Annotated in this window: 55 protein-coding genes and 1 tRNA gene (2 of these 56 only partly in view); 23 read left to right on the forward strand and 33 right to left on the reverse strand. The window is 61.4% G+C overall.

The genetic code is table 11. The features are described 5' to 3' along the window. Positions 1-526, reverse strand: the 5' end (the start) of a protein-coding gene (locus GWE18_RS10235; RefSeq protein ID WP_275185647.1) for a YcaO-like family protein. The gene continues 836 nt to the left of window position 1, outside the view; the window shows 526 of its 1,362 coding nt (coding positions 1-526); it begins with the start codon at positions 524-526; the stop codon falls past the left edge of the window. Positions 527-594: 68 nt separating this feature from the next. Between GWE18_RS10235 and GWE18_RS10240 the strand changes: the two genes are divergently transcribed. Further along, a complete protein-coding gene (locus GWE18_RS10240; protein ID WP_275185648.1) occupies positions 595-1,149 on the forward strand; it encodes a hypothetical protein in 555 nt (184 codons plus the stop codon). A 14-nt stretch (positions 1,150-1,163) separates the two neighbouring features. On the opposite strand, the gene GWE18_RS10245 is transcribed toward GWE18_RS10240, so the two are convergent. From GWE18_RS10245 to pgm, 3 genes are all read right to left on the reverse strand, one after another. Beyond that, a complete protein-coding gene (locus tag GWE18_RS10245; protein WP_275185650.1) occupies positions 1,164-1,667 on the reverse strand; it encodes a helix-turn-helix transcriptional regulator in 504 nt (167 codons plus the stop codon). A 60-nt stretch (positions 1,668-1,727) separates the two neighbouring features. After that, positions 1,728-2,054 (reverse strand): hypothetical protein, encoded by a 327-nt coding sequence (locus GWE18_RS10250; RefSeq protein WP_275185651.1) that lies wholly within the window; start codon positions 2,052-2,054, stop codon positions 1,728-1,730. 262 nt (positions 2,055-2,316) lie between these two features. After that, a complete protein-coding gene (pgm, locus tag GWE18_RS10255; RefSeq protein WP_275185652.1) occupies positions 2,317-3,957 on the reverse strand; it encodes a phosphoglucomutase (alpha-D-glucose-1,6-bisphosphate-dependent) in 1,641 nt (546 codons plus the stop codon). A 61-nt stretch (positions 3,958-4,018) separates the two neighbouring features. Between pgm and GWE18_RS10260 the strand changes: the two genes are divergently transcribed. Continuing rightward, positions 4,019-4,246 carry a hypothetical protein gene (locus tag GWE18_RS10260; protein ID WP_275185653.1) on the forward strand — a complete coding sequence of 76 codons (228 nt, stop codon included), beginning with the start codon at positions 4,019-4,021 and terminating at the stop codon, positions 4,244-4,246. Positions 4,247-4,447: 201 nt separating this feature from the next. On the opposite strand, the gene GWE18_RS10265 is transcribed toward GWE18_RS10260, so the two are convergent. The 3 genes from GWE18_RS10265 to GWE18_RS42260 form a co-directional block, all read right to left on the reverse strand. After that, entirely contained in the window at positions 4,448-5,392 is a 945-nt protein-coding gene (locus GWE18_RS10265) for a GTP-binding protein (protein WP_275185654.1), read from the reverse strand. A 2-nt stretch (positions 5,393-5,394) separates the two neighbouring features. After that, positions 5,395-6,885, reverse strand: a complete 1,491-nt coding sequence (locus tag GWE18_RS10270; RefSeq protein WP_275185655.1) for an amidohydrolase family protein — start codon at positions 6,883-6,885, stop codon at positions 5,395-5,397. 135 nt (positions 6,886-7,020) lie between these two features. After that, entirely contained in the window at positions 7,021-7,365 is a 345-nt protein-coding gene (locus tag GWE18_RS42260; RefSeq protein ID WP_342804246.1) for a TrbI/VirB10 family protein, read from the reverse strand. Between the two features lie 14 nt (positions 7,366-7,379). Between GWE18_RS42260 and GWE18_RS10280 the strand changes: the two genes are divergently transcribed. Then, on the forward strand, positions 7,380-7,736 hold the full coding sequence (locus GWE18_RS10280; RefSeq protein WP_275185656.1) for a YbaN family protein: 357 nt from the start codon (positions 7,380-7,382) through the stop codon (positions 7,734-7,736). Between the two features lie 396 nt (positions 7,737-8,132). Further along, entirely contained in the window at positions 8,133-8,933 is an 801-nt protein-coding gene (locus GWE18_RS10285; protein WP_275185657.1) for a methyltransferase domain-containing protein, read from the forward strand. Between the two features lie 125 nt (positions 8,934-9,058). On the opposite strand, the gene GWE18_RS10290 is transcribed toward GWE18_RS10285, so the two are convergent. The 5 genes from GWE18_RS10290 to GWE18_RS10310 all read right to left on the reverse strand — a co-directional run bounded on the left by GWE18_RS10290 (position 9,059) and on the right by GWE18_RS10310 (position 15,330). Next, complete coding sequence (locus GWE18_RS10290; RefSeq protein ID WP_275185658.1) at positions 9,059-10,483, reverse strand: TRAP transporter large permease subunit; 1,425 nt, start codon at positions 10,481-10,483, stop codon at positions 9,059-9,061. Further along, positions 10,480-11,043: a TRAP transporter small permease subunit gene (locus GWE18_RS10295; protein WP_275185659.1), complete on the reverse strand. Its 564-nt coding sequence runs from the start codon at positions 11,041-11,043 to the stop codon at positions 10,480-10,482. Before GWE18_RS10295 ends, GWE18_RS10290 begins: the two co-directional genes overlap by 4 nt. A 98-nt stretch (positions 11,044-11,141) precedes the next feature. Beyond that, entirely contained in the window at positions 11,142-12,248 is a 1,107-nt protein-coding gene (locus tag GWE18_RS10300) for a TRAP transporter substrate-binding protein (RefSeq protein WP_275185660.1), read from the reverse strand. Continuing rightward, entirely contained in the window at positions 12,245-12,496 is a 252-nt protein-coding gene (locus GWE18_RS10305; RefSeq protein ID WP_275185661.1) for a hypothetical protein, read from the reverse strand. The genes GWE18_RS10300 and GWE18_RS10305 overlap by 4 nt, the downstream gene beginning before the upstream one ends. Before the next feature lie 50 nt (positions 12,497-12,546). Then, complete coding sequence (locus tag GWE18_RS10310; RefSeq protein ID WP_275185662.1) at positions 12,547-15,330, reverse strand: UPF0182 family protein; 2,784 nt, start codon at positions 15,328-15,330, stop codon at positions 12,547-12,549. Between the two features lie 304 nt (positions 15,331-15,634). On the opposite strand from GWE18_RS10310, the gene GWE18_RS10315 reads away from it, so the two are divergent. Next, positions 15,635-15,799 (forward strand): hypothetical protein, encoded by a 165-nt coding sequence (locus tag GWE18_RS10315; RefSeq protein WP_275185663.1) that lies wholly within the window; start codon positions 15,635-15,637, stop codon positions 15,797-15,799. A 167-nt stretch (positions 15,800-15,966) separates the two neighbouring features. Here the strand turns inward: GWE18_RS10315 and GWE18_RS10320 are convergent, their stop codons facing one another. From GWE18_RS10320 to GWE18_RS10350, 7 genes are all read right to left on the reverse strand, one after another. Next, complete coding sequence (locus tag GWE18_RS10320; protein ID WP_275185987.1) at positions 15,967-16,986, reverse strand: transporter; 1,020 nt, start codon at positions 16,984-16,986, stop codon at positions 15,967-15,969. A 203-nt stretch (positions 16,987-17,189) separates the two neighbouring features. After that, on the reverse strand, positions 17,190-18,668 hold the full coding sequence (locus tag GWE18_RS10325) for an arylsulfatase (protein ID WP_275185664.1): 1,479 nt from the start codon (positions 18,666-18,668) through the stop codon (positions 17,190-17,192). Positions 18,669-18,711: 43 nt separating this feature from the next. Then, entirely contained in the window at positions 18,712-19,746 is a 1,035-nt protein-coding gene (locus GWE18_RS10330) for an HAD family hydrolase (protein ID WP_275185665.1), read from the reverse strand. 80 nt (positions 19,747-19,826) lie between these two features. After that, positions 19,827-20,582, reverse strand: a complete 756-nt coding sequence (locus GWE18_RS10335) for a hypothetical protein (protein WP_275185666.1) — start codon at positions 20,580-20,582, stop codon at positions 19,827-19,829. Between the two features lie 38 nt (positions 20,583-20,620). Then, positions 20,621-22,219 (reverse strand): arylsulfatase, encoded by a 1,599-nt coding sequence (locus GWE18_RS10340; RefSeq protein WP_275185667.1) that lies wholly within the window; start codon positions 22,217-22,219, stop codon positions 20,621-20,623. Between the two features lie 96 nt (positions 22,220-22,315). Continuing rightward, a complete protein-coding gene (locus GWE18_RS10345) occupies positions 22,316-24,160 on the reverse strand; it encodes an arylsulfatase (RefSeq protein ID WP_275185668.1) in 1,845 nt (614 codons plus the stop codon). A 16-nt stretch (positions 24,161-24,176) separates the two neighbouring features. After that, the gene (locus tag GWE18_RS10350; RefSeq protein WP_275185988.1) at positions 24,177-25,103 is read right to left on the reverse strand and encodes a formylglycine-generating enzyme family protein; all 927 of its coding nucleotides are present in this window, start codon (positions 25,101-25,103) and stop codon (positions 24,177-24,179) included. Between the two features lie 416 nt (positions 25,104-25,519). On the opposite strand from GWE18_RS10350, the gene GWE18_RS10355 reads away from it, so the two are divergent. The 3 genes from GWE18_RS10355 (at position 25,520) to GWE18_RS10365 (ending at position 28,815) form a co-directional block, all read left to right on the forward strand. Next, the gene (locus tag GWE18_RS10355; RefSeq protein ID WP_275185669.1) at positions 25,520-27,751 is read left to right on the forward strand and encodes an ATP-binding protein; all 2,232 of its coding nucleotides are present in this window, start codon (positions 25,520-25,522) and stop codon (positions 27,749-27,751) included. Further along, positions 27,748-28,365: a response regulator gene (locus GWE18_RS10360; RefSeq protein WP_275185670.1), complete on the forward strand. Its 618-nt coding sequence runs from the start codon at positions 27,748-27,750 to the stop codon at positions 28,363-28,365. The genes GWE18_RS10355 and GWE18_RS10360 overlap by 4 nt, the downstream gene beginning before the upstream one ends. 66 nt (positions 28,366-28,431) lie before the next feature. After that, entirely contained in the window at positions 28,432-28,815 is a 384-nt protein-coding gene (locus GWE18_RS10365; protein ID WP_275185671.1) for a response regulator, read from the forward strand. A gap of 86 nt (positions 28,816-28,901) precedes the next feature. Here GWE18_RS10365 and GWE18_RS10370 read toward each other — a convergent pair whose 3' ends face one another. Then, positions 28,902-29,324 (reverse strand): hypothetical protein, encoded by a 423-nt coding sequence (locus tag GWE18_RS10370; protein WP_275185672.1) that lies wholly within the window; start codon positions 29,322-29,324, stop codon positions 28,902-28,904. Between the two features lie 302 nt (positions 29,325-29,626). Here GWE18_RS10370 and GWE18_RS10375 point away from each other — a divergent pair, with 302 nt between their 5' ends. The 6 genes from GWE18_RS10375 (at position 29,627) to GWE18_RS10400 (ending at position 35,425) form a co-directional block, all read left to right on the forward strand. Then, positions 29,627-32,491, forward strand: coding sequence for a transglycosylase domain-containing protein (locus tag GWE18_RS10375; protein WP_275185673.1), 2,865 nt, complete (start codon positions 29,627-29,629; stop codon positions 32,489-32,491). Positions 32,492-32,502: 11 nt separating this feature from the next. Beyond that, positions 32,503-33,510, forward strand: coding sequence for a hypothetical protein (locus GWE18_RS10380; RefSeq protein ID WP_275185674.1), 1,008 nt, complete (start codon positions 32,503-32,505; stop codon positions 33,508-33,510). A 308-nt stretch (positions 33,511-33,818) separates the two neighbouring features. Beyond that, positions 33,819-34,481, forward strand: a complete 663-nt coding sequence (locus GWE18_RS10385) for a hypothetical protein (protein WP_275185675.1) — start codon at positions 33,819-33,821, stop codon at positions 34,479-34,481. Next, on the forward strand, positions 34,478-34,744 hold the full coding sequence (locus tag GWE18_RS10390; RefSeq protein ID WP_275185676.1) for an HGGxSTG domain-containing protein: 267 nt from the start codon (positions 34,478-34,480) through the stop codon (positions 34,742-34,744). Before GWE18_RS10385 ends, GWE18_RS10390 begins: the two co-directional genes overlap by 4 nt. Positions 34,745-34,823: 79 nt before the next feature. After that, complete coding sequence (locus tag GWE18_RS10395; RefSeq protein ID WP_275185677.1) at positions 34,824-35,078, forward strand: antitoxin MazE family protein; 255 nt, start codon at positions 34,824-34,826, stop codon at positions 35,076-35,078. Then, positions 35,075-35,425 (forward strand): type II toxin-antitoxin system PemK/MazF family toxin, encoded by a 351-nt coding sequence (locus GWE18_RS10400; RefSeq protein ID WP_275185678.1) that lies wholly within the window; start codon positions 35,075-35,077, stop codon positions 35,423-35,425. The genes GWE18_RS10395 and GWE18_RS10400 overlap by 4 nt, the downstream gene beginning before the upstream one ends. A gap of 66 nt (positions 35,426-35,491) precedes the next feature. On the opposite strand, the gene GWE18_RS10405 is transcribed toward GWE18_RS10400, so the two are convergent. Then, positions 35,492-36,025, reverse strand: a complete 534-nt coding sequence (locus GWE18_RS10405) for a helix-turn-helix domain-containing protein (RefSeq protein WP_275185679.1) — start codon at positions 36,023-36,025, stop codon at positions 35,492-35,494. Positions 36,026-36,160: 135 nt separating this feature from the next. Between GWE18_RS10405 and GWE18_RS10410 the strand changes: the two genes are divergently transcribed. After that, positions 36,161-36,541, forward strand: coding sequence for a nuclear transport factor 2 family protein (locus GWE18_RS10410; protein WP_275185680.1), 381 nt, complete (start codon positions 36,161-36,163; stop codon positions 36,539-36,541). Between the two features lie 50 nt (positions 36,542-36,591). After that, positions 36,592-37,065 carry a DUF3237 domain-containing protein gene (locus GWE18_RS10415; protein WP_275185681.1) on the forward strand — a complete coding sequence of 158 codons (474 nt, stop codon included), beginning with the start codon at positions 36,592-36,594 and terminating at the stop codon, positions 37,063-37,065. A gap of 100 nt (positions 37,066-37,165) precedes the next feature. On the opposite strand, the gene GWE18_RS10420 is transcribed toward GWE18_RS10415, so the two are convergent. Then, the gene (locus GWE18_RS10420; RefSeq protein WP_275185682.1) at positions 37,166-37,537 is read right to left on the reverse strand and encodes an addiction module antidote protein; all 372 of its coding nucleotides are present in this window, start codon (positions 37,535-37,537) and stop codon (positions 37,166-37,168) included. A 499-nt stretch (positions 37,538-38,036) separates the two neighbouring features. On the opposite strand from GWE18_RS10420, the gene GWE18_RS10425 reads away from it, so the two are divergent. Beyond that, entirely contained in the window at positions 38,037-38,897 is an 861-nt protein-coding gene (locus GWE18_RS10425) for a hypothetical protein (protein WP_342804247.1), read from the forward strand. A gap of 226 nt (positions 38,898-39,123) precedes the next feature. Here GWE18_RS10425 and GWE18_RS10430 read toward each other — a convergent pair whose 3' ends face one another. After that, the gene (locus GWE18_RS10430; protein WP_275185684.1) at positions 39,124-40,734 is read right to left on the reverse strand and encodes an SEC-C domain-containing protein; all 1,611 of its coding nucleotides are present in this window, start codon (positions 40,732-40,734) and stop codon (positions 39,124-39,126) included. A gap of 319 nt (positions 40,735-41,053) precedes the next feature. Here GWE18_RS10430 and GWE18_RS10435 point away from each other — a divergent pair, with 319 nt between their 5' ends. Next, positions 41,054-42,367, forward strand: a complete 1,314-nt coding sequence (locus GWE18_RS10435; protein ID WP_275185685.1) for a hypothetical protein — start codon at positions 41,054-41,056, stop codon at positions 42,365-42,367. A gap of 3 nt (positions 42,368-42,370) precedes the next feature. Here the strand turns inward: GWE18_RS10435 and GWE18_RS10440 are convergent. Both GWE18_RS10440 and GWE18_RS10445 read right to left on the reverse strand, forming a co-directional pair. Beyond that, positions 42,371-42,445 (reverse strand) — tRNA-Glu (locus GWE18_RS10440). Positions 42,446-42,572: 127 nt separating this feature from the next. Next, positions 42,573-42,911, reverse strand: coding sequence for a hypothetical protein (locus GWE18_RS10445; RefSeq protein WP_275185686.1), 339 nt, complete (start codon positions 42,909-42,911; stop codon positions 42,573-42,575). On the opposite strand from GWE18_RS10445, the gene GWE18_RS10450 reads away from it, so the two are divergent. Further along, the gene (locus GWE18_RS10450) at positions 42,910-43,938 is read left to right on the forward strand and encodes an RluA family pseudouridine synthase (RefSeq protein WP_275185687.1); all 1,029 of its coding nucleotides are present in this window, start codon (positions 42,910-42,912) and stop codon (positions 43,936-43,938) included. The two genes, GWE18_RS10445 and GWE18_RS10450, sit on opposite strands and share 2 nt — an antisense overlap. A 215-nt stretch (positions 43,939-44,153) precedes the next feature. After that, entirely contained in the window at positions 44,154-45,062 is a 909-nt protein-coding gene (rpoH, locus tag GWE18_RS10455; protein ID WP_275185688.1) for an RNA polymerase sigma factor RpoH, read from the forward strand. A gap of 269 nt (positions 45,063-45,331) precedes the next feature. On the opposite strand, the gene GWE18_RS10460 is transcribed toward rpoH, so the two are convergent. The 4 genes from GWE18_RS10460 to GWE18_RS10475 form a co-directional block, all read right to left on the reverse strand. After that, positions 45,332-45,955 carry a peptidoglycan recognition family protein gene (locus tag GWE18_RS10460; RefSeq protein ID WP_275185689.1) on the reverse strand — a complete coding sequence of 208 codons (624 nt, stop codon included), beginning with the start codon at positions 45,953-45,955 and terminating at the stop codon, positions 45,332-45,334. Further along, positions 45,952-47,307, reverse strand: a complete 1,356-nt coding sequence (locus GWE18_RS10465; protein ID WP_275185690.1) for a GGDEF domain-containing protein — start codon at positions 47,305-47,307, stop codon at positions 45,952-45,954. The genes GWE18_RS10460 and GWE18_RS10465 overlap by 4 nt, the downstream gene beginning before the upstream one ends. Before the next feature lie 699 nt (positions 47,308-48,006). Further along, positions 48,007-48,624 carry a LysE family translocator gene (locus GWE18_RS10470; protein ID WP_275185691.1) on the reverse strand — a complete coding sequence of 206 codons (618 nt, stop codon included), beginning with the start codon at positions 48,622-48,624 and terminating at the stop codon, positions 48,007-48,009. Between the two features lie 48 nt (positions 48,625-48,672). Beyond that, entirely contained in the window at positions 48,673-49,080 is a 408-nt protein-coding gene (locus tag GWE18_RS10475) for a response regulator (RefSeq protein WP_275185692.1), read from the reverse strand. A gap of 140 nt (positions 49,081-49,220) precedes the next feature. Between GWE18_RS10475 and GWE18_RS10480 the strand changes: the two genes are divergently transcribed. Further along, positions 49,221-50,063, forward strand: coding sequence for an SDR family NAD(P)-dependent oxidoreductase (locus tag GWE18_RS10480; RefSeq protein ID WP_275185693.1), 843 nt, complete (start codon positions 49,221-49,223; stop codon positions 50,061-50,063). A 192-nt stretch (positions 50,064-50,255) separates the two neighbouring features. On the opposite strand, the gene GWE18_RS10485 is transcribed toward GWE18_RS10480, so the two are convergent. Then, positions 50,256-51,062, reverse strand: coding sequence for a lytic murein transglycosylase (locus GWE18_RS10485; RefSeq protein WP_275185694.1), 807 nt, complete (start codon positions 51,060-51,062; stop codon positions 50,256-50,258). A 194-nt stretch (positions 51,063-51,256) separates the two neighbouring features. After that, on the reverse strand, positions 51,257-52,012 hold the full coding sequence (locus GWE18_RS10490; RefSeq protein WP_275185989.1) for a lytic murein transglycosylase: 756 nt from the start codon (positions 52,010-52,012) through the stop codon (positions 51,257-51,259). Between the two features lie 276 nt (positions 52,013-52,288). On the opposite strand from GWE18_RS10490, the gene GWE18_RS10495 reads away from it, so the two are divergent. Then, positions 52,289-53,869: a hypothetical protein gene (locus GWE18_RS10495; RefSeq protein WP_275185695.1), complete on the forward strand. Its 1,581-nt coding sequence runs from the start codon at positions 52,289-52,291 to the stop codon at positions 53,867-53,869. Positions 53,870-53,903: 34 nt separating this feature from the next. On the opposite strand, the gene GWE18_RS10500 is transcribed toward GWE18_RS10495, so the two are convergent. Beyond that, positions 53,904-55,250, reverse strand: coding sequence for an MFS transporter (locus GWE18_RS10500; protein ID WP_275185696.1), 1,347 nt, complete (start codon positions 55,248-55,250; stop codon positions 53,904-53,906). A gap of 151 nt (positions 55,251-55,401) precedes the next feature. On the opposite strand from GWE18_RS10500, the gene GWE18_RS10505 reads away from it, so the two are divergent. Continuing rightward, entirely contained in the window at positions 55,402-55,638 is a 237-nt protein-coding gene (locus GWE18_RS10505) for a hypothetical protein (RefSeq protein WP_275185697.1), read from the forward strand. 373 nt (positions 55,639-56,011) lie between these two features. Here the strand turns inward: GWE18_RS10505 and rpoD are convergent, their stop codons facing one another. Further along, positions 56,012-56,488, reverse strand: the 3' portion of a protein-coding gene (rpoD, locus tag GWE18_RS10510; RefSeq protein WP_057901109.1) for an RNA polymerase sigma factor RpoD. It continues 1,638 nt past the right edge of the window; 477 of the gene's 2,115 nt are visible here — the last part of the coding sequence; the start codon falls outside the window, past its right edge; the stop codon is at positions 56,012-56,014.

Genomic DNA, 56,488 nt, shown 5'->3' on the forward strand with positions numbered 1-56,488 from the left:
TCGCGCGACACCAGGAAAGCACTCGCTCCGGTTGTACGCGGCGTTCCGAAAGGGCGACGACCAGCTCAAGCGCCTTCGGACCGAGTTTTCCCGCCCAGTCGTCGACGCCGGGTTTGAGCAACAGGTCTGTTCCGGTCTGCAATTGAGAGAGATACTCGATCCCCTCGCCGATGCAGCCCTGAAACGCGTGCTGCAACGTCAGACCGACGCCGGAAACGCCGACCATCGGGCTTCCGTCATGCAAGGGATCGGCAAGCGCTGGATCGAATTGCGCACCAAAGCTGACCAGGCTGGGCGCATCGGGTGAGGCCAGTTCGAACACGCGCGCAAACCGGGACGCAGCGATAAGCAAATGGGCGCGATTCGCGGTCTCCGAATCAATCCGGTTGCCGGATTCCGATGCATATTCCAGCGCCTGCAGGATACGTCTGGCATCGTGATCGCCGGCCGCGTCCACTTCGTTGCCAAGAAGCAACGATGCCGCGCGTGCAAACAATTCTTGCATCGAATTTTCGGTGCCGCTCACGGTGACCTCACGAGTCTGCGCGCAGACTCCGGACGTGAGGCCAGCCCGCCCTCACCCTGGAGGAACTTATGCTCGCGAAAGCCCTAGTCATAGCCATGGCAGCAGACATTGCTCGATCAGATTATGCCAAGCCGACCTTGATTCGTAGCCGCAGCCGCGAGTGGCTGATCGCTTGCCGCTGGGGACCGGAGGGCGAATATCTTTCGATTGCGACGGCCGGCCCGATCACAGAGCCTCTCGCACTGGTTGCACCGCAGGCAATTACGCCGATCCATAGCCTGGTCGGCGTGCTGGTCTCGGAATCGGAAACGCAATCCACCAGCACGTTCCTCTTGGTCCGCCAATTGCCCGGTGCGATCGAGCTTGCCGGCACGTTTTTCCCAGCCGACGGATATGTGTTGCTGCAGGACCATGGCGACATCCATCTCGTCTGCAAAGCGCGTTACTCGCACAGTTGCGGCTGGCTCGACGGCAAGGAGATCCGCAAGGATATCCCCGATCCTGCACCCTATTCGGCTGAGGCAATGTCCTGGCATATCGAAGCGACGCGCCGTGACTGGATCGGCGAATTCATTCCCGGCACCAGGCCGCCGGAGCGGCTTGCGATTCGCGCGACCGGCTGACGCCTGCGAGGGGATTACCGCGGGCAAACGGGGGCGGCATGAGATTGCTGCTCGTCTTCCTGCGGAAGACTATCCTCGCCACCGAAACCTCGCCGCTTATCACGGTCGAAAGCATCCAGCCGCGCAACCGTGGCCTTCGCCGCTGGAGCTCGATCGGCGATGCTTTGAACGAGCTTCGCGATGCTAAGCCGCACACGCGGATCGGTCGTACACGCATAGGCCTTGAGAACGCGCAAGGCGTCCGGCTCGGCGAGCAAGCGAACCAGCGAATTCAAGCCGGGCGACTCAGCCCCGGAAGATTCGAACAACTCGCCGACTGAAACGCCCAGCACGGAAGCGATTCGCGACAGCCGGCTGGCGCCGATCCGGTCGGCGCCTCGCTCGTATTTCTGTACCTGCTGGAAGGTAACACCGATCCGTCCCGCGAGCATGGCTTGGCTTATGCCGCGGTTGACCCGCAACATGCGGATCCTGGCGCCCACCATCGCATCGAGCGGGTGAGATTTCCTCGTCGCCATGGGCCGGCTCCCAACTGTTCAAGCTGGGAAACCCTAGCACAACCTCAGGCGCTGCAGACGCTAATTTGCGATCCCCGGGAGCAATTTTACCCGTTGCTCGTCACTAACATGCTCAATCGTCAACCGGCCTTTCGGGTCGATCGCCGCTTTCATGGCCGGCGGGTGACCGGTTTCGAGAAAATGCTGCAGGACGGCACGGCTCTCGTCCGAGAGCGCAAACAGCCCGCGCATCAATTCAAAGAAGCCCGGCTCTTCCGCCACATAGAGCAACTCTCGCAGCTCCGCGCCGGTATAGTTCCCCAGCGCAGTTACAAGCCATTCGGTTTGGTCATTCGGATCGCTCTCAGGCACTCGATTCAGATAGTAGACAACCGATTCCGCACTCATTTCCATCCCCCGGTAACCGCGATAGCTCACAGGCCCCCCGTAGCGGACGGCTTGCTGGCAGCTAACTCCCGATCCTAACACTGCGGGGGTCTTCGTGATTTCAGCGTGATCGCAAGCGCAACGGCGCCCGAAATTCAGCTCTGCAGCCGCCAGTGGTCAGGAGTGTGCCGAACTGGCGCAGCCGGGCGCAGTCTGGCGCAATATTCTTCCCTCGCCGGGTAGGCGAACCCCGAGGTTTCCCCTACCCCGCTCACCACTGAAGTCAGAACGCCTTCGCGATGGCGCGCTGGGCGTCCTGCTGAATCGTCTTGAGATGGTTCTGGTCTCGGAAACTCTCGGCGTAGATCTTGTAGACGTCTTCGGTGCCCGACGGCCGCGCGGCAAACCATCCCGCCTCGGACTCGACCTTGATGCCGCCGAAGGTCTGATCGTTACCCGGCGCCCGGATCCGAATCGCACTGACCGGTTCACCGGCAAGCTGGCGCATGTCGAGTTGCTCCGGCCCGAGCGCCTTCAGTGCGCTCTTCTGTTTCGGCGTCGCCGGTACATCGATTCGCTCGTAATAGGGCACGCCGAGTTCGGCTGTCAGTCCGGCAAACAACTGGCTCGGATCGCGGCCGGTGCGGCCGAGGATTTCGGCGGCGAGCAGCCCCATCACCACGCCGTCCTTGTCGGTCGTCCACACCGAGCCGTCGCGCTTGAGGAACGATGCGCCGGCGCTCTCCTCGCCGGCGAAGCCGAACGCACCGGTGCCGAGACCTTCGACGAACCATTTGAAGCCGACCGGGGTTTCCACCAGCTTGCGGTTCAACTTCCTTGCGACGCGGTCGATGATCGAACTGGAGACAATGGTCTTGCCGATCGCGGCCTCCCTGCTCCATTGCGGCCGATGCTCGAACAGATAGGCGATCGCAGCCGCGAGAAAATGATTTGGATTCATCAGGCCACCCGTGCGCGTCACGATGCCGTGCCGATCGGCGTCGGTATCGTTGGCAAAGGCGACATCGAACCTGTCGCGCATCGCAATCAGGCTTGCCATCGCAAATGGCGAGGAACAATCCATCCGGATTTTTCCATCCCAGTCCGCCGTCATGAAACGGAACGTCGGGTCGACGGCGGCGTTCACAACAGTCGCGCTGATTCCGTAGTGCTCGATCAGCGGCTGCCAGTAATGAACGGCGGCGCCGCCCAGCGGATCGATCCCGATTTTCACGCCCGATGATTTGATCAGCGCCATGTCCACGGCATTGCCGAGATCGGCGACATAGGGGCGGATGTAGTCGTACAGATGTGTCGAGGGTGCCTTGCGGGCGCGCTCGTACGGCATTCGCGCCACGCCCTTCATGTCCGCTTCGATATAGGCGTTGGCGGCCTTTTCGACCTTTCCCGTTACGTCGGTATCGGCGGGGCCGCCATGCGGCGGGTTATATTTATAGCCGCCATCCTCCGGCGGATTGTGCGAGGGTGAGATGACGACGCCATCGGCAAGCCCGCTCGTTCGACCCTTGTTGTAGCTCAAGATCGCATGCGAGATGACAGGCGTCGGCGTATAGCCGCTGCGCTCATCGATCATGATGTCGATGCCGTTAGCGGCAAACACTTCTACCGCGCTCACCAGCGCCGGCTCGGCGAGCGCGTGCGTATCGATGCCGAGGAACAGCGGGCCGGTGAGCCCGGTTTCGCGGCGGTGATCGCAGATCGCCTGCGTCGTCGCCAGGATATGATTTTCGTTGAACGAGTTCTTCAGCGAAGTCCCGCGATGACCCGAGGTTCCGAAGGCAACGCGCTGGGTGGAATCGGACGGATCCGGTTTCGACGCAAAATAAGCCGTTACCAATTGCGGCACGTTGACGAGGGAGGCGGGGTCGACCGGTTTGCCGGCAGCGGGATTGGGGGCAGTCACATGACCTCACGGAATGGGTGGTTTCGCTGCACTATACTTGGAAGCGATAGCGTGGGCAAAGTTGAGCATCACGCCAACCAAGGCGATGCAGCCGCTTCTAGTAAACGCCGCGCTGCCGAACCGGTTTCCTGTCGCCATGCGCGAGACCGCGCGATTCCTGCTCGAACCCACGCGCCTGTCGGTCGACGAGATCGCGCTGCGCGTAGGATATGCCGAGCCTTCCACGCCGCGCCGGCTGATCCGGCGCGACACGAAGCACGCGCCCGGACATTTCCGTCCCGCGGCGTGAGTGCCTGTGCGTGCCGAGATGGCGCCGCGTTCCCAACCTCTCCCCGCCTGCGGGGTGAGGGGGTACAGGTCTATCGATAGAGCTCACTCGCGAAGAGAGCCCCTCACCCCGACCCTCTCCGCGTGAAGAACGGGGAGAGGGAATAGAGAGTGAAATGCTCCCTCGCTCGCGATGCCTTGGACGGATCGGCCCCCGCTCGCTTCACCCAGCTTCGATGCACTCTTGCATGATCCGGTCGATCTCGGCGATCGAGAGAACCCCGATCTCGGCAATGAACACGATCCGCACCCGCGGCACCCGGGCCGCCAGTACCCCGGCCGCCAGCGCCCCGCCCGGCGCCAACGTCGCGCGCCCGCCGGCGAGCTGAAACACCATCAACCGGCCGGGCTGCTCCACCGTCTCGAACAATCCCTTCGCTCGAGCGAGCTTCGGCGCCAGACGACCGATCGCTTGCTGCAACCGGGGAAGCGACACCGGCCGTTCCGACGTCCAGCTCAGCGTCTCGAACCGGTCAGCCGCCGGCCGTTGCGGCCTTATCTCGCGCGGCGTCGGCACGCGGTCCACGTCCGCGGGGAACAGCAGCGCTGCGGGGACTTCGCCATGCAGAGCATCGACCACCACCGCGGCCGGACGCAGCGCCCGGACAGTATCGCGCAACTGTGCGCGCCCCACCGCATCCACCAGATCCACCTTGCTGAAGGCCACCACATCGGCCGTCCGGAGCTGAGAGCGCAGCAACGCGTCGTTCAACGTCTCTGCCGGTGTCGTCGCGTCCACTACGCACAGCACCGTTTCCAGCGGCGCCTCCCGCCAGATCAGGGGATCCATCAGGTTGCGCACAATATCCGAGGGATCGGCGATCCCGCTGGTTTCGATCACGATGAACTCCGGCCGCGGATCACGCCGCAGCAGGGCGGCGAGCGTGCGCAACAGATCGCCTTCCAGCGAGCAACAGATGCAGCCATTGCTTAGGCTGACCACCCCATCGCTGGCGCCCGCGATCAGCTCCGCATCGATGTTGATCGCGCCGAAATCGTTGACCACGGCGGCAATCCGCCGCCCCTCCGCATGCACCAGCAGGTGGTTCACGACCGTGGTCTTGCCCGCCCCGAGGAAGCCGGTCACCAGCAGGATCGGAACCGGCACAATCAACTCTCTGCAACGGACCGGCGCACCGGCCGGCCGGGCCTCGCCGCCACATCCAGCACACCATCTGATATCAGCGGCCGGCCGCTGACCACCAGATGCCGTACCCCCTCTGACGGGCGGTTCATCGCCGAGAAAGTCGCCCGGTCGGTCAGCGCCTCGAAATCGAACACGACAATGTCGGCATCCGCACCCACCTGCAGCCTTCCCTTGGTGCGCATGGCGGGTGTGCTGCGGGAAAGGATCTCCGCCGGGATCAGGGCGCATTTGCGGACGCCTTCCAAGAGCGATAGCGCCTTGCGCTCACGCACCCACTCGCGGATGAAACGGGTGAAGCAACCCGCTGAGCGCGGATGCGAGGTGGCATCGTCCGGCAGCGGCCAGGTGTCGCCGGTATAAACGCTGCCGTCCGACAGCGTCCAGGGCATCGCGTCGGACGCAATCGCGCCGCCCGGATACAGCACCGAGATGTCCAGGAGGTCGCGGTGATGCGGATTGTTGTCCGTATCCAGGATATGCCACAGCACCAGCGTAGAGGGCTCCTCGGCCTGTGCCGCCAGCAGCTCCTTCCGGTCGCGGAAGCGCCGCCCGTCGGTTACCCGCTGCACGGAATCATAGCCGGTGCCATTGCGCGCCTCGAACTCGGGATCGCCAAAGAAGGCCGCCGCCAGCACGGTAGAACCTGTGCCATATGGATAGGCCTCCACCGTGATCGGCAGGCCCTGCGCCTGGGCCTTGGCCACCAGCGCGGCGCAACGCTCCACGTCCGTCTTGCTGGAAGAGTTGAAGTGGCAGATGTGCATGTGCGCGCCGGTGGCGCCCGCATAGCCGATCAGGCGGATATAGGCCTCGGCGGCGCTTTCGGGGTCGATCCGGGACATGTAGGCGACGTGGGTGAAGGTCGCTACATCGTGCGCCGCCGCCAGTTGGCACACCGCGGTCAGCTCCTGCACCCCGGCGCCCGGTGCATAGGCGTTGAGGATGCCGATGCCGATGCCGCCCTCGTTCAGTCCGTTTGCAAGGCGGTCGAGGATGCCGGCCACCTCGGCGTCGCTGGCCACGTTGTCGATCCAGCGGCGATCGCGCATGGCATTGCCGAACGCCTCCAGCGAGCTTTCCGCGTTGGAGCCGGTCATCGCGCCGATGCGCGCGAAGGCCCAGTTGGCGGCGGCGCCGTAGTTCAGCACGCGTCCCTGAGCGGCCTGGCGCAGATACCAGGATGCGACCGGCAATACTCCGGCCTCAAGGTCGAGCGTCGTCGTCACCCCGTCGAACGCCTGCATGCGGTCGGCCGGGATCGACTGGCCGTGGGCATGCAGGTCGATGAAGCCGGGAGCCACCACCAGCCCGGTCGCGTCGATCACCCGTTCGGCGCCGCCGAGCCCGGTGCCGACAGCGGAGATCTGGCCATCCAGCACCGCCACATCGCCAATGGCGTCCATCCCGCTTGCCGGATCCACCACCCGGCCGCCACTGATTACCAAGCCACCCATATCGCCACTCCTCAACGCAAAAACTTCAGGTCCGGCAAGGCCGGCAGCAGCTCGGCAGGCACGTAGACCGAACCGTCTCGACTCCAATAGAGGCAGATTTTCGGACCGACGACCACCTCCGCCGACGCTGACGCATTATGCGAGAAGCCTCACGCTGCGCCGGCTGATCCGGCGCGACACGAATATTCGCCCGGGCATTTCCGTCCGGCGGCGTGAGTTGCTCGATGCGTCAATCGCCAACCAGCTAAAGACGCACGTTGAGTGTACGCGCCGAAGCGCAGCGCTCCAGCCTCCCATATTTTCGAACGCGGCCTGACTGTCGTAACTACCGATCAATCGTGCACCCCGCGGGACCAGTAGGAATTTTCCGATCGAGGTGTCATAGACATGCTCGGTCACCTGCGCCGTTCCCTGGCCGGGCAGATCGGATTGGATGTCTGTGAGGGGCGCGGCTGGAATTACAATCCCTCGCTCTTGCATGATGGTTGTGGCTGATGCGTCGCGTTTACCTTGTTCTCGGCTTTATCTTCATCGCGCTCGGCTTTGTCGGCGCATTCTTGCCGGTGCTCCCGACGACGCCATTCCTTATCATCGCGACGACCTGCTTCGCACGATCGTCTCCGCGGCTCGAAAACTGGCTTGTCTCCCATCCTCGCTTCGGGCCGACGCTGCGTGCGTGGCGCGAGCGCGGCGCGATCCCTCTGAGAGCGAAACTGCTGGCCCTTGCGGGCATAAGCGCCGGATTCCTGCTGTTCTGGATCGGAAGCGCGCCGGGCCCGATCCTGATGGCAAGCGTCGGCACACTCATGCTTGCGGGTCTGGTCTATGTCTTCACCAGACCGTCGACTTGACGGCACCGCGCATTGAGCTGCTCGGCCATCGGAAGCACGAGATAGATCGGTGATCGTCGTGCACGATCGCGAGCTGAGTATCATTGGTGCAAATAGCTAAGTCCTGTGCGAGCAGCACAAGGGCGCACATACGACCGGCAATCGCCCGTGAACCAGGAATGGAACCCTCTGGAACCCATCGCGCAGGACGGCTGGCCTTGGAATGGAAAGGCCATCGTGCTTGCCGATCCACCGGACTTCCGCGAGGATGTTGAAGCATTGGTCGGCAAACGAACCCGGAACTGGTCCTGGAGACGATGAGAGGCGGATGAAGACATCCGCCTCACCGTACAGAATCCCGACCATGCAGCTTCTCTGTCTTCCCGGCACCAGCTCGCTCTTGCACGAGGCGACACCATGCCCTCACCTGTTTCGCAGACCTTGATCGACGCTGCGCACGCCTATGAGGCGCTGTTCGTTCCGGCACTCTTTCAGCAATGGGCGCCGATGATGGCAGATGCCGCCAAGATCGAAAGCGGCGATCGCGTTCTGGACGTTGCCTGCGGCACCGGAGTTCTGGCGCGCGAGGCGGCAAGGCGAACCGGACGATCCAGCAGTGTCGCCGCGCTCGATCCAAACGCAGGAATGCTGGCGGTGGCGCGAAGCCTCGCGCCCGGCATTGATTGGCGGGATGGAGCGGCCGAGGCGCTGCCGTTTCCGGATCGTTCGTTTGATGTCGTTGTGTGTCAATTCGGCCTGATGTTCTTTTCGGATCGCGACAAGGCGATCCGGGAGATGCTGCGCGTGATGGTCCCTGGCGGCAGGTGCGCGGTCGCAGTTTGGGATGCCATCGAAAACGCCCCCGCATTCGCTGCCCTCGTGGGCCTGCTGGACCACGTTGCCGGAAGGACCGCCGGTGACGCGCTTCGCGCGCCGTTTGCGCTCGGCGACAGGCAGGTGCTCGCCACGTTGTTCAAGGGCGCCGGGGCCAGCTCGATAAATCTCACGACCTGTAACGGCGCGGCGCGGTTCCCCAACATGCGCGAGTTTGTAGAGGCCGAACTCAGGGGATGGTTACCCGTCATGGGAGTCGTGCTACCGGAGTCGCAGATCGATCGTATCCTGGCAGAGGCGGAAACAATCCTCGCTCGCTATGTCACGGCCGATGGACTTGCGTTCGACATATCCGCGCATCTCGCAACCTGCAGGCGACCTTAGGTCGCGGAGGGTCGCGCTTCGACACCAGGAGCAATCCGGAAGGAGCGGACCATGTCAGTCCAACTCAAGCCTCGTACAAGCGACGTAAACGGCAGGCTTTGCCGACCTAATCGGCCTACGCCCCACTACTTCTTTTTTGGTGTCAGCCAATCTTCGTCTTCGAGACCCGGTGCCCGCTTCTGCTGTTCCAGGATTTTCTTGTACTCCTCGGGGATGACCTGGCTGCGGGATGCCTCGTTCAGCGTCTGCGGGAACCAGGTCGCAATGCCGGGGAAGGCGATCATCAGCCCAACGCAGATCACCTGCAGAATCATGAACTGGAACATGCCGGCGTAGATCGTTGCGAGACTCCAGCCCTTGACCACCTGTTTGAGATAATACGCTGACATGGCGACCGGCGGCGACAGGAAGGCGGTCTGCAGCACCACCGCAACCAATGCGCCGAACCATATGAGGTCGATGCCCATGCCCTTCACGACGGGGTAGAAGATCGGCAGGAATACCAGGATGATGGCCGGCCACTCAAACGGCCAACCCAGCAGAAAAATGAGCAACAGCACGACAATCAGCATGAGGCTGGGCGGCAACTGGAGACCGAGCATCGTCTCGGTGATCCAGTTCGCCGAGCCGAGGCGAGCGAACACCGCACCGAAAATGTTCGACGTGACCGCCAGCAGCAGCACCATGCTCGACGTCGCCATCGTCGAGATCATCGCCCGTTGCAGTCCGCCGAGTGAGAACCTGCCATATGCGACGGCCAGGATAAGCGCGCCGACGCTGCCGATGCCGGCGGCCTCCGTCGGCGTTGCAAGACCCCCGATGATCGAACCGAGCGTCGCCGTGATGAGCCCGAGCAGGGGCAGCGTGCCGATGATCACCTCGCGCGCAATGTACCCCGCCGAGTAGATCCGCTCGTCCATTGGCACCGGCGGCCCGAGTTTGGGGTTCAAGAGGGAGCGGCCCATCAGATAGGCGATGTACATGCCGGCCAGCAGGAAACCCGGCCCGAAGGCTGCAGCATAGAGATCGGCGACCGACACCCCGAGCACCGGCCCCATCACGATCAGCATTACCGACGGGGGAATGAGAATGCCGAGCGTGCCGCCCGCAGTGATGGTGCCCGCTGAAAGCTTCGCGTCATAACCCGCCTTCGTCATGATCGGCGAGGCCATGATGCCAAGAACGGTGACGGCTGCGCCGACGATGCCCGTCGCCATCGCGAACACGGCCGAGGTCAGGATGACGACGAGGAAGAGTGCGCCGCGCACCGGCGCAAGCAGCATGCGGAATGCCCTAAAAAGGCGCTCCATGAGGCCGGCCTGCTCGGTGATGAAGCCCATGAAGATGAACAGCGGTACGGCGGCCAGGAGCTCCTCCTTCATCAGGCCGATGGTCTGGAAGTAGGCAAGGTCGAACACCGTCGCGCCCATGCCGACGTAGCCGAACGCAAAGGCGAGAAACAGCAGCGTGAACGAGATCGGCACGCCGATGAAGATCGCTCCGAGCAGCACCAGAAGCATGATGAGGCCGATGAGCGCTTCTGCGGTCATATCTCGACCTTCTCCTTGTGCTCAAGCTCGACGCCGGTGCGCACCATGTAGATGCTCTTGATCAACTCGGACACGCCCTGGATCAGCAGCAAAAGGCAGGCGAGCGGCACGACGAACTTGAACGGCCACAGCACCGGCCGCCACGGTGTCTGATCCGACATTTCGTTGATCTGCCAGGAATAATGAAACTCGTTCCAGCTAATCAGCAACAGCATGATCAGGCTCGGGAAGAAGAAGACGATATAGGAGATCGTGTCGATCAGGCCCTTCCTGCGGATGGAGAACTTCTCCCAGAAGAAGTCGGTGCGGATGTGAGCGCCCTTGTGCAGCGCGTAAGCGGCGCCGAGCATGAACAGCGAGCCGTAGAGCATGTAGGTTGCGTCGTAGGCCCATATGGTCGGCGCGTTGAACAGGTAGCGCGCTCCTACCTCGTAGGCGACGGCCAGAACCAGCGGCACCGCCAGCCACGAAATGACCGTGCCGGTCCGATCCGTGAAGCCGTCGATGATCCGGATTATGGCCAGCAGCGCCGGCGACTGTCTGTCTGTTATCTCAGCCATCCCTCCCCCTACCGCCGACCGTTCGCGCCTTGCGGCGCGATGCGGGCCGGCCGCGTGCGAATGGAGGGCGGCCGAACCGGCCGCCCTCGGACGACGCCCTATTTCTCGACGGGGAAGTAGTAGTTCGCCATGAAGGAGTATGGCGGGAAATAGGACCGCTTGTACGGCACCACAGCGCTGGCATAGGCCTTCTGCGAGTCGTGCACCTTCTTGAAGAATGGGTTCTTGGCGCCCTCGGCCGCCGCGATCTCGTCCCACTTCTTGATGAAGGTCAGCAGGATCTCGGTCGGCGTACGCAGGATCTGTACGCCGTGTTTCTGCTGCATCTCAGTCAACGCATCGGCGTTCTGGCGCTGCCACTTGGTCCACCAGACGAGGAATGTCTCGTTGGCCGCCGACTTGATGATCTCCTGGTGCTGCGGGCTGAGCTCTTTCCACACATCGCCGTTGATCACGATTTCGCCGACCGTCACGTTCTCATGCAGGCCGGGCGAATAGTGGTACTTCCAGACGTTGTGGAAGCCGAGCTGCATGTCCTCGATGCCGCCGACCCATTCCGCGCAATCGATCACGCCGCGCTGTGCGGAGGGAATGATCTCGCCGCCCGGCATGTTGACCACCGTGAAGCCGAGCGCCTGCCAGACTTCGCCGGCCATGCCGGTCTGGCGGCATTTCATGCCCTTCATGTCCTCGACCGTCTGGATCGGCTTCTTGAACCAGCCGAAAGCCTGCGGCCCTGCAGGCAGGATGGGGAATACGACGACGTTGAGCTTGAGCTCCTTCTGATAAAACTCGTTGTACAGATCGAGGCCGCCGCCGTGATAGAACCAGCCCATCACGTCCATGTAGTCCATGCCGAACGTTCCGCCGGGACCGCCGGTGAACAGGATCGCGGTCTTGTTCTTGCCGGTCCAGTAGCCGGCCCAAGCATGCGCGCCGTCGAGCACCTTCTTGTGGGTCGCGTCCAGCACCTCGAAGGCCGGCACGACCTGGCCGGCGGGCATCGCCTCGATCTTCAACGTGCCGGCCGACAGCTTGTTCACCCGCTCGGCGAAGTAGGTGAAGTTATCATAGAGCGTGAGCGACGCCGGCCATGTGGCCTGCATCTTCAGCACCTTCGTCTGTGCCAGGACAGCAGTAGTGGATCCGAAAAACGCCGATACCATCAGGGCAACGGCGATTGATCCCAGAAACAAACGTTTCATGAGTCCTCTCCTCCCTTTGACGACGGGACCATGGCGATCGTTTTCTTCGTTTTTTTGCCGCGCTTGGTCTCGAAACCAAGTCTGCCACCATCCCGACAAATTGTCATCTTGCTTTCTGGCCGCAGCAGGCGCCGACAGGCTGCTGGCTGCGTGGCGCGATTTTGGCGCGGGGTCGCACCGACGAATTCACCGCTGCTTGTTGCACCGCGGCGTGTGGCGAAAAGCTCGGCCTGCTCCATCCCCGGCATTGGGGCTGCTCCCGAATTGCCGATACAGCTCCTTTCCGTTCGGGCCTAAATTATTGGCCGGTGGAGCGTCGGTTCATTTCCTCCAGAAGCTCGCGCATTGCATCGAACTGCGTGCCGAAGCCCTTCCAATCTCCGGACTTCAATCGCTCCACTGCTTGATTGTAGCGATCAAGCGCCTCCCGTGCCTGATTTGCCGCCGGGCCTGTGGCGGGCCTCTCCTCTATCGTGGTTGAAACTGCCGGCGCGCCGGGCTCCATGAACAGCGCTGACAAGGCCTCGGCGAGCGTCTCCTTCATCACCACATGTTCGCCGTACGCTGCGATCACGCGTTTCAGCTCCGGCAGGTGTCCGTGCTCTGCTCGCAGATAGAGCGGCGTTACATAGAGGATCGAGTTCTCGATCGGGATCACAAGCAAGTTCGCACCACGTATCACCCGCGAGCCCATCTGGTTCCACAACGTGATTTGTTGGGTTATCTCGGTGTTCTGATTGATCCGCGCTTCGATCTGGAATGGTCCATAGACGAGCTTCTCCTTGGGAAACTCGTACACGATCAGCTTGCCGTAGTCGGGCGCGTCGCAGCGCGCGGCAAGCCACGCGATCATGTTGTCGCGACGGCTGGGCACCATCGGAAGCATGAGGAAGAACTCAGCCTGCGGCTCGCCGGGCAGCCGCATGATGATGTAGTAAGGCGCCATCATTGCGGTGCCGCCGCCACCCGGCTGGCGCGGGAACTGCCAGAGATCCTCGCGGTTATAGAAAACGTCGGCCGCCTCCATGTGGTAAGTCTGATAGAGCCGCGCCTGGATCAGGAACAGATCCTCCGGATAGCGAATGTGCTTCTGCAGGTCTGACGGCATGGCCGCGAACGGCTTGAACAAGCTCGGAAAGATGCGCTGGAAGGTTGCGGCGATCGGGTCGGCGATGTCCATCAGATAAAAGTCGACGGTTCCGTTATAGGCATCGACGACAACCTTCACTGAATTGCGAATGTAGTTGAGGCGCTGCCCTTGCGCCGGCTGTGCATAGGGGAAATAGGAACTCACCGTATAGGCGTCCTGTATCCAGAACATCCGCCCATCGGTGATGACCAGATAAGGATCGTGATCGAGCCTCAGGAACGGAGCGATCGTCCGCACCCGCTCCTGGATATTGCGGCGGATCATGATCCGGCTGTCGGCGGTGATGTAGTTTGAGAGCACCAGGTTCGGGTCGTTGAAGTAATAAGCAAACAGGCCTCTCCACACCATTGCTCCGATTGGAACGCCACCGGTGCCGTCATAGGCCGCGTAGACATTGTCCTTTCCCTTTGGATAGTCGAACTCAGGTGTGCTCCCTTTGACAATGACGTAGCTGTCGTGCTCTTCGCCGTAGTAGATGCGCGGTTCATGGATCTGCGGGCCTCCGTCGGCAACCGGGGGTATGTCGCGCAAGTAAAGGAATGGCAGCCCTTCGGCGCTCTTGCGAGTGACCGGGCTCATCACCGCGCCGGTGCCGTGAGTAAACAGCACGTGGCGGTTGACCCATGTCTGGGCATTCGGCGGCAGCAAGGAGGGCCGCAGCTCGCGGGCCGAGATCATTACGCTTTGGTAGGAGCCATCGAGCCAATAGCGGTCAACGTCAAGATGATGGAATTTGTAGTAGGTGCGGATCTCCTGCAGTTGCGCGTAGGTATCCGACAAGGGCTGCCAGTCCCACAGCCTGATATTGTCGATTGTCGCCTTGTTGGCGTCGAGCGTCTTGAAGGTAAGCTTCTGTTCGGCAGCGAACGGCTTGGCTGCGATCTGATCGAGATTGTATGCCTGCCGGGTGAGCGCGATGTTGCGCTCAATGTAGGGCTTCTCCAGTTCCAACTCGCTTGGTTTGACAAAGAACTGCCGGAACAGCACGGGAGCGATGCCGGACAGCACCAAAGAGCCGATGACGACAAGCATGACCGCGGCGGCAGGGAGCCGGTAGGTCCTCACCCGGAGGTTCGCCAACGCAGCAACCGCCGCAATGATCGACAGCGCGATCATTAGCCACAGGCCCGGCAGCCCCACATACACATCAGTGTAGCTGGCGCCGACGACGACGCCGTTGTCGCCATAGAGCAGCAGATAGCGGTCGAGAACGTACGACCAGGCCTTCACAACGAGCAGGAGAGTAAGCAACGCCGAGCCGTGAGCGATCGCTGTCGGCGACATTGATCGGCGCTGCACGTCGTATTCGATGTCGCCGTGCACCCAGTAGATCGCTGCGGCGAAAAGCGCGCTCAGAACGAGCGTGAGCAGCATCCAGTTTTTGACGAGGATATAGGCCGGCAGCACGAAGAGATAGAAACCGATGTCCTTGTTGAAGAGCGGATCGTCTGCGCCGTAGGGAACGTGATAGAAGAACTGCAGGATGGCGCCCCAGTTGCCCACCTCTGCCGCGGCAACCAGCAGAGCGAGCAAACCAGCGCTGCCCGCGACGACCCGGGACCATGGCAGCCGGTCGCGCACGACCGCCAACAGGTCGGGCGGCGGCACATTGCCCGCAAGATTCGACACAAAGGCCGCGACGGATTGCGGCGGCTGGCGTCGGGCAAAGCGCACCGCGAGCCATCCATTCAACCAAAGAACGAGCGCAGTTGCGGTCCAGACTGCAAAAAGAACGACGGCTTTGGCGCCGATTGTCGTCCAAAAAACCTGCGGATAGCCGATCGCGGAAAACCACAGCCAGTCAACCAGCAAGTCGCTCGTGAGCCAGAGCAGGATCAGGCAAATCCCAACGAAGACAGCCGCAATGATGGCCCCGACCACGGCGCTTTGCCTTGGCACCTTCCGTTCGGGTCCGGTAATCCCGATCGTCATGGTCTAATGATAGCAGAAATGAAGGATACTTGCCGCTTGATTCATGACGGGATTGCGCGTCACAGCCGGCGACGATCGCGCTTTTTGCAGCCTCTGCGCGTAGCCGGCGCGATCGACAATTGGGCCAGAGCGCTGGCTCATCGACGACCCGACGCTGCGATCAACGTGGCGGCCGCGCTTGTCTGGTCCGTCTTTCAAGCGGCAGGCTCAAACTTGAAGGCCTCAAACCGAAAGCCTATTGCGATCGGTCGAGCTACTCGCCGTTGACATCGAGCACGAAGAGACCCGCGCGGGTGTTCGCGACGTGTCAGACCCAGCGTACCCGGTGCTGGCGCGGACCTTGAGGGCACGCAAGGATAACATTCAGGCCACGATGACTTCGCTGAAGGCGCTGGTTCACGCCTCCGAAGCGGCCAAGGTCAGCGGAAGAGAGACAGCCGCCGCGGGGGAGAAAAACGCGGCCGCGTGAATTCAAACCACCATTGTCTGGAGAAGGAAACGAGCGGCAACCAGCGAACCGACTTACCACGGGCCTCCACGCGATGTCCGACGTGAGTCCGGAATGCATAGCAAAGCGGACGGCCGCCAACCAATCTGAATTTATGGGTTCAAGGCGGAAATCGACCGTTCAAGGCTCTACTTCGTGATCGCATGCCTTGTCGGCGTAACGGTTGATGTCGGCGCGGCATTCGAGATGGCGAAGGTCAACCAGACGTTCCAGCCTTCCGGACGGTTTTCTGCGGCAAATTCCCTGTAACCCTTGAAGTTCAAATATCCCTGCTTGTCTCCAATCGGAAAGAGATAGCCGAGTTGGGGGCCAAAGCCGAAAACGCGCGATTTGAATCCGCCGAGGAATGGTGCTGCGCCAATATCGTCAGTGACCTGCTGGTAGGCATATCCGACCATGCCGACGAAGAGCTGCTTGGACAGAAAGTGCGATGCACCCCAGTCGAAATGGAAGTCGATGCCGCTTTGATATTGTGTGGTCGGATTCTCGAAGTTGTAGGTGAAGCCGGCAACGCCGGAAAATTCGATACCCGTCGCCGGGTTGAGGTAGGTATAGCCGGCGCCGAAGTCGATGCCGCCATGCCCGATGCCTATGTTGGAGAGGCGTCGCGAGTCGTAGGCTCCGACCGGAATGTCGCCGAACCCGTAGACCATGTAGTTGTGGACGCCGTGATTCCATTTCAGCGTCACCAACGGATAGAGATCACCGACGCCGGTCAGCGAATCCGACAGAACCCCACTGCGTGTCGCGACAATGGGGCCGACCTGTGCGGTCAGCGTCCCGGCGATGCTGGTGTCAACGTTGCCGACGGCGCCAATTACGCTGACGGCAAGTTGGCCGCCGAGCACGGGCGTCGCGAAGGTGTAGGTTGGCGCAATAAACAACAGATCGCCACGGGCATCCAGATTGGCGTTGAGATTGACGTTTGCCGTCGCCGGCACCTGGCCTATCGAGATTTGTCGTGCTGCCGCAACGTTGCCGGAAGCTTCCACACTGGTGTGATAGGCCACCGTGCCGAGTGACCATCCCGGAACCGCCGGGGCGGCAGCCAGGCTACCGAAAAACCCGGGAAGCCAAAGGGACACGCCGTTCTCATCCGCCTGGGCTGCCTGAGAATGAAGCGCCAACGCTGCGGCGGTAAATGCCATCCGGCAAATATTCGAGGAAGCGATTTTCATCTTAACCTCCCAAAAACGCGCACAACCAATCAGATCAGAATCGAGGTCCTAAGTCTGTGGTTGTGCGGCCACAGGCCACTTAAAAGCGACTCGCTCCAAGAAATGTTATCGCAGGCCAACTACCCGTTAGTCATCCATAGCTGGCGTCTCGGACTGACTCCTTTGCCGACGCGTTACCTTGCTGCGGGCTCGGGCGGTCGGTAAGGATCGGGAGTTCCAAGTTTAATCGGAGGGTACCTCCTGAAGCTCGCCTCCAACTCGGCAATGATCCTCACGGCTGGGTCGGCAACCCATGAGTTGTAAGCCGCTACATCGCGCTCCTCCTTGCGGTCAGTGAGCAAATTGATGATCTTCGGCAAAGGCAATTTCTGCGGCGTGGCATACATGTTTTCCTGCCAGATCAAGTGCACTTTCCAGTTTCGCCATTTGACGGCCGACAGCCGATCGGCGACGTAAGCAGGGAATCCTTCGCGATTGGACCTCTCCTGCTCGCCGAGGAAAAACTCGAGCTGATCCACGCCATCGATTGGACGATCCGTAGGGATCTCTGCTCCGCCGACGCGGGCGAGAGTGGTGAATAGGTCAACGATGTGTACCATTTCGTTGTTGACCCGTCCGGCCGGCACTTTTCCCGGCCAGCGAATGATGAACGGTGCCCGCAGCGAGCCCTCCATCGCCGTGAAGTAAGTACCGCGCCACGGTCCATTGTCCCCTTCCCAAGGGTGGGTTGCCTCCGGCCCATTGTCACTGGCGAATATAACGAGCGTATCGTTTTCGATACCTGCTTCCTTGATAGCGTCGAGAATTTGGCCGGTGCGATAATCCATCTCGGCCAGGCAATCGGCCCAATCCCCATTGCCGGTCCTGCCTGCGAACTCCAGATTTGGAAGCGTTGGCATGTGCACCTGCGCGAACGGAACATAGGCGTAGAACGGCTTGCCTGCGCCCGCGTTGCGCTTGATAAATTCCACCGCACGACCTGCGATTTCGGCATCCATGGTGCGGCGGCGATCCACGTCCAGCACCGCAATCTGCCGAGGTTTTTCACCCTTGCGGGCTCCGTAGATATGCTGGGGATGAACTACCTTGGCATCCCAACCTTGCCTATTCCCGACCGACGGCCACATGCTCTTCGTCTCGTCCAGCGACGGCCACATCGCCTCGTCGTACGTACGCGGGATGCCATACCACTCGTCGAACCCCTGATTGGTGGGCATCCGGTCTTCGGCGCTGCCAAGGTGCCACTTCCCCCACATCCCGGTTGCATAGCCTTGTGCCGACAATAGCTCCGCGGTCGTGATCTCCCATTGAGTCAATCCGTCGGGGACACCACCGACCGGGACTTCGTAGGTGCCGGAGCGGATGGCGAAGCGCCCCGTGAGCAGCGCCGAGCGTGACGGCGTGCATTGTGCTTCAACATTGAAGTTGAGCAGGCGCATACCTTCATTGGCGAGGGCGTCGATGCGCGGAGTGGATGCACCGCGAAGGATCCCGCCGCCATAGACGCCCAACTCGCCATAGCCCAGATTGTCCGCCAGCATAACGACAATGTTGGGCTTCTTTGGTTGCTGTGCGGCGACGGGCGCGCTGGCAATCGTCACGGCCACGAGCGACGCCAGCGAACCGAGCCAAATGCTCTTGTTCTTCTGCATTTGTTGGGATCTCGCGTCGATCGGTCGTAGTAAGCGACCCACGTCAGTCAAAAGCAAAGATCCGCTTCCAGTCCCTCTTCATGTCGACCACGGTCCACTTGTTCACCGCTGCGGCGTCCAGTGCTACGTCGAGCTTGCCGAAATGCGAATGGCGGTCGTAGGCATATTCGCGCTCCGCATCGGTGTGGTGCACAATCAGCCCGAACCGCGCGCCACTGGCGCCGAGCGTCGCCCATTGCAGCATTTCGAGATCGCCGTCGGAATTGCCGAAGGCCGCAATCGGACGACGGCCGATATGCTCGTTGATGCCGATCGGCTTGCCAGTCTTGTCGTCGATGAAGTTGATTTCGGGCAGCCGGAAGAGCGTTGGCGCACCGTCTTTCATCTCGAATCGGGTCTTGATCGACGATCCGACGACCTGCTCCGGAGGTATTCCGTAGATCCGCTCGGTCCAGGGCCGCATGAACTCGATACCGCCGCCCGACGCGATGAAGGTCTTGAAACCATAGGCGCGTAGGTAAGCGAGCAGTTCCAGCATCGGCTGGTAGACCAGTTCGGTATAGGGCCGCTTGAAGCGGTGATCACGCGCGGTCGCGAGCCAGTCGGTAACGATCTTCTCAAACTCCGCCGTGGTCATGCCGGCATGCGTCACCGCGATGATTTCGACCAATCCTTTTTCGCCGGAAGCCGCAAGCGCCTTCAGGTCGCCGTCCAGCACCGCTGCGAACGGCTGCTTGGTCTTCCAGTCCGGATGCATCGGCGCAAGGGCCTTCACCCGATCGAGCGCAAAAGCCAATTGGATATACATCGGCTGCTCGATCCAGAGCGTACCGTCATTGTCGAAGGTCGCGATGCGCTGGTCGACCGGTACGAAGAAGGGCCCGCCTTGCGTCGTGACGCGCGTGACAAAATCGAGGATCGACGATTTGGTCGCGCCCTCGTTCCAGGACGGGAGCGGATCGCGTGCCTGTGCCAGCGCGGAGGTCGAGCGGAGCGAGGCAGAGAGCAAGGGTAGCATCGCCAGCGACGAGAGTAGGACGCGGCGGTCGACGAGCGGAAATTGCACGATCGGTTTCATGGTTGATCCCCTAGGTTCGTTCCCCGGAGCCAGTTTTCAATCATCATGCTGCAAAGGCCTATGCATGGCTTGCGCAGTCCTCAGTAGCAGGGCGGATAGGGATAATAGCCGCAGTAGGGATAGGCGGCATTTGCAGCCGCCGCACCCAGCGCAGCCCCGCCCACCGCGGCGGCACCGACTGCTGCAGCACCGTAGCCCCCGCGATACCAGGCACCACGAGCGACGTAGGGACGACCCCCGACCCGCGCGTAGCCGCCGCGGAAGCCCGCCGCGTGGAAGCCACCCATGCCGCCCGCGTGGAAGCCACCACCGTGAAAGCCGCCAAACCCGAAGCGGTCGATGAAGAGCGCCGCCGGCCCGTCGCCGCCGGAAAGATCACCTTCGAGCACATCGACATCGAAAGTCAGCCGGTCACCCTCGAGCTTCGCCGTCTTCAGCACCACGACGGCGTCGCGGATTTTTGAGCTGTCCGTGCTGAACACCGAGACGGTGGCGTTCGGCGGATCCTTGGTAAAGCTCTCATCGCTGGCATTGTTTGGCGACCATTCCTCCAGCAGGTGGGCCGTGAGCGAATGCCCTGCCGCCCGCACCGGGCGGTCCGCGAAAACGATCGAGTTGGGTGCCACGCCGGTGAGTGTCAGCTTCCCGCCCTGCAGGCTGGCGCCGCGGGCGTTCATGACGATCAGGGATGGCACAATCTCCGGCTTGGCCTGGCCGATCGTCTTCTGCAGCGGCTCGTGCTGCGGCGTCGAAGGCGTGGTCTGGGCCAGCGCCGGTGCTGCCCCGCAGAGGAGGAAGGCGATAATCACGCAGCCAGTTCGACTCTTGACGGTCATGATGGACTCCTTGCTTCGTTCTGAATCATGGCGCGAATTCAATTGCTGGACGGTGGATTCCTTAGCTTCTCCATCGCCTGTTCGACGGAAAACGAACCTGGTCGTTGCCGCGGCGGAAACTGCTGGAAACTCATAAGGTGCTGCCCCACGATCGCCTGCGCGGGAACGAGCACAAAGGCGTGCTCGACGAACCACCTGACGTAATCGCCGGCTTCGTGCTGGGCTCGTTCGAACGGATCGGACCGGAGGTTGAACAGCGACGGCAAGCGAAGCTGGACCATCGGTTGCGCCCACACGTCAAATCCATGGGCCTTCTGTTCCATGAATACGGCCTTCCATTGGTCGTAACGAAGACCGGCAAGATTGCCGTCGTCAGTCCAGTAGAAGAATTCGCGGCGCTTGTTGGCGCCCTTGCGGGCGAGAAGGTCGCGCTGATCGTAGCCGTCGAGGTGGACCTTGAAGTTCTTGCCGCCGGCATCGTAGCCCACCAGCAGCTTTGTCTTGACATCGGGCTCGCCCGCCGCCGCGATCAGCGTCGTCGTCCAATCCTCCGCCGAAAACACGTCGTTGATTTCGGTCCGTGCCGGCACCAGACCGGGCCAGCGAACCATTGCGGGGACGCGATAGCCACCCTCCCAGTTGGTATTCTTCTCGCCTCGGAAAGGCGTCGTGCCGCCGTCCGGCCAGGAAAATGTTTCCGCACCGTTATCGGTCGTGTAGATCACGATCGTGTTGTTGGCGATGCCGAGATCATCAAGTTTTTTCAGCAATTGCCCGACTTGCCCGTCATGCTCGACCATGCCGTCAGGATAGATACCAAGGCCGGTTTTTCCCTGGGATTCGGCCTTGAGACGCGTCCATATGTGCATGCGGCTCGAATTGAACCAAACAAAGAAGGGCTTCCTGTCGCGATTCGCGCGGTCGATGAAATCAACTGATGCGCGAAGGAATTCCTCGTCGACTGTCTCCATCCGCTTCTTGGTGAGCGGTCCCGTGTCCTCGCACTTTTGTTTGCCCCATGGGCCGAAGCGCGGATCATCGCCGGGCGTGTCGACGGTGGTCGCGACGCATTTCATGACGCCGCGCGGACCAAACTGCGCCCTGAATGCAGGATTTTTCGGATAGTCCGGATGCTCCGGCTCGTCTTCCGCATTTAAATGATAGAGGTTGCCGAAAAACTCGTCGAAGCCGTGAACCGTGGGCAGAAATTCGTTGCGATCCCCGAGATGGTTCTTGCCGAATTGCCCGGTCGCATAGCCCTGCGGCTTGAGCAGATCGGCAATGGTCGGATCCTGTCCAGACAGGCCTTCCTTCGCTCCCGGCAGGCCCACCTTCAAGAGCCCAGTCCGCAATGGACTCTGGCCGGTGATGAACGCCGCGCGGCCTGCGGTGCAGGACTGCTGTCCGTAATAGTCGGTAAAGATTGCGCCTTCGTTCGCGATGCGGTCGATGTTGGGCGTGCGGTAGCCCATCATGCCGCGATTGTAGGCGCTGATGTTCCAGTAGCCGACGTCATCGCCCATGATAACGAGGATGTTGGGCTTTTGCTGTTGCTGGGCGGAAAGCGGCGAGACCAGCGCCGTCGCGGCAGCGAGCGATGAGAGAAGACCGACACAAGCGTTCCTGACGATACTCATGATAGGTAACCTCCCCATTCACTCAGCGCATTCATCGCTCACCTGTCGTGTGTGGGCGGACGCCCCGTGGGGCGTCCGCTTGGTCACCTTGCGAAGCTAATCGCTGGCGTGGCGGCTGCCGTTCTTGACCTGCTCCAGGATGCCAGAGAGGTTGTAGGTCTCAGGGGCCTGCAGCGGCGGGAACTTTTCGTACGACAGCAGATGTTCCATCCACAACCGCTGGCCGATCGGCAGCATGTTCCAGTCATACTGGAAGGCGGTCGCCGGGGCGCCGAGCGCACCGCCCATGCTCATGGCCGACTTCTGGTCGACGCCGACGTTCTGCTCGAACGGATCACGCTTGATGTTCTGGACCAAGGTGAAGTGGAAGGGGATCAGCGGCATGATCCACCCGGCCGGCCCGGGCTGCGACATGGTGTAGTACATCTTCCAGTTCTTGTAGCGCACCGCCGACGGCGTTGAACCCGAGAAATAGAAGAAGTAGTCGCGTGCCGATTTGGCCGATTTGCCTTCCAGGAAGTCACGCTGGTTGACGCCGTCCAACGTCGTCTTGACGATGCCGGGATACCGGCCCGCCTCGATCTGCTGCTTCAGTTCGTCACCCTTGGGCCCGCCGCCGATGTCGGTCAGCGTGGGTACCCAGTCGAGAGCGGCGAACAACTGGTTGTGCACCGTGCCCGGTTTGATGACGCCCGGCCATTTGATTACCATCGGCGCGCGGTAGCCGCCTTCCCAGGCCTCGCCCTTCTGGCCCTTGAACGGGGTCACGCCGCCGTCCGGGAAAGAGATCGCCTCGGCACCATTGTCGGTGGTGAACACAACGATCGTATTGTTGGCCTGGCCCATGTCGTCCAGTTTCTTGAGGACGAGACCGATATTGTCGTCCATCTGCTTCATGCCGGCTTCGTTGGTGCCCCAGTCCTTGCCGCCGCGCTCGCCCAGCATGGCCTCGTACTTCGGCGGCAGCACGGTGACGACGTGCATGCGCGCCGGGTTGTACCAGACGAAGAATGGCTTGTTGGTCTTCTTCGGGTCGTTGCGGTCGAGGAACTCGATGACCTTCGTCGAGATCTCTTCGTCCACCGTTTTCGAGCGATCCAGCGTCAGCGGGCCCTCGTCAGCGCACATCTGGTTCTTGCTCGAGCCGTCCGAGGACTTGCACGACAGAACATTGCGAGGGGGCGTGAGGCACAGCGTGGTCTTGGGATCCACGGCACCGGGCACTTCCGGGATGCCGGGAATCGGCGTGTTCCTGCAAGGCGGTGCAACAGTCTGCTGGAGCGGCGTCTTGTTGATGTCGGGGAAGCTCACCCCCTGCATCGCGTCGAGGTGGTAAAGATAGCCCCAGTATTCCTGGAAGCCGTGCGCGGTCGGCAGGGCATCGGTGTGGTCGCCGAGATGATTCTTCCCAAACTCGCCGGTATTGTAACCGAGATCGAGCAGGAATTTTGCGATCGCCGGCGTGCCGGGCCGCAGGTAGGACGGGCTTCCGGGGAGTTGTGGCGGGATCATGCCGGTGCGCAGCGGATACATGCCGGTGAAGAAGGCGTTGCGGCCGGAGGTGCAGCTCTGCATGGCCACATAGTCCGTGAACATCGCACCTTCCTGCCCGATGCGATCGATGTTGGGCGTCTCGCCGACCATCAGGCCGCGATGGTAGATACTCGGCTGCATCCAGCCGATGTCATCGCCCATGATGAAGATGATGTTAGGTTTCTGAGCTTGCTGCTGAGCCGGTTGCTGCGCCGCCGGCTGCTGAGCCGGCTGCACCGGTTGCCGAGCCGGTTGCTGTGCGGCTGCAGGCGTGCTGGCTGGCCCGGATAGCGACATCAACATCGTCGCGCCAAGCAGCGAGGCACAGGACTGCTTGAGCCAACCAAGTGTCTTGCGTGGCGGCGTTGCGATAAAGGGCGGCTTGTCGGGCAATATGGAACTCAACATTGCTACGCTCTCCTGTTTATGATGCATCAGAGGCTTCTCGCCTGATGCACCGAAAGCCAAGATGACTTGTGGAAGTATCGATCGGCTCCGCATGGCGCGCAGCCGGCCGGTAGCGTCGGCAGTAGTTCGGCGCGCACAAGTGCGAGCCGCCTTTGATGACCTTCTGTGGAATCTTCACGTTGGTCGTTCGGGGGTCGTAGCTGTTGTCCTCGCGCCCGCCGCGCGGGTTCTTCGGAATGCAGCAGGCCTTCGCCGCATCCGCCTGATGCTTTGGCGAATACCAGTCGGCAGTCCATTCCCAGACGTTGCCGATCATGTCGTGAAGTCCGTACCCGTTCGGCGGGAATGCGGTAACCGGTGAAGTGCGCTCGAAACCGTCGGCATTGACGTTCTGCCGCGGAAACTCACCCTGCCAGGTGTTTGCCATGTGACGGCCGGCCGGTGTGAATTCATCGCCCCACGCGAATTCGGCGTCAGCGAGCCCGCCGCGCGCTGCAAATTCCCATTCCGCTTCGGTTGGCAAATCCTTGCCGGCCCATTTCGCGTAGGCGAGCGCATCGCTGAAAGCCACATGCACGACTGGATGATCGTCCAGCCCACGGATGTTGCTTCCGGGTCCGTAGGGATGCCGCCATTGCGCGCCCTTGGCGAACGTCCACCACTGGCTGAAGTCGCGGAGACTGACCGGATGTGCAGGTGGAGAGAACATCAAAGAGCCCGCGTAGATCATATGCGGGAGCATTCCCGGATAATCCTTGGGGTCCGGTGTGATTTCGGCGACGGTGACGTGTTTGGTCGCCCTTACGAATTCCCTGAATTGCCGGTTCGTCACCGGATAGCGATCCATCCAAAAGCCGTCCACCGTGACACGATGCGCCGGAGCTTCTTCCGGATAGTGCTTGTCCGATCCCATGCGGTAAGTGCCACCTGAAATCCAGATCATCCCGTCGGTCAGCGAAGCACCGTTCGTGATGTCAGCCTTGAATGTGGTTGCAGGGAAAAGCGTTGTCATCTCGCGCGCTGCCTCCCGCTCAATCGCTAAATTGCGAGAGGCACGCTACGCACGAGCCCTGTCACAAGCTATTGGACCGTGGTCCAACATCGGAGCGATGTAGCTAGCGTCACTGGGACGGACCTCCGGCGCCTGCGCGCACGAATTGCATCGCGGCGACATTGGTCCGCTGTTTCTGTCTGGCGGGAAAATCCCCGTTGATTTTGCTTAGAAATCCTGGACAACCGGGGCAGGATACGCTCGCCAAAACGTGCTAAGGTTGCAACCCGGCAACGTGAGCCGTGCGGGCAGATTACTGAGTTTGTAAATTTACAATTGTAGCGTTTTGAGTGGCGGCGTTTTCAAAAATGACTACGACGCGCATTGTCATGTGGAGCATCGGACTCCTTTTTTTGCTCGCGGGAGAAGCCCGCGCTGCGGAGCGTGCGCGCGTTCTTATGCTTCACGCCTTCAACTACTCATTTCCCGCCACCAGCGTGATCGCGGAGGCCGCTCGAAAGCGGCTTGTCGAGCACTCGAAATCAGTCGAGATCGATGCGGAGTTTCTCGATCTGGGTCGAAATACCGACGAGGCCCATGCGCTGCGAACGGCGACGTTTATTCGCGACAAGTATGGGAAGCATCCGCCGGATTTAGTGATCACGCTCGGCAGCAACGCGTTGCCATTTGTCATCAAGTATCGGGACATGCTGCCCGATGTCCCGGTCGTCTTTGCATCCATCTCGCCACAGACTTATGCTGCCATGCGATTGCCACCGAAGATGACCGGGATCATCACCGCGTTCGATCTGGCGAAGACGCTTTCGCTCGCGGAGCGGCTCCAGCCGGATGCAACCAAATTGTTTGTCATCGCCGGAAGCGGCGAGACGGATCGCCGTTGGCAACCGATAGCTCGCAAGATGATCGAGGAGCGCGGCGGCAAATTCGAGACGACATTCCTGTTCGAGCTTCCATATTCAGAGCTCGTCGCTGAACTGTCGAAGGTGCCCAGGGATGCGATCGTGATCCTTTTGACGGTTTTTGCTGACGCCGAAGGCAAGACTTTCGTCCCGGCGCAGGTCGCGGCTGATCTGTCCGCGCTGTCACCTGCGCCGCTTTACGGCCCTTACGATACGTTTATCGGCAAGGGTGCCGTCGGCGGCTTTGTTGAGACGTTCGAGTCGATCGGCGTCGCAGCGGCTGAAATGGCGATCGAAATCATCGATGGCGCGGATCCGGCGACGCTCGCGCCCCGAACAAACCCGGCGCAGCACTACCGCGTCGATTACCGGGCAATGCAACGCTGGAATCTGAAGGAAAGAGACCTGCCTCCCGACACCGTTGTTCTGTTCAAAAAGCCGACGATTTGGGATGAGTATCGCGGCACCGTTCTTGCGGCACTTTTCGTCCTCGGCTTGCAAACAACAATTGTGGGCGCCTTGCTGATTCAGCGGCGCAGGAGACAGCGCGCCGAGGAACAGCTTAAGGATAGCGAGGAGCGGATGACCTTTGCCGCCGCTGCGGCAAACATCGGGCTCTGGCAGTTTGACAGGGTTACGGATGAGTTGTGGGTCACCGAACATTGCAGGGCGCTGTTCGGGCTGCCGAGTGATGCACCTCTCACCCGCGAGGCATTCCTTGCCGCTGTTCATCCGGATGATCTCGAAACCGCACGCCGTTCGCTCCGGAAGTCCTTCAGGACAGAGCGGTCCACGGCCAGCGACGTCCGAATTGTCCTGCCGAGCGGTGAGACGCGCTGGATCCGCATGCGCGCCCGGTCCTATGCGGAGAGCAAAGGCGAGCCAAAGCAACTAGGGGGCATTTTCGTCGACATCACCGACCAGAAATCGGCCGAGGCTGAGGCCGCATTGCAACGTCTGGAAATTGAGCACCTGATGCGGGTATCCGCCCTCGGTGAGCTATCCGGCTCAATTGCGCACGAAGTCAACCAACCTCTCACTGCGATCCTCTCTAATGCGCAGGCAGCCCTGCATCTCCTCCGGCAGAATTCGCCCGATCTAGCGGAGATTCGCGACGCCCTTGAGGACATCGTGCATGAGGATAATCGGGCTGGCGAGGTTATCCACCGTCTCCGCAGCCTTCTTAAGAAGGGCGAAAGGAAGATGGAAAGCATCAACATAAATGTCCTTGTGAGATCAACAATCAGCCTAGTGCACAGCGAGCTGATCGGCCGCGACATCAGCGTCAGGCTTAATCTGGAAGACAGCGCGTTCCTGACGCGGGGAGATTCTGTTCAGTTGCAGCAAGTTCTCCTTAACCTCATCATGAATGCGATGGACGCCATGGCTTCGACCCCAACCGCGAAGCGGTCTATTCTGATTTCCACCCGAGGGGCAAAAACCGGAATGATAGACGTGCTCGTCGAGGACCGAGGGCACGGGGTCGATCCCAAGGAAAATGGCCGGCTGTTCGAACCGTTTTACACTACCAAGGACCACGGCCTTGGTCTGGGTCTGGCCCTTTGTTCGACAATCATAAAGGCGCATCAGGGAAAGCTTACCCTGGTCAACGGTGAGGGCGGTGGCGCCGTTGCAGGATTTTCATTGCCCGCCCAGCAACCTGCAGTCAGTTCCGTATGACCGACATGTTCACGGTTTACCTCGTTGACGATGATCCCGGAGTCCTCAAGTCGTTGTCGCGACTGCTCCGCGCCAAGGGTTATGACGTCAAACCCTATTCTTCTCCGCAGGTGTTCCTCGAGGAGCATGACGAGGCGATTCCCGGATGCGCCGTACTCGATGTTTCGATGCCTGATCTTGATGGTCTGGAGATTCAGGATGTGTTGACCACCGCCAGTGGCTCGCATCGTCCCGTCGTGTTCGTTACCGGCAAAGGCGACATTCCCACCAGCGTTCGCGCCATGAAAGCCGGGGCAGTCGATTTCCTGACCAAGCCGGTAAAGGACCAGGATCTGTTTGAGGCGCTATCCCGCGCTGAAGCCATGGACGCAGAGTTGCGCCGACTTCGTTCCGAACTGGACGTGATGCGAGCGAAGGTAAGGACCTTGACCCCACGTGAACGCGAAGTGCTTACGCATGTCGTGGCAGGGCGACTCAACAAGCAGATTGCCGGCGAGCTGGGTACGGTCGAAAAGACCATCAAGGTTCACCGCAGCCGGATGATGGAGAAACTTGGCGTTCGAACTGTCGCCGACCTTGTGCGGATGGCCGAGAAGCTCAAACTGTCCAGATAAGGAAGACGCACCTGTTGGCCCAAGGGCCAACTCGACGGGCGCAGGGCGCAACGGCAATAGTCTTCCATGGCGGAAGCTTTCCCATGGATTGCCATTGTGGACGATGATCCGGCCGTGCTCAAGGCCTTGAGTCGGTTGCTGCGTTCGCGCGCTTTTCATGCCCGGACATACGGATCGGGAGACGAATTTCTCGCGGCGTTGCCAGCTGGTCTTCCGATGTGCCTGATTGTGGATCTTCAGATGCCGGAGATGAACGGCCTCGAGCTTCAACAGCATCTCATAAGCAACGGTATTAGAATTCCAACAATCCTCATCACCGCGCATGCCGACACGGCGCAGCAAGAACAATCGCACGAAGGTACGCTTGTAGCCAGCCTCCGGAAGCCTTTGCAGGACGAAGCCCTATTTTTGGCTATCGACAGGGCGATCGGCAGTTCGCGCAATATTTAGGGACCGGGTGTACCAAAGGACATCCATGCAGGCGCCAAAAGATCTGGTCAGATGAATGATGTGACTTGAGGGAAACTGTAGCTGATTCACTCATCCAGTTTCTTGCTCAGTTCAGGATTGAGCTTGTTCCGATCGACAGACTGGTAGAACGTGATGGGTCTGCATTTTCCTTCGAAATCCGCGAGGACGATGGCCGTCCACGGGCTGGTGTTCTCGCCCGAACCGTCGCGGAGGTCCGGCATGACCTTGCGAGCAGCGATCACATACCAGGCACGACCAGCCGCTGCCGCCTTCGCAGCCGCCGAGAACTCATCCAGTATTCCGCGCAGATTTTTGCGCATTTCCTCTTCGCTGTCCCCGCGCAGATGTTTTCGCGACGACTTTCCCGCCTCTCCATACTCATGATGAATGTTCAACTGCAACCGGGCATCGTCCACTTCGATCTTGGTGACCCGTATCGCGGCTCCGCCTTCGCGAAGATAGTCTCGGACCCGGACGTCGCAGGCCAAAAATCTGTCCGTGGGTGGCTGAGCGACGCTAGCTGCAGGGGGGACTGCGGCAAGAGCCCGAGTTTTCTTTTTTCGAGGAGCAGCATCCGCAGGCATCGTAGCGATGGCGGCGCTGAGGAGCACCGCGGCAAGCACGACTGAAAGAGGGGCATTCATGAGTGCGCTGCCAATGTGGTGTATCTAAAACGTCCTGGCCGCAGCGTTGGTTCCGGGGCTAGGGAACTTTTTCCTCAGTACAGCCTTGTTTAGTGTTCTAGAAAAACGGGACCTTAAGGGGCGGCTTTTTCGACCGTCGGCAGGTCATGGATTCGATTCTCATCAAGATCTTCGCCACGGCGCTTGCCTTCAGCCAGGTCACTACCCGGCCGGATGGGGTCAAGACGGAGTTCGATGCGGTGCGCGACCGCTTCGAGGTGGCGCAGCTTTTGAATGCCGGCTGCGCCCACATGCGCAAGGCTTTCGACATCGAGGACATCAACCTGGACGATCTGATTGCCACGGCCATGGATGACAAGGAGGCGTTGAGCAGCGAGATCAAAGCGCTCAAAGGACTGAACCTGGCCGACCTCCAGGTGGCCTACAGGCAGTTCTGCAAGGTCGAAAAAGCGGAAGGATCTCCGGTCGATCTTGGTCAGGTCATCGCTTTCTACAACAGCGCGGTCAAGGATCTGCCCGACACGGAGCAGCTTAAGCAACTCAGTCTTCCCGGCATGAGCGTAGTCCTCGACAACAAGAGCGAGCGCCTCGCTGAGATTTACGCGCCGAACAATCGCCGCATATGGGTCAAGCTTGCGGATATCCCGGAAGCGGTGCGCAACGCATTCGTCGCCGCCGAGGACAAGCGTTTCTTCCAACACGCCGGCATTGACGAGCGCGGACTGGTCCGCGCTTTCATCGGCAACTTCACGCACCCGGGCCGGCCGCAGGGCGGCTCGACCATTACGCAGCAGGTCGTCAAGAACCTGCTGGTGGGCAACGACATCACTTACGAAAGAAAACTGCGCGAAATGATCGTTGCCTCGCGGATGGAGCGCGTCCTGACCAAGGCGGAAATCCTCGAGCTCTATCTCAATTCGATTTATCTCGGTCGCGGAGCCTGGGGCATCGAGATGGCGGCGCGCAGCTATTTCGGTAAATCAGCCAAGGCGCTCTCCGCAGTCGAGGGCGCGCTGCTCGCCGGGCTAGCCAAGGGACCGAACTACTTCAATCCCGACCACCACCCTGAGCGCGCGCGCGAGCGCCTTGCCTACGTGCTGGGCCGCATGCAGGACGACGCCATGATCGACGCCGCCGCGGCGCAAGCAGTATTGCCGCGGCTTGTCGAGTACCGGCCGACGCGACGGGACTTCGCCTTTCACTTCGTCGATCACATCGCCCGCGAGGCAAAGGTGGTCGCGGGCCTCGATACTCTCACCAAATCCTCCTACACGGTGCGCTCGACCGCCAACTCGGCCCTGCAGCGCGTAGTCGAAGCGACATTGCAGGAGGGCCTCGCGCGGTACGAGCTGAACACCGGTCGTTACAAATTCGAGGGACCCGAGGCGAACATTTCCGATGCTGTCCGTCTGAATGCGGCTGACCCGAGGGCCACGGAGCCGGCTTGGCTCGCGGCGTTGAAGGCGACGCGGCTACCTCTCTATGACGTTCACTGGGAATCGGCGGTCGCGCTGGAGAATACGCGTGGCAAAAGCGGCCAGGCGATCAACGTCGGCCTGACCGACGGAAGCATCCTGCCGCTGAACACCTGGAGCGCCGCGATTCGGCGCAGTCTCAAGCCGTACGACGTGGTCTACGTGCAGGTGCGCAAAGCCAGTGGCAAGCAAGCGGCGCGTGCCGATCTGCGCATTCGACCGAGCGTGCAGGGAGCGGCGCTGGTGCTCGAGAACGAAACCGGCCGCATTCTCGCGATGGCGGGCGGCTTTTCGTATCCGGCAAGCCAGCTCAACCGCGTCGTCCAGAGCCCGCGGCAACCCGGCTCCACCTTGAAGCCGCTGACCTACCTCGCCGCCCTTCGGAAGGGATTGCAGCCCAACACGCTGGTGATGGACGAACCTATTACGCTGGCGCCGATCGGGGCGACAGTCCACGCGCGCCAGCGCGGTTTCTGGTCGCCGAAGAACTACGAGGGCGGCGCTTCGGGCGCCATTACACTGCGGCGTGCGCTGGAAAACTCCCGGAATCTCGCCACCGCGCAACTGCTCGCGACCGGCCTCGACGACAGCGCCGAGCGAGGCCTCGACCGGGTCTGCGAGGTCGCGATGGAAGCGCAGCTCTACAAGGAATGCATGCGCTACTACCCGTTCGTGCTCGGTGCCCAAACTGTGCGGCTCATCGACCTTGCGGCATTCTATGCAGCGATCGCCAACGAAGGCGCACGACCCCAGCCCCATGCGATCGAAACGATCGAACAGGACGGCCGGCCAATCTACCGGCACGACCCGCATGCGGTGTCCTGGATCGGCTTCGCCGACCGCGCATCGTTTTACCAGTTGAAATCAATGCTGCAGGGCGTGCTCGCGCGCGGAACCGCGCGCGGGGTGAAGCATCTCTCGCCCTATGTCGGCGGCAAGACTGGTACCACTGATGATTCGGCCGATGCCTGGTTCGTTGGTTTCACAAATGACGTCACCATCGCCATCTGGGTCGGCTACGACAATGGCGACGGCGGGCGCCGCACCCTGGGGCGCGGCCAGACCGGCGGGAAAGTGGCGCTGCCGATGTTCGAGCCGATCGTGCAGGCAGCCTGGGAGCTGCACGCTCCCAAGACGGCGTTGAACGGCCCTTCGCGCGAAGCCATGCGTCAGCTCGTTGCTCTGTCGATCGATCCCCATACCGGCGATCCTGCGCCGGCCGGCTCCGGGCGCGCTTTCACGGAGTACTTAAAGAGGGATCCGTCGGGCAGAATCGATGATACGCAATTTCGGATCGTCTCGCGTGCAGAACGCTACGCCCATCGTGGCGGTCATGACGAAGACGACGGGCCATTCCAGCAGTGGTCTCACGATAACCGCCTTTACGGCGATAGCCGGCTGCCCTTTCCATTCCCGAACTGGCGTCTTGGTCCGCGCGAGTATCCCTCCTGGCGCGGATATCCCGATGACGAGGACCGCCTCCCGCGACCGCCGCTCCGAGTCGATCCCGATTATTTCTGGCGGCGGCTAAATTGAGCATTGACGCCATGAGACGCCACCGTGCCGCTGTCCTCATCGCCGCCTGCGTGGCCACTTGCACGGGCGCGGCCGCGCAGCAATTCCAGGTGGAGGACGTGCCCGCAGCCGCCAGCGTTCCGATCGTACAGATCAAACCGCGCACGGTCATCTTCGCCGACCAACGCAACGACAAGCTCGCCGATTCCTCGACCGGGCTCATTCCGTTCGACGATTGGGCCCGCTCGCGTCCGGTTCAGCGGCGCTTCCTCTCGCTCTTCCCGAGCTTCGTTGAGCCCACGCTCAACCAGCAAACGAAGCTGAAGCTCTCGGTCTACCAGGCGGAGGCGCGGTTTCGACTTCCAAGACCGGCAGCGGCATTGGATCTGTCAAGATATGCAAATGTCGCGTTCCTCGAGCAGATCGATCCGGCAGTCAAGCACCGGCCGATCGCGGCGGACGATGCTGTTCCCAACAAAGGCGCGGGCGCCGCGCACAACCGTCCGCCGGATCGCCGCTGGTGCGAAGACGCGAAGGCGATCTGCGTGCAGTCCCGCTACATGTTCGAAGGGAAAATTCCGGCGGGCATTCAGCTTGCCAACAAGCTGCGCGAGGAGAGCAAAAAGCCCATTCCGGATTTCATCGAGTTTCAGAGCGAGATCATGTCGGTCACGCAGCCGGACCTGGCCGAGCTGCCGAGCCTGACAGGGCTCGACTCCACAGTCACCAGCGGGCTCGAGCAGAACATCTTTTGGGTCAACCAGGTCATCCAGTTCGGCAAGCTGCTTGCGGTTCTGCAACAGCATCCGACCGAGCCGAAAGCCGCCATCGCAACGGTCTACATCGTGATTGCGGTCAGGAACGACGTGCTGAACAAGCAAAGGGAATACATCAAAACACCCATTCTGCGAAACCTCGTGCCCGCGCAACTGCTCATGGGCAACAGCTCCTTCAACAGCGGCGATTCGCTGAGCGCCGGCCTGCCGAAATACGCCAGAAGCCGCATCAAGGCGATCGCCGAAATGATGGAGCGGGAATGAGCGGAGCGTGTGCGGCGACGAATGGCGCCTCGACACACGCGCTTCCAAAATATCGAAAACAACCCCATGCAAAGTAGCAGGCGGCCGCCGGCATTCGACAAAGCAACTTGACACGTCGGGCAAATCAGCGGCATTCCTTCATCATCCCGCAATCTTGTAAGTCCACGTCGCCCCGCAATCGCGGGCGCGTCGATGCGATTGCGGCTCAAATCCTCACCCACCATTGAAATTGCAGGGATCACCGCGGCGGGCGATCGCCTGCGCGTGGCCGAACCGCGCGCTTGCCGCGCGTGCCAGGGAGTATCGACATGAACACCGCTCCAGACCTTGCTATGTCAACGGCGATTGCCGCGACCGACCAGACCAAAGCCGCCGCAATCCCGCGGATAAAGCTCCTGTCGCACGGATTCTCCATCGACCATCCAGACCCTGAAATCGGCGAACAGCTCATGGCGAACGCGCTGGGGGCAGCCGATCGCGAATCGATGGATGGCATCCTCCGGCAATTGGTCAGGGCCAGCGTGAGCGGCGGGAGTCCCGACGAGGTCAACGTCGCTTTCATGATTTCGATGGTGAAGAGCATCAAACCGAGGGATTCTGTCGAGGCCATGCTGGTGGCGCAGATGGTTTCCGTTCATGTGATGGCGATGCGATGCGCGCATCACCTTGCGAATGCGGAAGACCTCGCCCGGCACGATAGCGCCGCGCGCGCATTGGGCAGGCTCACCCGTACGTTTCCTGCCCAGATCGAGGCGCTCAACCGCTACCGCAGCCATGGCGAGCCCGCCATCACCGTGCAGAACGTGTCGGTCGGGGACGGCGGCAAGGCCATTGTCGGCAACGTCACGCAGCATGCGAGCGTGATCGTTTCCGGCAAAAACCCGGCATCCGCGGCGCGGAATGCGCCGAAGGCCTCGGGCTCCAGGCGAAGGCGCGATTCCGCTGATGCCAAGCGGGAAGCACAGCCATGAGCGATCACATCAGAAACACCGGCCCGATGCTGGCGAGCCCACGCTGTGGCGCCAAAACCCGCTCCGGCGGCGCGTGCCGCTCGCCGGCGGTGCGCGGCAAAAAGCGCTGCCGCATGCACGGCGGCGCACCGGGATCCGGCGCGCCAAAGGCAAACCAGAACGCGCGCAAGCACGGCCTGTTCACCAGGGATGCGATTGCCGAGCGAAGGCGGATTCAGGCGTTGTTGGGTGAAGCGCGGAGGATGCTGGACGAGATGAAGTGATTGGCTTGCGCAAAAGATGGATTGGCAGATTCCTCGCAATCATGTACTGGTTACATGTAACCATTCAGGGAATTTGTCGATGGCGTCAGCATCGAAGCCAAGGTCCTCCCGCGCGAAGTCTTCCCGGGTGAAGGTACGGGAGCATCGTGAAAGGCTGCGCAGGCAAGGGCTGCGCCCGATCCAGATTTGGGTCCCGGACGTAGGTGCACCGGCGTTCCGGTCGGCGGCGCATCGTCAGTCGCTTGCCGTTGCCGCCAGTTCTCATGGCCGCGACGATCAGGCGTTCATCGATTCCGTCTCTGCATTCAATGATGACGTGGATGGAGATGAATGAAGCGCGGCGACATCTGGACCGTCGCCGGCGGTAAGGGATATGCGGGCAAGGCGAGACCCGTCGTCATCGTTCAGGACGACAGTTTCGACGCAACCGCCTCCATCACGATCTGCGCGTTCACGACGGACGAGACCGATGCACCACTGTTCCGGCTCCCTGTCGTACCGAATGAGCGCAACGGATTGCGCGCACCTTGCCGCCTCATGATGGACAAGATAACCACCGTTCCGAAATCCAAGATCGGGACGCGCGTCGGGCGCCTGGACGATGAGGATGTCTTGCGCCTCAATCAGGCATTGCTCGTATTCCTTGGGCTGGCAACATCTCCTAGAAGCAAACAGCGGTGAGCTAGACCGCCCTCATACGGCGAGCCTTCTTCGCTCATTGCGTTGCCCCGAGCCGCGGCTGCGTTTTCAATTTTGAGCGCGAGCAGCTTTGAAAGCCGCTTTCCTGGCGTCGCGCTCTCTCGCAAAAGCCTCGCTAAATCGCGGCACGAGTTGGTCTTGGCGCATCTCCCCTCCGCAGCTCTGACACACAGGGCCTAGTCCCGGATCCTGCCCGCACGGAATATGAGTGTAGTGAATGGCGCGCTCCTCCTTCTCGGACTTCAACCAGGTCTCTCCCCACGATCGCAGCGCGAGCAGTACCGGGTAGAATGCGAGTCCAGCTTCCGTAAGATAATAGTCGTGCCGAAGCGGGCGAGTGCTGTAGGGGCGGCGCTCGACCAGACCGTCAGACTCCAATTTTTTCAGACGTGCGGCGAGCATCTGCGGCGTCGCTCCCGTCTGTGCCTGGATTTCTTCGAAGCGACGGTTACCCATGGTCAATTCCCGCAAGACGAGCACCGTCCAGCGATCGCCGACAATGCTTAGCGAGCGCGCGACCGGGCACCCGGTCTCTTTCGACACCGGAGAAGAAATCGTAGCCCTAGTGCCTTTCTTTTTCATATCATCTTGACCCTATGAAATTCATATGCATAGATATGCGCCTTCGCGGAGCCGGTTGCAAGCGCTCGGCGAACTTTGGGGACATGCATCCCCACGCAACCGCATGAAGAAATGAGAGGTCTTATGTCCAAGAACTTGAATCTCGCCGACATCGCGGATCGCTACGCCGCCGCCTGGTTGTCCCACAATCCGGACGCCATCCTCGCGCTCCACGCACCAGACCCAACATTCGAGGCTCATGGCCGGACCGGTGAAGTAAAAGGCAACACCGCATTGCGTAAGGAGTTTGCGCAGATCTTCGAGCGCTATCCTGATTTCGGCGTCGTGACGCATCGCCTTTTGATCGGGGATAATCACTGGACGCTTGACTGGACACTCACCTTCCAGCCGCCCGGCAAGCATCGACGCAGCTTTCGCGCTCTCGACGTTGTCGAGGTGGATGCCAGGGGCCTCGTCACACGGAAAGATACGTTCTTTGACTATGCCCAGGTCAAGGCCGCGTTCGAAGCGGCATGATGGACACGAACATGACGAACGCAAAAACTCTCGCTGACCAGAAGACACCGGTGTTCGATCGCGCGTTGATCAACGCGTTGCCGGTCGAGCATCTGTGCGATCTCAGCATTGATCTGGAACTCCGCCAGGTGATCCCGACTCCCCTCGGCACACGTGTGACCGTTGTGGTGAAAGGCGGCCGCTTCGAAGGTCCACGCTTCCGGGGCGAAATGCTGCCAGGCGGCGGCGACTGGGTCTCCGTCGGCGCCGACGGTATCAGTCGCATGGATGTTCGTGCAACCATGCGCACCCACGACGGTGTTCTCATCCACTATGAGTCGCAAGGCGTCCTCAGTTTTCCGGGAGACGGCCGTGAGCGTCTGGCAAAGGGCGAGCGGGTGTCCTTCGACGACAGCTATGTGCGGCCAACGCCCAGGTTCGAGACGTCAGATGAGCGCTACGTTTGGCTTTGCGGAATCGTCACCGTCGGCTACGGCGAATACGGTCTGGGGCGGATCGATCATCGGCTGTTTCGCATCCTCTGAGCCTTGCGGTTCGGCAGCACGGTGCAGATCTACAGATTACGGTGACAGTCCACTCAAACTCCGGGTAAGAGTTTTATGCACTGTCACCCTCGCTCGCCACCTACGCCGCTGTCAACTTGCGAGCCTTCTTCGCTCGCACTGGCAACCTGCTTTCGACTGAAAATCCGACATTCGGCGCCCGCATGATGGTGGCAATCGTTTCGAAACGCGGCTTGGCACCCGGCGCAAGTGTCTTGTAGAGGCTTTCCCGGCCGAGACTGGACGCCTTCGCGACTTCCGCCATGCCGCGCGCCTTGGCTACGTCACCAAGCGCCTTGAGCAATACGCCGGGATTTTCGTCGCGGGCTGCGAGCGAAAGATATTCCGCAATCGCTTCCTCACTATCGAGATAGTCAGCGACCTCGAATGGCGCGTAAGTGACCTTTGCCTTCGCGTTTGCCTTCACGGTTTCCTTGGCTTTGGCCTTCTTCATCGCCCGCTCTCCTTCAATTCCCTCGCCAAGCGCTTTGCCCTGGCGATGTCGCCGCGCTGGCTGGACTTGTCGCCCATGTGGCGCCGGCACCGGGGCGCCACTATGACCCCACGATTTCGCCATACGCATCGTGTTGTTCGCCCACACGACCCTTCCCGTCAGGCTAGCCTTCGGAAACATAGACATGGGCGGTGATTTCATTGGCCGCTGGCCTGCGGGTAGCGGCAGGAGAACGGCACGGCAAGCGAAACCCGGACAATACAGCGCAAAGGTGCTTGCTTGCGGCTCATTGCTGCTCTCGTGTGTCATCGTCGCTGGCATGGCGACGCAAACGGCATTGGCGGAAATAGCCGCGCCGGCCGCGGCACGCGTCGCTGACAACGAAAAAGACCAGGGCGGGCCTGGCGTCGCGCAAGCATCCCACACGCAGAAGTCGGAACCCGAAACAGTTCTGCGACAGCCTGAGGTGCAGAAGCCAGCGCCGGAAGCTGCCGTTCAAATGCCGGAAGCACGGAAATCGAGCCACGAGGCCAAGGATCTACCTGTACCACAGCTCGTCTTGCCGGGCGATCTGGCCAAGAAGATCGGCCAGAAGATCTGGCTGAATGAAACAGGCGGAAAAATTGATGCGATCACGTCATGGAGTGCGAACGAGGAATTCGCTTCCTTAGGGATCGGTCATTTCATCTGGTTTCCTGTCGGCAAATGGCTGCCTTTCGAGGAGAGCTTTCCGGCCCTGCTCGAATTCATGCGCAAGAAGAACGTGCGTTTGCCCGCCTGGCTGGACCAGCCGCAAATTCCGGCCAACCCGTGGACAAGCCGGGCCGAGTTCAGGAGGAACTCCAACTCACCGCAGATGAAAGAGTTGAGGCAGTTTCTGCTCGACACCGTGGCGGAGCAGACGCAATTCATGGTGGCGCGGGCGCAAGGTGCGATGGAGAAGATCCTCAAGACGACGCCCGACGGCACGGAGCGCGAACATATCGTCATCCAGTTCACGCGCATCATTCGCGCCTCCGAGAATTTTTATCCGCTGATCGACTACATCAACTTCAAGGGCGAGGGCACCAACCCGAACGAAACCGCGATGGACAGGGAGACCGGGCGGCGGCAGGGTTGGGGTCTCAAGCAGGTGCTGCTGAAGATGAACGGTGATACCAGCGATCCGAAGGCCGTGCGCGCCGAATTCGCCGATGCGGCGCAATTCGTCCTGCAGCAGAGGGTTCGCAACCTTCCATCCAACCGTGTCTTCGAGGCCGGCTGGCTGCGCCGCGTCGCGACCTACCGCCCGATCGCGGATCCGGAATCGAGCCCCAAACGGGCTCTGAGGAAATCGTTGCGAGTGACGGCGGCTCAATAGCTTTCCTATGAAGGGGACAGGATTACGGTGACACTGCCCTCAACTGCAGTGAGAGTTTCGTGCACTGTCACCGTAATACCGATAGAGTGGCCGGCCAGCGCTCCCCTTGTCACTGCGGTCAACAGCGCCGTGAGCGCGCTCAGCGAGTAGCCCGCATGAGCGCAGCGATATGCGGGGATGGACCATCCCCCGGATGTCGCTGCGCTCATCCGGGCTACGCTTGCTGTCACTTTGTTCGGCGGGAGCGTTGATCCATCGCAGCCGCCATGCGCTCGCAGAAGATCGCGGCGAGTTCGTCGTTTGTCATACGGTCAAAACCGCTCAGCTCGGGGATTTTCTGCACCTCTGTGAGCAGAAATTCACGCGATGACTTGGTGTAGGTCTCCATCAGGAACTCGAAAAGTTCGTAGACCGTCTTGTATGTGCGCCCTGCTGGCTGTATCCGACCGAAGTAGGTCTCGGGATGATCTTTGTAATCCTTGAGTGCGTCGTCGCTGATCGGCATGTGGTGCAAATAGGTTTTGCCATCCATGGCGCTAAACGTGATCATTACCTCGCGCTTGTCTTCAAGAACGACAGCTCCTGTTACTGTACCTACGATCCCACCTCTATCGTTATCAAAAACATAGGTCTCGCCAATTACCACACGTGATCCATCCCTCCGAAAAGTTTCTGAAGGGAGGCTTCCGTCAAATGTTGAGGGAAAGTTGGTGTACCGTTCTAACGACTGACAAATTTTATAGGCGTCGATGTGTTGTTGTTTGAGTTTCCACGCGACCGAAAGCCGATAGTGACCGGGCCGATTGAAGTCGGGCATGTTCAAGCCAAACGGAACTGCTGCAATAGGTACGCGCTCATTTAACATGCGATGAAATGGTAGGTTGGTAATAATCACATAAGCCTTGGCGTCAACGTGTCTCGCTTCGTAACGCTCTAGCGCGCGCACCGCCTTCTCGAACCAACTTGGCTTGCCTGAACCGTTGTTTGTCTCATCACAATTCAGGTCGACAAAGATTAGACGGGTATCGTCTGCTGGCTTAGCAAGCGCCAAGTTCAAATGCGTGTTCAAGTGTGAGATAGGATTCGGATCGCTCGTGCCATCTGCATTCGTTCGACCTAATAGACCTGCGACCGAGCGCATCTTGGCTTCAACCCAGAATTTGCGGCCGGTGGTCTGAGATACGGCCGCGAACTCGCAGTGCTTGGTGAGACCGTCTGTCTCGTCTTCGAGTGTCAACTTGAAGCCTGCGCGCAAGAGCGTATTCGCCACCATCAGCTCGTAGTAGGCACCTTGGAAATTTCCCGGATCAAGAAGCCGTTTCAGAAGGCGCGCTTGTAGTTCCACATTGTGATGGAGGAGATAAAGACTATAGGCCAGCCCCAAATAGCAGGCGACAAGGCCATTGATCTCAAACTCGAATACTTCACCGGGCTTAAGAATTGATATTTGCTGATACCGACAATAGGCGTCATACCACCGCATGATTTGATGCCGCTCCGCGAGCGGTTTGGCGATTTCCGCGTTGCCCCAAGCTGGCGTGAGCAGGTCCTTAAGATAATCGCTCAGGAAGTCCGGGAAGGTTTTCCATTTTGTGGAGTGAAAAATCTTGTCGCCAACGATTATCACTTGTCGATCATTCAATTTTGCAGAGAGGATCGGGCGTCCTAGGCCTTGCTGCTCCTTGCGCATCTGCTCTTTGGCGAGAAATTGCTCATAGAACCGTTGGACCTGCTCCTGACGAATGGCAGGTTTCGGCTGGCCACCATGCGCGCCGTGACACCTCTTGTATTTTTTGCCGCTGCCGCAGTGGCAGGGCTGGTTACGACCAATTTTCAAGGGAAAATCCTTGTTAGGCGGTTCCGAGTCGCAATGACGATAGTTTAGGTTGATTGCGGATCTCGCCTCAACCATTGGACCTCGCCAAGCCGCAAAAAAGGTGTCGAAACCTTCCGATTCCGCGCTCGCTGAGCCGCCCCACAAAACTCTGGGAAAGGACCATCCCCGGATGTCGCTGCGCTTATCCGGGCTACGCTTGCTCGAATGGTTGACCGAACAGATGCACGCCCGGCGGCCGGTGAAGTCGTGGCGGCGAGCCTAGCCATCGCGGCGTCCCCGGCCTCTTTCCTACATTGCGTGAATCGGCGAAAATGCGCGCATGGACCCAGATCAAATCGCCACCACGGAAGCGATCTGCCGCGAGGCGATCGAGCGGCTGCTCCGCTCGATTTCCATGAAGGACAGCGGCGGAGGATTGTCATCTTCATTCTTCTTCGGACATATCGGCGCTCGGCTATTCGAGCGGCGCATGGGGACCGAGATTTTCTATGACTCCAAAGCCCTGACCGAAGCTACGCTCTTTGTGCGACAGCACGGCCCCGCGCATTTGCGGCAGATGGACGTACGGGCAATCCAAAGTCTGCTCCAGAACTTCGTCATTGACCACTTCTGGCCCATCGGCGAGCAAGTGATGTTCAATGACGTGCAAGGCGATCTCGCCGATGCCGTCTCGTGGCGTGTGAAGAATGTTCTGGCCGGCCACCTCGCCGCCTCGTCGATCTTCACGCCCGAAACCGGCCTTACCCTCTACCCCTTGGTGCCGGTGGTTGTGCAGGAGGATTTCGACGGCGCGGTGTTCAGCTTTCTTCGCCCCGCTTCCCTCACGCATTCGTGGCTGGGTATCCATCCCTCAAACCCGCTTTCTCCGGACCATTTCTCCTGCATTAGTCCAGACCGGAAGCGCGAGCTAGTGACCGCTTGGCTTGGAGTCCGCGCGCCGAACTTTGAAGTCGCTGAAAAGCGGAAAGCCGCAATCTTGGGAGCGCTCGCGCTCACCTTGCCGCGCCATGAACGGAAACTGTTCAGCGGTAGGCACAACTTCGGCGGCCGCTGCACGTTCTCATCGTCCGACTCTACCGAGTCCTTCGGCGATCCTCCCCTGCCTTCGCTCATGCATGACGCCACCATCGAAGGCCACGACCATGCATGGCTTCATCGTCTTGGCGAGAAGCTAACTTCGGAGGATGGCACCGACGTCAAGCACTGCCGCGCGCTCGAATATTTTTATCGCGCTTGGCCGCTTAAGCCGAATGAGAGCTTTTCGCACATCTTCATGGCCATGGATTCGATTTTCGGCGATGCCAGCCGCGCCACGCAGGCGATCATCGACGCCGCCGCCAAGCATGGCGCGGATACGTTCCCCTATGAGCGGCTAAGGCTTCTCTTAAGCTTGCGCGCCACCGTCATTCATGGCGGCGCGCCGGACGTCCACGATTCCGGCAAATACCATAAGTATTATGCCGACTACGGCGAGGATCCGATCGTCGATATCGAGAAGATTACCGCGCAATGTTTCCGCGCCGTCATATTCGATGAAGTCTTGCAGGAACGGCCCGACCGGCGAGAAGAGATACGCGCCGCGGCTCTCGCATCGCGGCCATCGCGGGAGAATGGCGCGCCCGAGACGCGTTAACTCTGGCGCTCCCTAGGGGAATTGAACCCCTGTTTCAGCCTTGAGAGGGCCGCGTCCTAACCGCTAGACGAAGGGAGCGTTGGCCTCAGGGAATAGCCGCGAAATGTGCGGTGGGCAAGGCAAGTCTGAGGGGCCTCGCACGGTTGGGTAAATCTATTGCCTTGCGTCCTCGGGCGACCGGGAATTCCGGCCGATCGCGCAGGCCTCACGGCTCATTGACGAATCTGAGCTTTCCGGCGGGTTTCAGCGTCCTGGCGTCGAAGGTGCGGATTTCGGTCACCCCGCCTATATCCAGCGTCAGCACCAGCCGCTCGCCGGCGACCGCCGTCCCGACGATGCGGGCGCCCTTGGGCAGGGTTTCAGTGATATCCGTCGTGCTTGACGTGGGGCTTCCCTCGCTGCGGTAAAGACGGTACCCGACGGCGGTCAGGACCACGGCCACTGCGAGCGCCGAGGTCAGGCCCGCGATCAGCATCATCCGCCGCACCCGCGCGATCAGCGCGGCCTGCTCGGGGGTCGGTTCGGGCGCAACGGTATCGGTCATGCAAGATTCTGCTTTGGAACAAGGCTCATCTAACGGCGGTCAAAGGCTGGAGGTTACCGTCGGTGGCGACGAGGGATCGCCCCGCCTCGACCGCGTGCTCGCGGTGCTCCGCCCGGAACTGTCGCGCTCGCGGCTGAAGGCGCTGATTTTGGCCGGTTCCGTCTCGGCCAAAGGCACCCCCATCCGCGACCCCGCTTATCATGTCGCTGCTGGAGATACGATCACAATCGACGTCCCCGAAGCGGTGGCGCCGGAGCCTGTGGGCGAGGATATCGCGCTCGATATCGTCTATGAGGATGACGACATCATCGTTATCGACAAGCCCAAGGGTCTTGTCGTTCACCCCGCCGCCGGCCATGAGAGCGGCACGCTGGTCAACGCGCTGATCGCCCATTGCGGCGCCAGCCTTTCCGGCATCGGCGGCGTCCGTCGGCCGGGTATCGTGCACCGGCTCGACAAGGACACGACAGGGCTGATGGTGGTCGCCAAGAACGACCACGCGCATCAATCGCTGACCGCGCAATTCGCCGACCATGGCCGCACCGGTCCGATGCAGCGCGGCTACATGGCCTTCGTCTGGGGCGTGCCCAGCCGCCAGCGCGGCACGATCGACGCGCCGATCGACCGGCATCCTTATGCCCGCGAGAAGATGGCGGTGCGCCAAAGCGGCCGCGAGGCGATTACCCATTGGGAATTGCAGGCGGCGTATCAGGGACGCGACGGCAAGCCGGTCGCCTCGTTGCTCGCCTGCCAGCTCGAGACCGGGCGGACCCATCAGATCCGGGTGCACCTCGCCCATATCGGCCATCCGCTGATGGGCGATGCCGTCTATGGCCCGCACTTCAAGACCAAGGCCGGGCAGCTCGGTACCCAAGGTAAGGATGCACTCACCGCGCTCGGCCGGCAGGCCCTGCACGCCTATCTGCTCGCCCTGGAACACCCCCGAACCGGGGAATTTTTGCATTGGGAGGCGGCTCTGCCGGAGGATCTGCTTCTCCTGCAACGTGCGCTGGAAGCGGCCGTATGACGCAGGCCTTTTGGAAAAGGCAAGGTATACCAATAGGTTATAGCTGCCACACGGGGACGTGACGTCAGCATTCCTTCCCTATTTGTTCGTTTTCGGCTATGTTGCACCTGCGCTGAATATCCAGCGCGGAACATCGCAGCGTGATTGGCTTTAACACAGCGATCACCTGCCGGGCCCGCCGCTATCGGGGGCCTGAACCACTGGAGGGCGCTCAAATGGCCCGTACAGCTACCTTGCCGGTTCTCAATGGAGAATCCGGTCTGTCTAGATACCTCGCCGAGATCCGCAAATTCCCAATGCTGGAACCCCAGCAGGAATACATGTTCGCCAAGCGTTGGCGCGAACATGACGATCGCGACGCGGCACATCACCTTGTCACCAGCCATCTCCGGCTCGTGGCCAAGATCGCCATGGGCTATCGCGGCTACGGCTTGCCGATCTCCGAAGTTGTTTCGGAAGGCAATGTCGGCCTGATGCAGGCGGTCAAGCGGTTCGAGCCCGAGAAGGGTTTTCGTCTCGCCACCTACGCCATGTGGTGGATCAAGGCCTCGATTCAAGAGTACATTCTGCGTTCCTGGTCGCTCGTGAAAATGGGCACCACCGCGAACCAGAAGAAGCTGTTCTTCAACCTGCGCAAGGCGAAGAGCAAGATCTCCGCGCTGGACGAGGGTGATCTCCACCCCGACCAGGTGAAGCTGATTGCCAAGCGCCTCGGCGTGACGGATCAGGACGTGGTCGACATGAACCGCCGCCTCGGCGGCGACGCGTCGCTCAACGCGCCGATCCGCGACGACGGTGAAGCCGGCGAATGGCAGGACTGGCTGGTCGATAACTCGCCCAACCAGGAAGCCGTGATGGCCGAGCACGAGGAGTTCGATCACCGCCGGCAGGCGCTGAACGGCGCCATCGGTGTGCTCAACCCGCGCGAACGCCGCATCTTCGAGGCGCGGCGGCTGGCGGAAGAGCCGATGACGCTGGAAGACCTCGCCGCCGAGTTCGGCGTCTCGCGCGAACGCGTGCGGCAGATCGAGGTCCGCGCTTTCGAAAAGGTGCAGTCGGCCGTCAAGGGCACGATTGCCAAACAGGAAGCCAAGCAGGAAGCGGCGCTCGAAGCCGCGCACTGACCGCGCGATCGAGGTAACTGATAACGAAAGCCGGCGGCAACGCCGGCTTTTTTGTTTTTGGGGGTTAGTTTTTCGACAAGCGAGCTGTCGTCCCTGCGAACGCAGGGACCCATACGCCGCGGCGGATGTGAGGAAAACGGTACACGTTGGCTTTATTTGTCCACGTCGCAGCAATGAACATTTGTGGTTATGGGTCCCCGCGTTCGCGGGGACGACCAAGCCGAGGGGGCCGCACTCTCCTTACCCTCGATGACGACCGCCCATCGCCCCTACTCCCCCCACTCCCGCGCCATCTTTGCGAGTGCGCAGCCCTCGCAATAACGCGCGTCCTTGTAGTCGATCCAGTTATGCGCATAGACGCGATCGAGCGGGATGCCGTAACGCGCGCGAAGCACCTTCACCAGAATTCGCCACGCGGCGATTTGCGCCTCCGTCGGCCCGCGCGTCACGTCGGGATAGTTGCCGGCGAATTCGACGCCGACCGAATTATTGCCGATCACCTGGCGAAAGGTCGGTCCGTTGTCGATGTACTTGTTGTCGTTGCGATTGGCGCCGTCGCCATGGGTCGGCACCAGATGTTCGGCGACCGCCCAGTACACGGTGCCGTCAGTTTCAACCCAGACCATGACGCCGCGCCGGGTCGGATTCTTCGACTGCGCCAGCGCGCCGCCGCGCGCCGAGCCGGCCGGCCCTTCGGTCTGGTGCACGATGATGTTGCGCCAGGGATGGGCCTTTGAAAGGTCGCCCCATGGCGCCAGCCACACCATCTTCAGGCCGGGAATATCCGGCGTGCCCGACGAGCGCGCGATTGTCGCGAGGTCGAGCGTTTGTGCGGAGGCGGATGCGGGAAATGCGAGGACGCAAAGCGCCAGCGCAAGCAAACGAGGATTCATATCTCAAGCCCCGGTGACTTGCCTGAGTAACATGGTCGGCCCCTTGTTTGACGTGTTTTCTTCACGCGAACCGGTAGCCACCCCCGGATCAGGTCCGAGGGCATGCTTCGCTCGAAAACGCTGTAGGCGCGTTTGCGCAGGGCCATATCCGCCATCCCGGATGTTGCGGCTTCTGGCGCCAGCGCCGGCGCCGGGTCGTAGGTGGCAAAGCCGTTGCGGCCGGCCTTCTTGGCGTCGTAGAGCGCGTGATCTGCAGCCGCGATCAGGCGGTCAGGAAATGCCCCCATCTCGCAGCTCCATTGCGCGACGCCGATCGAGACCGCGATCGGAATATCGTTGCCGGTGCATTGCTCGGCATCCGCACGGCAGACCTCCAGCACGCGGCGGGCGATCATGGCACCTTCGCGCAGCGTAGACGACGGCAGCACGATGCAGAATTCGTCGCCGCCGGTCCGCGCCAGCATGTCGCCGGGCCGCAGCCGGGTCTGCGCCATCAGGGTGAAATGCTGCAGGCAGGCGTCGCCGGCGGCGTGGCCGTAGGTATCGTTGATGCTCTTGAAGCTGTCGAGGTCGATCACCAGCAGCGCAAAGGGCTGGCCGCTGCGCTCGGAGCGCGCGCATTCTTCCGTAAGGCGCTGCAGCAGATAGCGGCGGTTGCCGACGCCGGTGAGATCGTCGAGCAGCGCGAGATCCGCGACCTCGTTGCGCAGGCGGTCCATCGCCATCAGCAGGAAGCCGAAATTCAGCGACATCGACAGGAACACCAGCACCAGGATAACCACCGACTGCACCGGGCTGAAATGCATGTAGGAGAAGCTGCCGCCCATGCCGGTGACCGCGCCGAACAATCTGACAGCGAGAATGCCGAGGATGATAATCGTGACGACACCAGCCAGGCGGGCGCCGGGATTGACGCGGCCCTCGTGCGGGGTCAGCAACAGCTTCAGGCTCAGCAGCATCGGCAGCGCCTGGGCGACGGTAAAGACAGTCATCCGCGCCGGCACGCTGTCATGGACGAAGATGAAAAAGGACAGGCCGGCAAAGCCGAGCCCGGTGGTGAGCACCGTATTGCGCCACGAAACCGGGCGGTCGAAGAATTTTTGAATCCCCATCGAGGCGAGACAGATCGCCAGGATCAGCGCGGTGCCGGCAAACAACAGCGGCACCAGCGTATCCGGCAACACGACGCGCAGCATCGCCAAAGCGGCGCCGGCCGCCGCTGTGAATGCCGAGCCGGTCCAGAACCGCGCGGCCTCAAACGACGGATAGCTCCGGATCACGTAGCCCCAGATCAGGCCCAGCGCCAGAAAGTTGATGACGAACACCGTCCACAGTGTCGGAACGCTCAGCATCGCGCACGCGGGACGCGCAACGTCCCGTCTCCCCAGTTGTCTGACAGACCTCGCAAGGCCCTCGCCTCGCGGCTCCCCCGACGACAATCCCCGTTGTCTTGCGGGACAAGGTGCATCCGCGCGGCTTAACGGACTCTCACCAGTGCCCCGTAATCCGCGCCGTGGTTTTAAATTGATGAAGAGCACCGACGTTCGGGCATCGTTAAGCATGACCGGCGCGATGCCGACGGCGCCGACTTGCGGCGCTTCGGTGAAAAATCGCATCAAAATGCATAACAACTGTGGATAACGCGATGACAACGCCATGACGGCACGCGGCATGAGCCTGCGAATCTGCTGGGATCGTGCACGAGGATGTTGCGAGGCTGGCCCTCCGCCAAGCATGCCTCGGTGTCGCGTTCAATCCATGAAAACCTTGAGAGGATACTATGGCTAAGAAAGCGAAGAAGGCGAAAAAGGCGAAGGCGAAGAAGGCCAAGAAGTCGAAGAAGAAGTGAATTTTGGCCCGGGTGGAGTGCTCAGCTCCGCCCGGGCTCCCAACTCCGGGATGCGTTTTGGAGAATGGCGGGCCGCAGGTCCGCCTTTTTCGTTCTGGTAGGCGCGAAACGCGTAGCCCGGATGGAGCGACGCGAAATCCGGGATGAAATAAGCACCGGCCCCGGATTGCGCTTCGCTCCATCCGGGCTACGGCTGAAACGCCTACCGCTCCGCCAGCGCCAGCTTGGCGCCGAGCGCGGCGAAGCCGGCGGCAAAGCTGCGGCGCAGCCAGGCCATCGCCTTCGGCCTCGTGATGACGCGGTCGCGCAGCGAGGCTGCGAACAGGCCGTAGAGGGCGAACACCGCAAATGTCATCGCCATGAAGGCGGCGCTCAATTCCAGCATGCGCGCGAGCGGATGCGCCTCGTCGACCGCGACGAACTGCGGCAGGAAGGCCAGGAAGAAGATCGAGAGCTTTGGATTGAGGATGTTGATCAGGATCGCGGTCACGATGACGCGGCGGCTGGAGCGGGTGGCGGCGGCCGGACTTGTGTCGACCGCAAGCGCCCCGCTCTCGCGCAGCGCCTGCCAGGCCATGTAGAGCAGATAGACCACGCCGCACCATTTCAGCGCCGCGAACGCCAACGCACTGGTGTGGAGCACCGCGGCGAGCCCGAGCATGGCAGCCAGCATATGCGGCACGATGCCGAGCGTGCAGCCGAAAGCCGCGGCGATGCTGGGCCGCGCGCCCAGCGTCAGCGCCACCGCCAGCGTGTAGAGCACGCCGGTGCCGGGGGACGCGACCACGATCAGCGAGGTCAACAGGAACGACAGCGTCATGCCCTGCCATTAGCACGGCGGCCTCCGACGCGGAAGTGCGGCCGCCGCTCACCAACGCGCGCGCGGCTCGTCGGGGTGCTGCCGTGCATAGATCATCCGCTCCGCCTCGCGGATCACATCGAGCGGCGCCCACGGCTTGGACCAGAACAGGACACCGTCGGGCAATTCCTGATGCAGCGGTTTGCCCGAGGTGACGATCACCCCCATCTCGGGATTGTACTTCCTGGCGATGTGCGCGAGCTCGACCCCGTCCATGTTACCGGCGAGCTGCACATCGGTCAGCATTAACACCAGATCGCCGGCCACCCGTTCCAGAACAAGCTCGGCCGCCTCCGCGCTTTCGCATTCGATGACATCGACTTCGCTCTCCTCCAGCAGCAGGCAGATCATATCCCGCTGCATCGGATCGTCTTCGACAACGAGCGCGGTCGCACGAAATGGTTTTGATTGTCCCATATGAGCCTCCTTGGATCGCGTCGGTCGAGAACGTCATTTCTGTCGGGTAATCGACACTAAGCGCGGAACCGCTTTATGGTTCAGTTCCAATTTGCAAAAGTTGCGGGAACCCGCCCGTTTTATTTCAATGGAGTTTCAACATGACTGCGATCTCCGGAAACGCGGCCGCCGTGACCGGCGCCGCCAGCGGAATTGGCCGCGCGCTCGCGTTCGAACTGGCCGCGCGCGGCTGCGACCTCGCGCTGGCCGACCGGGACGAAGCGGGGTTGCAGCAGGTGGCCGCCGAGATCGGCAAAGCGGGTAAGCGCACGATCACGACGCACCGCGTCGATGTCGGCGAGCCGGCGCAGATACAGGAATTTGCGAGCGCAGCGATTGCGGCCCATCCCCGGCTCAACATCGTCATTAACAATGCCGGCGTCGCCTTGCTCGGCGCCTTCCACGAGGTCGACCAGGCGCAGATGGAGTGGCTGTTCAGCATCAATTTCTGGGGCGTGGTGCACGGCACGCGCGCGTTCCTGCCGCACCTTTCGCAACAGCGCGAGGCGCATATCGTCAACCTCTCCTCGATCTTCGGTATCGTCGCCCCGCCCGGCCAGACCGCGTATTGCGCCGCCAAGTTTGCGGTGCGCGGCTTTTCGGAAAGCCTGCGGCATGAGCTCGCCATGGCGAACAGCCCGGTGAAGCTCTCGGTGGTGCATCCGGGCGGCGTCTTGACCAACATCGTGCGCAACTCCCGCGCCGGAAGCGGCATCACCGACAATGCCCGCCGCGCCGAATCGATCGACCGCTTTGACGCGATCGCCAAAACCACGCCGCCCGTGGCCGCCCAGCGCATCATCACCGGCATCGAGAAAAACCAGCCGCGCATTCTGATCGGCAACGACGCGAAGTTCATGGACCTGCTGCAACGGTTTCGCCCGGCGACCTATTGGGCGTTGCTGGCGAAGCGGATCGAGAAGATGGGCGCGCAGGCGAAGTGAGTGATGGCACAACAACCGTCGTCCCTGCGAACGCAGGGACCCATAACCACCGGCGCTGTTGCTGGAGCGGGAATGCAACACATACTGCCTCTCTCATAGCCGCCGCGGCGTATGGGTCCCTGCGTTCGCAGGGACGACGAAGTGATTTGCCCGACAAGTGGATTTGTCGCATCGAGCCCGGAATGACGGGAGCTAACCCCCTACTAACCGGTCCGCAAAATATCCGATCGTCTTGCGGTAGATCGTGGCCCTATTCCACTCGCGCATCGCTTCGAAATTCGCACTCCCCTCGCCATAGGGCGCGCCGGCCTTGAAGCCGCTCACGTGCAGGAGGTTCGCGGTGGAGGCGAGCACATCGGGCACGCTGTGGCGCAAGTCGACGTGGCCGTTGCCGTCGAAATCGACGCCGTACTTGATGTAGGACGACGGCAGGAATTGCGTCTGGCCGATTTCGCCGGCGAAGGCGCCGATCAAATCGCGCAAGGGGAGATCGCCGCGCTGCACGATCTTGAGCGCGGCGAGCAATTCGCCCTGGAACAGTTCGGTGCGGCGGCAATCATGCGCCATGGTGGCGAGCGTGCGGATGACCGGCATCTTGCCGATGTCGCCCTTGCCGTAATCCGACTCAAGCCCCCAGATCGCGACGATGATCTGCGGCGGCACGCCGAACTTCTGCTCGATGCGCGCCAGCAATGATGCGTGCCGCTGCAGCATCTGCCGGCCGATGTTGATGCGCCCGGGGCCGACGCGGGTCGAGACATACTGCTCGAATGTCTTGTTGAAGGTGCCGCGCTGGCGGCGGTCGAAGGCGAGCACTGCCGGATCCTGCGTGACGCCCGAAAGCGCCTGGCTGATCACGGCCCGCGAAACGCCAGCCGCAGCCGCCTCCTGCGACATCGCCGCCACGAAGGTGTTGAAATCGCCGCCGCAGCGGGCGGCATAGGTAGGGGTGGAGCAGATGACGGCGCCGACAAGAATAGCCCAACGAAATATGCGCATGCGAATCCCTTGTTAATTCTCGTGCCAATCATGCCATGGGAAAATGCCGCGCGAAACGTCGTCGTCCCGGCCTTGAGCCGGGACCCATACGCCGCGGCCGATATTGTTAAAGCGGGATGTTTGACGGCATCGCTTCAACAATTGCCGCCTGTGGTTATGGGTCCCTGCGTTCGCAGGGACGACAGTGGTGGGCCCTACTCGCCGCCGCCGTCGATCTGGCGGCCCATCAGCGCGATCGCTTTCTGATAGACGCCTGCGGCATTCCAGGCCTGGATGGCAGCAAAATTCGGCTCGCCCGGTTGGTAGCCCGCGCCGGCGCGCCAGCCATGGGCCTTCAGAAAGTTCGCGGTCGACATCAATGCATTCGCCGCGTTTTCGAGATTGCCGGTGCCGTAGGCCAGGATGGCCTTGGGCATGAACTGCGTCTGGCCGACTTCGCCATGCATCGAGCCGCGCTGCGCCGGCGAGAGCGCGCCGCGGTCGATCAATTGCAGCGCCGCGTAAAGGTGCTCGGTGAAATAGGCCGAGCGCCGGCAGTCATAGGCGAGCGTCGCGATCGAGGCGAGCATGTTCTGATTGCCGCGCTGGCTGCCGAACCCGGTCTCCATCCCCCAGATCGCGAGCAGCGGCCCCGGCGGCACGCCGTAGCGCTGCTGAATGGAGGCAAACAGCGCGCCCTGCGACTGCTTGAGCTGCCGCCCCTTCGCGACGATGGTCGTGGCCCCGCGCTTGGCGAGAAACGCATCGAGCGAGAGGCTGAAACTGCGTTGGCCGCGATCGGCATTGATGGTCGACTGCGCATAGTTCGTCGCCATCAGGGCGGAGATGGTCGAAGCGCTGATGCCCTTGGCCCGCGCTTCGCCGGCGAACTCCTGTTTCCAGGAGGCGTAGCCGGCGGACGAGCTGCCGCATTGGGCGGCGTCGGCTTGGGAGTTGAAGCATGCGAACATGGCCAGGGTGGCGCTGAAAGCAAATGCGATGCGGAGCATGGAAAAGCCGTTCCTGAGAGAGCACTGCAAATAAGCATCGGCTTCTAGCACGTCCTTGGCCGCGCTTCGAGGGTTGCGGCAAACGCATGGACAGATTCTCCCCGAAAACGGCCATGATTGCGACTAATTTGAACCGGCTGATCTGCCGGCTGCGCTGAACCGGCGCGTCGATCTTGTGGCGCCGCAGCTTCAACGCGTAGGCCAACGTCCGCTTTGGTTCTTCCAGGGACAACGGCTATGACCAGGTCCAGTGGTTTCAAAGTCGGAATAGGAATTGCGATTGCTGCGCTGGCGGGAAGCCCGAAGGCCGCCGCCCAAGTGACAACGCTTTCCGTCGACCCTTCACGGTTGCCGCGTCTCGGTACCATCGACGCGCGCTTTCAATCCTATAACGTTGAAATGGTCGAGGTCACCGGCGGACGCTTCTGGAAGCCTTACAGGGCGAGCGCCTCGGCGCCGTCGGCGCACGGCGCGGTGAATGCCGGAAATGTCCCTGCAGGCGGCAATCCCGACCTCTACGAATATCGGAAGCCGGTCGATCTATCGAACCGCCGACTACGCACATTGGCCGCCGCTCTGGCTCCAGCCTACATACGCGTCAGCGGCACCTGGGCCAACACCACCTACTTTGCTGAAAACGATGAGACGCCCTCTGCGCCGCCCAACGGTTTTCGTGCGGTGCTAAGCCGCGAGCGCTGGAAAGCTGTCATCGACTTTGCCCGCGCGGCCAGCGCAGAGATCATCACCTCGATGGCAACAGGCCCCGGTGTCCGGGACGCAGCAGGTCTATGGCAGAGCGATCAGGCGCGTCGCTTCTTCGCCTATACAAAATCCGTCGGCGGCAGAATTGCCGCCGCCGAGTTCATGAACGAGCCGACGCTGGCCGCGATGGGCGGCGCACCCAGGGGATACGACGCGGCAGCTTACGGGCGGGACTTCAAGGCCTTTGCTGCGTTCATCAAGGCGAGCGAACCGGACGTGATGATTCTGGGCCCCGGTTCGATCGGCGAGACGATGGCGCCGCAATCATCGCGGCCATCCGGCTCCGACTTCATCAGCACGCGGGACTTGCTTGCAGCATCCGGATCCGGCATCGACGTTTTTTCCTATCATCACTACGGCGCGGTCTCGCAACGATGCTCTCCGGGTCAAACCACGCCAGAGGCCGCGCTTTCGGAAGCGTGGCTGGCGAGCACGGAGCGAACGCGCGCGTATTACCAATCGCTCAGGGACGAATTTGCGCCTGATAAGCCGATCTGGCTTACCGAAGCCGCCGAGGCAGCTTGCGGCGGCAGTCCCTGGGCTTCCACCTTCCTCGATACGTTCCGATATCTCGACCAGCTTGGCCGGCTTGCCAGGGCCGGCGTCCAGGTGGTGGCGCACAACACGCTGGCTGCAAGCGATTACGGCCTGCTTGACGAGACGACGTTGCGGCCGCGGCCAAACTATTGGGCGGCACTGCTGTGGCGCCGGCTTATGGGTACAAATGTTCTCGACGCCGGCGTGCATCAGGGGGTGCACCTCTACGCGCATTGCCGGCGCGGCGTGCGTGGGGCCGTCACGCTTTTAGCCATCAATACGGACAGGACGACCGCCGTAACCTTACGATTGCCCGCGGCCAGCGATCGTTACACGCTGTCGGCGGATCATCTGCAAAGCGCCGAAGTTAAGCTGAATGGAGCGGCCTTGGAACTCGCTCCGAACGACGATCTTCCGCGGCTTGCCGCGGTGACATCGCCGCCAGGTCCGGTTGAGATCGGACCGGCCACGATTACCTTCCTCACGGTCGGAGATCCCAAAAATCCGGCATGCGATTGAATTTCTTGCGAACGCCGGTCGTACAAATAGACTTTCAATCCACGTGCAGCCGAAGGCAGAGCACGGCGCTGGCCAGCGCCGAAATTCCGAGCATCACGAGCACGCCGGGAAATCCGGTCAGCGCGAAGACGATACCTCCGAAGGTCACCCCGACCGTGCCGCCGAGAAAGCTGCACGAATTGAGTAACCCAGAGCCTTTCCCCGCCTGCGATTGGGGCAGCGCTGCAAGTCCGAGCCGCGGCGCCGAGGCGTAAGTGAGCGCGATTCCAGCGCCGGCGACAAAGAGGCCGGGCATCAGAAGAGCAAATCTCGCTTCGATCTGAAACGACGACCAGATGATCGCGCAGCCGAGCGCAAGCAGGAGCGATCCACCCGTCAGCATGCGCCGCACGCCGATGCTCATTCCAATAGAGGGAGCCGCTCGCGCGAAAGCAAACAGCGCAACCGAGAGCGGCAGCAGAGAAAGGCCGGCCGCAACGGCTGACATGCCGAGCCCATCAGCAGATTGCGCCATGAGATTGTAGTAGAGCAGCAGCGTCATGATGTCGAACATCACGAGAAACAGGAGGCCGGCGGCGATCGCAAAACTGCGGTTCGAGAACAGGCCGAAGTCGACCAGCGGCTGACGGCGCCGCGTCTCCGTCCAGATCAGTCCACCGAACGCAATCACCGCCAGCGCGAGCGGGACCATTGCGGCTTGCGGGTTGACGCGGATATGCGCCAGCGCCTGCAACCCCGATATCAGCGTCACCATGAAGACGGCGAGAATGCCAAGGCCCATCCAGTCCATCGAAATCGTGCGACCGCCTTGCGCGCCGGGATGCCGCAGCAACATCAGCGCTGCGGGCACCATGGCGGCGACGTTCAACCAGAAGATAAAGCGCCAGCCCGCGTAATGCGTCACGGCCCCGCCGACGAGCGGTCCGATGCTGAAGCCGAGCATCAGGAAGCCGGTCCAGGCGCCGATCGCCTCCGCCCGCCGCGAGTCAGGCGCGGCTTCGGTCACCGCGGCAAGTGTACCGGCCACGGCGAACGCAGCTCCCAGCCCTTGCAGCGCACGTGCGCCGACTACCACGAATCCGGCTGGTGCAAGCGCAATGATCAGCGAGGCGATAGCGAACAAGACAATGCCGGCAACCGAGGACCTTCGTGCCCCAAGCCGATCCGCCGCGCCGCCGCCGACGATGATGAATATCGCGGCGGTCAGGAGATAGGCATTGACCACCCATTCGACCTCCGCCGGACCAAGTTGCAGGCTGGCTCTCATTTCGGGTAGCCCGGCCATGATCGCCGTGCTGTTGTCGCCCACCGCCAGCATGGCAAGGCAGCAGGCTATCAGCACCGGTCCGAGGTCGTTCTTGGTGTTGAAGGCTGCCGGCATCACCAATGCCCCTTCCGCTTATTCCAAGCGAACAGTATGCCGGCAAGGCGGTTATAGACAAATAGCCTCACCGGCGCGGTCGCAGGGCGGACCGGCGCGCAGCGAGGGTGATTTGCTTTGACAGCGGCGCCTCTATCGAGGACAAGCCCGCATGGCCAAGAAACCCGGGACCAATCCCAAAGGCGAGTTCGCCTTTTTCAACGTCGTCTATGAAGACGACTCGCAACGCTCCAACCGCCGCGTGCCGTCCGAGCTGCTCGGCGGCCTCGATGGCGACGAACCGGCGCGCGGATATATCATGGAGCAGGACCGCGAGATCGCCGAAAAATCCGGCCGCGCGCCGCTCAAGATCAAGAGCATCAGCCGTGTTGGGGCGAAGAAGAAGTAGGCTCGCAAGCAACGCCCGGTTACATCAACCAACGTCGCGATCGCCGGAGAGCGGCGTTATCCACGTGCTTAACTACCAGCGGAGCAAGCGGCACCCCTCTCCCCACCTCCCCCGCAAGGGGAGAGGGAACCCTGCCGCCGACGCGTCCCTGACTCGTGCCAATCACATCAGGGATAGCCAAGATGCAATGTGAGGTGAGCACACTGGTACGGCTCCCCCCCCTTGCGGGGAGGGTGGGGAGAGGGGTGGCCCCGGGCGCTGCGCGAGAATTTGGTGCGACCTGACCACACAAAAACGGCGGGCTTTCGCCCGCCGTTTTTTTTGATGGATGCCCGGGTCAAGCCCGGGCATGACAGTCAATACTGACTTACAATCAGTTATCCAAAAAGCTCCGAAGCTTCCGCGACCGCGACGGATGCTTCAGCTTGCGCAGCGCCTTGGCTTCGATCTGGCGGATGCGTTCGCGGGTGACCGAGAACTGCTGGCCGACTTCTTCCAGCGTGTGGTCGGTGTTCATGCCGATGCCGAAGCGCATGCGGAGCACGCGTTCTTCGCGCGGGGTGAGCGAGGCCAGCACCCGCGTGGTGGTTTCGCGCAGGTTGGACTGGATCGCGGCATCGATCGGCAGGATCGCGTTCTTGTCCTCAATGAAATCGCCGAGGTGTGAATCCTCTTCGTCACCGACCGGCGTTTCGAGCGAGAGCGGCTCTTTCGCGATCTTGAGAACTTTTCGGACCTTCTCCAGGGGCATGCCGAGCTTTTCGGCGAGCTCTTCGGGCGTCGGCTCGCGGCCGATCTCGTTGAGCATCTGGCGGCTGGTGCGCACGATCTTGTTGATCGTCTCGATCAT

Source organism: Bradyrhizobium sp. CSA112 (assembly GCF_029051645.1).
Taxonomy (GTDB): Bacteria; Pseudomonadota; Alphaproteobacteria; order Rhizobiales; family Xanthobacteraceae; genus Bradyrhizobium.

Bases quoted from the DNA above. Each gene is read 5' to 3' on its own strand.
- GWE18_RS10240 (WP_275185648.1), top strand. From the start codon at position 595: ATGCTCGCGAAAGCCCTAGTCATAGCCATGGCAGCAGACATTGCTCGA.
- GWE18_RS10245 (WP_275185650.1), bottom strand. From the start codon at position 1,667: ATGGCGACGAGGAAATCTCACCCGCTCGATGCGATGGTGGGCGCCAGG.
- GWE18_RS10250 (WP_275185651.1), bottom strand. From the start codon at position 2,054: ATGAGTGCGGAATCGGTTGTCTACTATCTGAATCGAGTGCCTGAGAGC.
- GWE18_RS10270 (WP_275185655.1), bottom strand. From the start codon at position 6,885: ATGGGTGGCTTGGTAATCAGTGGCGGCCGGGTGGTGGATCCGGCAAGC.
- GWE18_RS42260 (WP_342804246.1), bottom strand. From the start codon at position 7,365: ATGCAAGAGCGAGGGATTGTAATTCCAGCCGCGCCCCTCACAGACATC.
- GWE18_RS10280 (WP_275185656.1), top strand. From the start codon at position 7,380: ATGCGTCGCGTTTACCTTGTTCTCGGCTTTATCTTCATCGCGCTCGGC.
- GWE18_RS10285 (WP_275185657.1), top strand. From the start codon at position 8,133: ATGCCCTCACCTGTTTCGCAGACCTTGATCGACGCTGCGCACGCCTAT.
- GWE18_RS10290 (WP_275185658.1), bottom strand. From the start codon at position 10,483: ATGACCGCAGAAGCGCTCATCGGCCTCATCATGCTTCTGGTGCTGCTC.
- GWE18_RS10295 (WP_275185659.1), bottom strand. From the start codon at position 11,043: ATGGCTGAGATAACAGACAGACAGTCGCCGGCGCTGCTGGCCATAATC.
- GWE18_RS10300 (WP_275185660.1), bottom strand. From the start codon at position 12,248: ATGAAACGTTTGTTTCTGGGATCAATCGCCGTTGCCCTGATGGTATCG.
- GWE18_RS10305 (WP_275185661.1), bottom strand. From the start codon at position 12,496: ATGCCGGGGATGGAGCAGGCCGAGCTTTTCGCCACACGCCGCGGTGCA.
- GWE18_RS10310 (WP_275185662.1), bottom strand. From the start codon at position 15,330: ATGACGATCGGGATTACCGGACCCGAACGGAAGGTGCCAAGGCAAAGC.
- GWE18_RS10320 (WP_275185987.1), bottom strand. From the start codon at position 16,986: ATGGCATTTACCGCCGCAGCGTTGGCGCTTCATTCTCAGGCAGCCCAG.
- GWE18_RS10325 (WP_275185664.1), bottom strand. From the start codon at position 18,668: ATGCAGAAGAACAAGAGCATTTGGCTCGGTTCGCTGGCGTCGCTCGTG.
- GWE18_RS10330 (WP_275185665.1), bottom strand. From the start codon at position 19,746: ATGAAACCGATCGTGCAATTTCCGCTCGTCGACCGCCGCGTCCTACTC.
- GWE18_RS10335 (WP_275185666.1), bottom strand. From the start codon at position 20,582: ATGACCGTCAAGAGTCGAACTGGCTGCGTGATTATCGCCTTCCTCCTC.
- GWE18_RS10340 (WP_275185667.1), bottom strand. From the start codon at position 22,219: ATGAGTATCGTCAGGAACGCTTGTGTCGGTCTTCTCTCATCGCTCGCT.
- GWE18_RS10345 (WP_275185668.1), bottom strand. From the start codon at position 24,160: ATGTTGAGTTCCATATTGCCCGACAAGCCGCCCTTTATCGCAACGCCG.
- GWE18_RS10350 (WP_275185988.1), bottom strand. From the start codon at position 25,103: ATGATCTGGATTTCAGGTGGCACTTACCGCATGGGATCGGACAAGCAC.
- GWE18_RS10355 (WP_275185669.1), top strand. From the start codon at position 25,520: ATGACTACGACGCGCATTGTCATGTGGAGCATCGGACTCCTTTTTTTG.
- GWE18_RS10360 (WP_275185670.1), top strand. From the start codon at position 27,748: ATGACCGACATGTTCACGGTTTACCTCGTTGACGATGATCCCGGAGTC.
- GWE18_RS10365 (WP_275185671.1), top strand. From the start codon at position 28,432: ATGGCGGAAGCTTTCCCATGGATTGCCATTGTGGACGATGATCCGGCC.
- GWE18_RS10375 (WP_275185673.1), top strand. From the start codon at position 29,627: ATGGATTCGATTCTCATCAAGATCTTCGCCACGGCGCTTGCCTTCAGC.
- GWE18_RS10380 (WP_275185674.1), top strand. From the start codon at position 32,503: ATGAGACGCCACCGTGCCGCTGTCCTCATCGCCGCCTGCGTGGCCACT.
- GWE18_RS10385 (WP_275185675.1), top strand. From the start codon at position 33,819: ATGAACACCGCTCCAGACCTTGCTATGTCAACGGCGATTGCCGCGACC.
- GWE18_RS10390 (WP_275185676.1), top strand. From the start codon at position 34,478: ATGAGCGATCACATCAGAAACACCGGCCCGATGCTGGCGAGCCCACGC.
- GWE18_RS10395 (WP_275185677.1), top strand. From the start codon at position 34,824: ATGGCGTCAGCATCGAAGCCAAGGTCCTCCCGCGCGAAGTCTTCCCGG.
- GWE18_RS10400 (WP_275185678.1), top strand. From the start codon at position 35,075: ATGAAGCGCGGCGACATCTGGACCGTCGCCGGCGGTAAGGGATATGCG.
- GWE18_RS10405 (WP_275185679.1), bottom strand. From the start codon at position 36,025: ATGAAAAAGAAAGGCACTAGGGCTACGATTTCTTCTCCGGTGTCGAAA.
- GWE18_RS10420 (WP_275185682.1), bottom strand. From the start codon at position 37,537: ATGAAGAAGGCCAAAGCCAAGGAAACCGTGAAGGCAAACGCGAAGGCA.
- GWE18_RS10425 (WP_342804247.1), top strand. From the start codon at position 38,037: ATGCCGGAAGCACGGAAATCGAGCCACGAGGCCAAGGATCTACCTGTA.
- GWE18_RS10435 (WP_275185685.1), top strand. From the start codon at position 41,054: ATGGACCCAGATCAAATCGCCACCACGGAAGCGATCTGCCGCGAGGCG.
- GWE18_RS10450 (WP_275185687.1), top strand. From the start codon at position 42,910: ATGCAAGATTCTGCTTTGGAACAAGGCTCATCTAACGGCGGTCAAAGG.
- GWE18_RS10445 (WP_275185686.1), bottom strand. From the start codon at position 42,911: ATGACCGATACCGTTGCGCCCGAACCGACCCCCGAGCAGGCCGCGCTG.
- rpoH (WP_275185688.1), top strand. From the start codon at position 44,154: ATGGCCCGTACAGCTACCTTGCCGGTTCTCAATGGAGAATCCGGTCTG.
- GWE18_RS10460 (WP_275185689.1), bottom strand. From the start codon at position 45,955: ATGAATCCTCGTTTGCTTGCGCTGGCGCTTTGCGTCCTCGCATTTCCC.
- GWE18_RS10465 (WP_275185690.1), bottom strand. From the start codon at position 47,307: ATGCTGAGCGTTCCGACACTGTGGACGGTGTTCGTCATCAACTTTCTG.
- GWE18_RS10470 (WP_275185691.1), bottom strand. From the start codon at position 48,624: ATGACGCTGTCGTTCCTGTTGACCTCGCTGATCGTGGTCGCGTCCCCC.
- GWE18_RS10475 (WP_275185692.1), bottom strand. From the start codon at position 49,080: ATGGGACAATCAAAACCATTTCGTGCGACCGCGCTCGTTGTCGAAGAC.
- GWE18_RS10480 (WP_275185693.1), top strand. From the start codon at position 49,221: ATGACTGCGATCTCCGGAAACGCGGCCGCCGTGACCGGCGCCGCCAGC.
- GWE18_RS10485 (WP_275185694.1), bottom strand. From the start codon at position 51,062: ATGCGCATATTTCGTTGGGCTATTCTTGTCGGCGCCGTCATCTGCTCC.
- GWE18_RS10490 (WP_275185989.1), bottom strand. From the start codon at position 52,012: ATGTTCGCATGCTTCAACTCCCAAGCCGACGCCGCCCAATGCGGCAGC.
- GWE18_RS10495 (WP_275185695.1), top strand. From the start codon at position 52,289: ATGACCAGGTCCAGTGGTTTCAAAGTCGGAATAGGAATTGCGATTGCT.
- GWE18_RS10500 (WP_275185696.1), bottom strand. From the start codon at position 55,250: ATGCCGGCAGCCTTCAACACCAAGAACGACCTCGGACCGGTGCTGATA.
- GWE18_RS10505 (WP_275185697.1), top strand. From the start codon at position 55,402: ATGGCCAAGAAACCCGGGACCAATCCCAAAGGCGAGTTCGCCTTTTTC.